We start from the raw sequence: 56,044 nt of genomic DNA on the forward strand, positions 1-56,044 counted from the left end.
AGGTGCTGGAGTGCCGCGTCGCCATCGATGCCATCGCCGAGAATGCGCAGGATACGCCACCCTTGCGCACCGGCGCGCTCGACGTGCTGGCCCAGCATGTGCTCGGCTGCGCCTGCGGCGAGCCGTTTCTCTCGGACGAGCTCTATGCCGAGGTCCGCACCGCCGCGCCCTATGCGGAGCTGACGCGCCAGGATTTCGACGATGTCGTCGATTTCGTCGCCTCCGGCGGCTATGCGCTGAAGACCTATGAGCGCTTTGCCCGCATCAAGCAGGACAAGGAGGGCCGCTGGCGCGTCGCCAATCCGAAAGTGCGGCAGAGCTACCGGATGAATGTCGGCACCATCGTCGAGGACGACATGCTGAAGGTGCGTCTGGTGCGTTCGCGCGGCGGCGGGTCTGGCTCGACCGGTGTGATCGCGCGCGGCGGCCGCCTGCTCGGCGAGATCGAGGAGGCCTTCATCGAAGGCCTCTCGCCCGGCGACACCTTCGTGTTCTCAGGCGAGGTGGTGCGCTACGAGACGCTGGTCGAGGATCAGGTCTATGTCTCGCGCGCGCATGACAAGGATCCGAAGGTGCCGTCCTATATGGGCGGCAAGTTTCCGCTCTCGACCTATCTTGCCGAGCGTGTCCGCCGTCTGCTCGATGATTCCAGCGCCTGGAGCGGCTTGCCGGAGCAGGTGCGCGACTGGCTGTCGCTGCAAAAGGAAGCTTCGCGTGTGCCGGCGGTGCGCGAGCTGCTGGTCGAGAGCTTTCCGCGCGCCAACAAGCATTACATCGTCTGCTATCCCTTCGAGGGCCGTCTCGCGCACCAGACGCTCGGCATGCTCCTGACGCGCCGGCTGGAGCGCGCCCGCGCCCGGCCGCTCGGCTTCGTCGCCAACGAATATGCGGTGGCGATCTGGGCGCTCGGCGATCTCTCCTTCATGATCCGCGATGGCAGGATCGACCTCAACGCGCTGTTCGACCCTGACATGCTGGGCGACGACCTCGAGGCCTGGCTTGCCGAATCCGCGTTGATGAAGCGCACGTTCCGCAATTGCGCGATCATCTCAGGGCTGATCGCGCGCCGCCACACCGGGGAAGAGAAGAGCCGCCGCCAGGTGCTGTTCTCGACCGACCTCGTCTACGACGTGCTGCGCAAGCACCAGGCCGATCACGTCCTGCTGCGCGCCGCGCGTGCCGATGCCGCCACCGGCCTGCTCGATTTGCGCCGCCTCAGTGACATGCTGATGCGCATCCAGGGCCGCATCACCCACCGGGAACTCGACCACGTCTCCCCGCTCGCCGTCCCCGTGATGCTGGAAATCGGCCGCGAGTCAGTTTATGGCGAAGCTGCAGACGAGCTGTTGGCGGAAGCCGCCGACGACCTGGTCAAAGAGGCGATGGGATAAGAGCAGGTTTTGACGTGAGGTTGGGCGCGCTGGTTTCGGAGAATGGCGAGGACATGCGCGTTTCCAGGGTCAGCATCAGCGATGTGACCTTCGCAGCCGACCTCTCAGGCGCGCTGTTCTGGGAAGAGCAGCGCCTGCTCGTCGTCTCCGATCTGCACCTCGAAAAAGGCTCGAGCTTCGCCACGCGCGGCGTGCTGCTGCCGCCTTTCGATACCGTTGCCACGCTCGGCCGGCTCGCTGCTGTCATCTCCCGCCATAACCCCCGCATCGTGATCGCGCTCGGTGACAGCTTTCATGACCGCACCGCGCATGAGCGCCTCTCCGCGGATGACCGAGCTTCCGTTGCCGCGCTGCAGAGCGGCCGCGACTGGATCTGGATCTCGGGCAATCACGATCCCATGCTGCCGCGCGATCTCGGCGGCACCGTCGCCGACGAGGTCGCTGTTGGACCGATCACCTTCCGCCACGAGCCATCAGGCGCGCCCGGCGAGATCGCCGGCCATCTCCATCCCAAAGCGCGCGTCTCCGCGCGCGGCCGCTCCATGGAGCGGAGGTGTTTCGCCAGCGATGGCCTGCGCGCGGTGATGCCAGCCTTCGGCGCCTATGCCGGCGGCCTCAGCATCCGCGATGCCGCGTTCGCGAAGATCTTTCCGAAGAATGGCTTCGTCGCCCACCTGCTCGGCGACCGCCGCGTCCACGCCATCGCCGCGGCAAGGTGTTATTGAAGGCCGCGCTTCATTTGGGTTGACCACTCGCGCCACACGCACGCCGCGCTCCCTCCCCCACAAGGGGGGAGGGAATGCACGATATTGCGGCAGCAGGTCGCGACGATCTCACGAGCTCACGCCGCCTTCGCCTGGACGTCCTCGCAAAACTCGGCCAGCCGGTCGGCCAGCCGCAGCGTCGCCGGGCTGGCGCCGGGCGCGGCCATCAGCGCGACTTCCGTCCGGTTGATCGGTGCGAAGCCGTCCTTGGCGGTGAGCACGCGGTGATCTGCCTGGATCGACATTTCCGACAGGATGGCGAGGCCCATGCCGGCGGCGACCGCGGCCTGGATGCCGGCGAGACTCGATGAGGTGTAGGCGGTGTGCCAGGCGCGGCCGGCGCTCTCCAGGGCGTGGATGGCGCCGGCGCGGTAGATGCAACCGAGCGGAAAGCCGATCAGCGGCACCGAGGGCGCGTCGACATCGACCGGATGGCTCTTGCTGGTGACCCAGTGCACCCGCTCCGGCCACACCGCGATGGCGTCCTTGGCCCCGGCCTCGCGCTTGTAGAGTGCAAGATCGAGTTCGCCGCGTTCGAGATCGCGGGCCAAATGCTTGCTCTGGTCGGCGCGAACGTCGAGCCGCAAGGTTGGATGCGAGCGGGAGAACGCGCCCAGCAGTTTCGCCAGTCGATAGGCGGCAAAATCCTCGGGAATGCCGAGCCGGATCGCGCCTTCGCTGTCAGGCTCGCGCAGCACGTCGCGCGCCTCTTCCGCGAGCGTGAGCAGCCGCCGCGCATAGGAGAGCAGCCGCTCGCCGGCCTCGGTGGGACGCACATCCTTGCCGTCCCGATGCAGCAGCACCTGGCCGACATCTTCCTCCAGGCGCTTGATCTGCTGGCTCACGGTCGATTGCGTGCGGTGAACGCGCTCGCCGGCGCGGGTGAAGCCGCCGGCCTCGACCACCGAGACGAAGCTGCGCAAAAGCTCCAGATCGAGCATGGGCACTTCCATTCATAAATCCACTGATTACGAGTTAATCATTTAATTTCCAAATGACAAGCCCGATCCCTAGATCGAGGGCTCAGGAGAATGCCCTCATGTCCCTCGCCACCTCGATCCCGGCGCAACGCAGCCGCTTCAACGCGCTTCCGCTTGCCATCGGCCTGTTCTGCCTGCTCTGGAGCTACGCCTTCATCGCGGGCAAGATCGGTGTCACCCATTGTCCGCCGTTGATCCTGCTCGCCGCGCGCTTCTCGCTCGCCGGCATTTTGATTCTCGGCGCCACGCTGATCCGCGGCGACTGGTCCCTGTCTTGGCGCGACGCCCTGATCTTCACGGCGCTCGGCATCGCCAACAACGCACTCTATCTCGGGCTCGGTTATACCGGGCTGCAGTCGGTCTCCGCCGGTCTCGGCGGTCTGATCGTCTCGGCCAATCCGGTGTTCACCGCCGCGCTCGCGGCGCTTCTGCTCGGTGAGGGCATGACCTGGCGCAAGGCGAGCGGTCTCTTGCTCGGGATCGTCGGCGTCACGGCGATCGTCTGGCATCGTCTGTCGGTCGGGACCGACTCTCTGCACGGCATCTTCTTCACGCTGGCCTCGCTGGCGTCGATCGTGTCAGGCACCATCCTGTTCAAGCTGTTCGCGCCCAAGGGGAGCTTGTGGATCGGCAACGGCGTGCAGAACCTTGCCGCCGGCATCGTGCTGACGCCCGTCGCGTTCACGTTTGCCGACGTCCACGCCATCGATGTTACGCCGGGCCTGATAGGCGCCTTCGCCTTTCTCGTGCTCGGCGGCTCGATCCTCGCGTCCTGGCTGTGGTTTCATCTCCTCAAAGTGTGTGGCGCGACCGCAGCCAGTGCCTATCATTTCCTGATGCCGCCGCTCGGCATGCTGTTCGCCTTCCTGGTGCTCGGCGAGCACGTCGAGGCGCGTGACCTTCTCGGGATCATTCCGGTCGCGCTCGGCATTTACCTGGTGACGCGCCCCGCAAAGCCCGTCGTGTAAGAGGAGTTGATCATGCCTGTTTCCATCACCCTGATCGGCGGCCCGACCGCGCTGATCGAGATCGACGGCTTCCGCCTGCTCACCGATCCCACCTTCGATGCGCCGGGCGCCTACCAGCTGCCGCATGTGAAGCTGGAGAAGACGATTGGCCCGGCGATGAAGGCCGATGCGATCGGCCCTGTTGACGCCGTGCTGCTCAGCCACGACCAGCATTCGGACAATCTCGACAATTCCGGCCGCGACTTTGTGCTGAAAGCGCCGCGCGCGCTGACGACGGAGGCCGGCGCAAAACGCCTCGGCGGCCATGTCGAAGGTCTCGCGCCCTGGGCGACCGCGCAACTGAAGGACGACGACGGCAACACGCTGACCATCACCGCGACGCCGGCGCGTCACGGCCCTGCCGGCATCGAGCCGCTGTCGGGCGATGTCATCGGTTTCGTGGTGCAGTCGAGCCGCAAGGACACGCGCCCGGTCTATATCAGCGGCGACACCACCTGGTTCGACGGCGTCGCCGAAGTCGCACGTCGCTTCAAATGCGGCGTGGTGCTGCCGTTCGCGGGCGCCGCGCAAACCCGCGGGCCGTTCCATCTCACCATGGACACCAACGACACCATCGAGACGGCGCGTGCCTTCCCCGATGCGATGATCGTACCCGTGCACACCGAAGGCTGGGCGCATTTCCGCCAGAACGGCGAGGACCTGCGCAAGACCTTCGACGCGCTCGGCTTCGGAACAAGGTTGCGCTTGCTTGAGCCCGGCGTGCCGACGGTGATCGAGGCGCCGTAGCTCCTACGGTCGCCTTGTTTTAATCGATGCAAGCCAGGGGTACTCGGCCCACCTCTCCCCGTCGGGGGGAGGTGGGCACCGAGCACGATCTCGTTGAGTTCAATGCGCCGCTGAGGCCGTCTTCTTCGCCGCGACCGGCTTTGGCGCGGGCTTGGTGGCCGCTTGCGGTGCGCTGTCCCAGCCGCCGGCAGGCGAGGGAACGTTGACGGCGTCGTCGGGCTGCGGCTCGGCGCTGAAGGTCTGGATCGCGAGCTTGGCGGCGGCGAGCGATTGCGGGTCGAGGCGCTTGGCGACGTCGTCGCGCTTGCCGGCGGCATCCGCATCGCCCTGGGCCGCAGCGAGGCTGAACCATTTGTAGGATTCAGCCAGGTTCTGCTCGACGCCGATACCGCGGGCATAGAGGATGCCGAGGTTGAACTGGCTGTCGGCAACACCGCGATCGGCCGCTTTCCGGAACCATTGTGCCGCGCTCTTGTAGTTGGCGCCGCGTCCGCCGCCATCGGCATCGAGCACCGCGAGATTGTGCATGGCCTTGGCGTTGCCGCGCTCGGCGGCCTGCGTGTAGTAGCGACGGGCGATGTCGGCGTCCTTCTTCACGCCGAGGCCCTTCTCGTAGAGCGTGCCGAGGCGGAAGGTTGCCGGCACCACGCCGGCCTGCGACGCGCGGTCGTACCACTTCGCGGCCTCGTCGTAATTCGCAGCCACGCCCTTGCCCTCGGCAAAACGCACGCCGATCTCGAAAGCTGCAGTCGCATCGCCCTTCATCGCGGCGGTGCGCAGAGCCGGGCCGCCGATGCCGTCAGGCAGCTTCTCGCTCGGTGGCACCTGGACCGTGCCAAGACGTGCGCGGCTCGTGCCCGAGAGCGCGCCTGTGACATCGCTGTTCGCAGCCGGCGGGGCCGGTGTTGCTGCGGCGGGCGCGGGCGGAATTTCGACTGACGCCGTGCCGCCGGCGTTCGCTGCCGGCGCGGCATTGTTCAGGGACTGCTTGCCGATCGGCGTCGGCGAGGTCATCGACGGCGTGACCTGGTCGGGCGGGGCGGGTTTGCTTTCGACCGGCGGCGGGGCCTGCGGCGCCGGCCGGCTCGAAGTGTCCTCCATCGCCTGCGGCGCCGGCGGCGGACTGCCGCCGTCGAGCAGGTTCATCGCCATCTTGAAGGCGCCGAGCACGATCACGACCACGCTCGCGCCGACCAGAAGCGAGCGGATTTTGGACGTGATGGACGAGCCGCCTTCCGGCGCCTTTCCTTGTCCCTGTCCTTGGCCCTTGGCGCGCGCCGCCATGGCGGCCTTGACGCCGCGAGCGGGCTTCTCCTGCGGCTGCGCGGCGGCAGCTTGCGCGGCGCGGCGCGCGGCCGCGATGAAGCTCGACGACGACACCGGCTCCTTCGGTGCGGTCGGGATTTCGCTGATCGCGCTTTCGGACGCGGCAATGCGCTCGGACGGCGTGGCGGGACGGCCGCTCGGACGCGTGCCGGGCTCGAGCGGATGATCCGGCGGCAGCTCGGGCGCGATCGCGGCGCGCGCCGGCGCCGTATGCGGTTCGAGAATCTCGCTGATCGCGCGCGGCGGCACAGGCGGCGTGGCTTGCGCGGCCATCGGCGCCGGCGGCGGCGCTGCGGCGGCGTGAAATTCGCGCGGCGCGGCCACGAAGGCCGAATGCTGCGGCTGCTGCGCGGCGGCTGGATTTGGCAGCTCGGGCTTGGGATCGTATTTCGGCGGCTGCGGCGGCCGTTGCTCGCGCGCCATAGGCGCTTCGACGGAAGCTGCCATCGGCATTTGCGCGGGCATGGGCGCAGCCATCGGCTGCGGCGCCGGCGGCGCGGTGCGCACCGCGCGCAGATCGCCCTCGATCATGGCGAGACGATCGACGACATGACCGAGCGTGTTGTGCACGGCCTCCAGCGAATCCTGCGTGCTACGGTTGGTCTCGGCCTGACTGAATCGGAGGTCGGAGAGCTCGCGCTTGACGAGATCGACCATTCCGGAATCGGGAGCCGGCGCGGAGCTGCGGCTCTCGGCCAGTGCGGCATAGGTTGCCTGCTGGCGCTCCAGGTGTCGCAGGATATCGTGCAGCCCGTCCTCGACACGGCTGAAATTGCCGCCGCGCGACTCCGAGGCGGCCTCCAGCCGCTCCAGCAGATAGGAGACCCGCTGCTCGAGATGCGTGAAGGTCGACGCCGAATCGTTGCCGACCTGCATGCGATCGAAACGGTCCGACAGCGCGCGGATCGCGGCTTCCAGATGTTCGGTGCTTTCGGCAGGCGCCGGCCGCTCGCGGGTTTCCAGCGCGGCGGTGAGCGCGGCAATGCGCTGCTCCAGAACGGCAAAGCTGTCGCTGTGGCCGGACGAGCGGGTGATCTGGTCGACCTTGGACGACAGCAGCTGCACGTCCTCGGACAGGCGTGCCAGCGCTTCGTTGGACGCGACGTTCGAGACGATGCCGCGCAGCGCCGCGATCGCGCCTTCGAGCTGGCGTACCGTCGAGGGATCGTCATTGGCGCGCAGGATCAGGTCGAGCTTGGCGCCGAGATTGCGGATCGCCTCGTCGTAGCCGGTGAGCTGCTCGGCCGGGGTCAGCGTGCGCAGCACCTGTTTGATGTCGGAGAGCGCGCGCTCGATGCCTGCCAGCACCTGGCCGTCGGTGCCGTTGGAGCGGGTCTCGTCGATGCGACGATGCAACGAGCGGATCTCGTTCTCGATCGATTCGATCGCGCGGCGCGGCATCGCCTCGGTGATGGCGGAGCGGATCTCGGCGAGCTCGGAACGGAAGGCGTTGATCGCCTGCTCGGTGTTGTCAGGGCGCTGCAGCGACTCGATCTGGCTCGTGATCTTGAGCAGATGGCGTTCGAGCGACGAGAAATCCGGCCCTGCTTGCGGTGGCGGCGGGGCATAGGCCGGCGCGGGTGGCGCCATCGGGGGAGCATAGGGAGCGGCTGAGGGGGCGATCGGGGGCGCAGCGCGCGGCGGCACCTGCCGCGGTGCGAAGCCGTCAAGCTCGCTCTGCCGGGCGGTGATCTCGGCGACCGCGACGTCGAAGGAGGCGGGGCTCAGGGGCGGTGAATTTCGGTAGACCTGCGCGGCGGCGCGTTCGACCGCATCGGCGTGACGCTGTCGGGTCTCGACCGGGGCCGCTCGGGGCGGCTGAGGCTGCTGGGCTTGAGGCTGCTGGGCTTGAGGCTGCGGCTGCTGGGGCCGCGAGATCTGCGACAGACGGGCGTCTAACCGCGAGATCGCGTCGTTGAGCTGGCGGGCAACGCCTTGCTCGCGCGAGACGTCTTGACGCGGAGCTGCGGGCTTTGAGATCCGTTCGATCTGCTGGGTGATCGCGTCGAGCCGCTGGTGGATGTCGGCGACGTCGCGACTCTCCCGGCTCGGCATCGGTGCTGCGTGCGGATCCGGGCGCTGCTCCTGACGCTGGTCGTAAGGCCCGCGAAAGTTCGGCGGGGCAGCCTCGCCGAGGGTGGAGTTCAGCCAATCATTGAGCGACATGCCGGCACGGCGCGCAGCAGCTTCGGCCCGTTCCTGGACGGATGGATCGATGCCGTCAACACTCCACGATACGCGCGAATTCATGACTCTGTCCGGTTCCGACTCCGGCGCCCCACCCGACGCCTCCAGTCTCCCCTCGCGTGCCGGTTGCAAAGACAATCGGATTTGGCGCGGGTCGTCTGCCTCGAAGACCGACTTTTTCCTGTTAGGGTAAATAACGGGTTAAGGAACGCGTCGCCGGTGTCTTAAAGTTGGGCGGCGGGGAACGGGGGACTCGTCGTGGCGCTCGTCTGGTTGCCAATAAACCGGTGTCATGCCCCGGCTTGACCGGGGCATCCAGTACGCCGCGGCGGCTCGTTTCCAGCCGCGTCGTCTCGGAGTACTGGATCGCCCGGTCAAGCCGGGCGATGACAGCTGAGTGCTGGGCGAAACCGGCGCCGCCCGCCTAGCCCTTCTCCCGCTTGCCATCCTCGATCGGCACCACCGTGCCGGTCCCCTTATCCTTGCCTGACATCGCCGACAGCGCCTCGAGCGCCTCCTCGCAGAAATCGGCGACCATCTGTTCATGCCGGGCGCCGAGCTGAAGCAGCAGCAGGTTACCGAGGTCGAGCCGGCCCTCCGCCGTGCCGTCAGGGAATCGCTTCTTCAGGATCCGCTGGTAGTTTTCGTGCCGGTCGCGATGGTGCTCCAGGCGGTCCATCAGATCGGTGCGGATGGGCTCGAGGTCGACGCTGTCGAGCGCATGCAGCCGCACCAGCAGGTCGTCCTTGATCGAGGGCGGGGTGCTCGGCCGCGCGGCCCAGTGCCGCAGCGCTGTTCGGCCCTCGGGAGTCAGCGTATAGATGAGCTTATTGGGCTTGCCTGTCTGGACGACCTCCCGGCCCTGGATGTAGCCGCGGTCGCGCAGCTTGGAGAGCTCGCGATAGATCTGCTGGTGGTCGGCTTTCCAGAAGAAGCCGATCGAGGAATCGAACGTCTTGGCGAGCTCATAGCCCGTCATCGGACGTTCGGTCAGGCATGCGAGGATTGCGTCGCCCAGCGCCATGGCACCAACTCCCTTGAAGTCCCGACTATCCGGCTTGACTTTATGCGCATTCGTGCATATGCGTCAATGTGCATATGAGGTGAGGTTGAGGTTGGACGACAGGCCCGACCGAAAATCCAGTCGAATCAACTCCCTCGCTACTGTGCATGGGGTTGTTTTCAAAAACTTTGCCTAAGGCCTTGAGGGAGGCACCCGAGAATGACCGGCCTCGATTCCTGGTACGCCTACATGAAGTCCCACGACACCAAGGCGCTGTGGGATCTGCTGCATCCGGACGCCGTGTTCGAAAGCCCGGTCGTGCATTCGCCGCAGCGCGGGCGCGACATCACCTTCAAATATCTCGCCAGCGCCGAGAAGGTGCTCGGCGGTCCCGGCTTCACTTATGTCGGCGAGTGGAAAAGCGCCGACGGCGCCGTGCTTGAATTCAAGACCATGATCGACGGCATCGAGGTCAACGGTGTCGACATCATCACCTTCGATAGCGACGGGCGCATCACCCATTTCAAGGTGATGGTGCGTCCGCTCAAGGCCATCAACATGCTGCACCGCCTGATGGCGGAGCAGCTCGCCGCCCAATCCTAGTTTCCTCTTCAGAGCCCATGCCGGGAGACCGCAATGCCGATCTATAAAGCCCCCGTCGAAGACGTGAACTTCCTGCTCAACGACGTCTTCCAGATCGACCGCTACGACAATCTCGCCGGCTTCTCGGATGCGTCGAGCGACGTGCGGGAGGCCATCCTGGGCGAAGCCGCCAAGCTCGCCGAAGAGGTGCTGCAGCCGCTCAATCGCGTCGGCGATCTCGAAGGCTGCAAGCGCGCCGACGACGGCAGCGTCACCACGCCGAAGGGTTTCAAGGAGGCCTTCAAGCAGGTCGCCGAAGGCGGCTGGCTCGGCCTGTCGGCGCCGACCGAGTTCGGCGGCCAGGGCCTGCCGGTGACACTCTCTCAGGCGGTCAACGAATTCCAGATCTCCGCCAACATGGCGTTCTCGATGTATGGCGGCCTCACCATGGGCGCGACCGCGGCGCTGATTGTTCATGGCTCGCCGGAGCAGAAGCAGACCTACGTGCCGAAGATGGTCGCCGGCGAATGGACCGGCACCATGAACCTGACCGAGCCGCATTGCGGCACCGATCTCGGCATGCTCCGCACCAAGGCGGTGCGACAGGCCGACGGCAGCTTCAAGATCACGGGCACCAAGATCTTCATCTCGGCCGGTGAGCACGATCTCGCCGACAACATCATCCATCTCGTGCTCGCCCGCATCGAGGGCGCGCCCGCCGGCATCAAAGGCGTGTCGCTGTTCGTGGTGCCGAAATTCCTGGTGAATGCCGACGGTTCGGTGGGGCAACGCAACGGCGTCGTCTGCGGCTCGATCGAGCACAAGATGGGCATCCACGGTAATTCGACCTGCGTGATGAACTACGACAACGCCACCGGTTGGCTGATCGGCGAAGAGAACAAGGGCATGCAGGGCATGTTCGTGATGATGAACGAGGCCCGCCTCGGCGTCGCCGTGCAGGGCCTCGCGCAGTCCGAGGTCGCCTATCAGAACGCGGTCGCCTATGCCCGCGAGCGCATCCAGGGCCGCTCGCTGTCAGGTGCGAAAGCGCCGGACAAGCCGGCCGATCCGATCATCGTGCATCCCGACGTCCGCCGCACGCTGCTCTCGATCCGCGCCTTCAACGAGGCCGCGCGCGCCTTCGTGATGTGGACCGCGTTGAAGAGCGACGTCGCCCACCGCTCGGAGGATCCCAAGGATCGCCAGGCCGCCGACGATCACATGGGCCTGATGACGCCCGTGCTGAAGGGCTTCCTCACCGACTACGGTTTCGCCAACGCCGTGCAGGCGCAGCAGATGTATGGCGGCCACGGCTACATCGCCGAGCAGGGCATGGAGCAGTTCGTGCGCGATGCGCGCATCGCCATGATCTATGAAGGCGCCAACGGCATCCAGGCGCTCGACCTCGTCGGCCGCAAGCTGCCGCGCGACGGAGGCCGCGCCATCATGGCCTTCTTCGGCGAGGTCATGGCCTTCGCCAAGGAGAACGGCGGCGACGAGGCGCTGAAGCCCTTCATCACTCCGCTCTCGACTTCGCTGGGTCACCTCCAGCAGGCCACGACCTGGCTGATGCAGAACGCGATGGCGAAGCCCGACAATGCGGGAGCGGCCGCAACCGATTACCTGCATCTCTTCGGCTTCGTCGCGCTCGGCTACATGTGGGCGAAGATGGTCAAGGTGACGCAGGCGAAGATTGCCGCCAGCGGCGCGACGCCCTATCTCTCGACCAAGCTCGTCACCGGCCGTTTCTTCATGGAGCGGATGCTGCCGGAGACCGCCGCCAATCTGGCGCGCATCCAGTCCGGCTGCGCCACCATCATGGAACTGCCCGCGGAAGCGTTCTGATTTCCGCGCCATCAAATCTCGAACAACAGATCAGGAGGGCGTCATGCCTGAGGCATTCATCTACGATCACGTCCGTACCCCGCGCGGCCGCGGCAAGGCGGACGGCGCGCTGCACGAAGTCACCGCGCTCGCGCTCGCGAGCGTGCCGCTGAAGGCGCTGAAGGACCGCAACAATCTGCCGGAAGATTCCGTCGATGACGTCGTGCTCGGCGTGGTCGATCCGGTCGGCGAAGCCGGAAGCGACATCGCGCGCTTTGCCGCGCTGAAGGCCGGTCTCGGCGAAGCCGTGCCCGGCGTGCAGATCAGCCGCTTCTGCGCCTCCGGCCTCGATGCCGTGAACTTCGCGGCGGCGCAGATCATGAGCGGCCAGCATGAGCTCGTGATCGGCGGCGGTGCGGAATCGATGAGCCGCGTCGGTATCGGCGCCTCCGGCGGTGCATGGCCGATGGATCCGTCGATGGCGGTCCCCGCTTACTTCATGCCGCAGGGTGTCTCGGCCGATCTGATCGCCACGAAATACGGGTTCTCGCGCGACGACGTCGACGCCTATGCGGTGCAGAGCCAGCAGCGCGCGGCCAAGGCCTGGGACGAAGGACGTTTCAACAAATCGGTCGTGCCGGTGAAGGACATCAACGGTCTCACCATCCTCGCCAAGGACGAGCATATGCGTCCGTCGACGACGATGCAGTCGCTGGCGCAGCTGCAGCCGTCGTTCACGATGATGGCGCAGATGGGCGGCTTCGATGGCGTCGCGATCCAGTCGCATCCCGAAATCGAGCGCGTCAATTACGTGCACCACGCCGGCAATTCGTCGGGCATCGTCGATGGCGCCGGCGCCGTGCTGCTCGGCAGCAAGGAGGCGGGCAGCAAGTACGGCTTGAAGCCGCGGGCAAAGATCCGCGCGTTCGCAAACATCGGCTCCGAGCCGGCGATGATGCTGACCGGTCCGGTCGACGTCACCGAAAAGCTGTTCGCGCGCTCCGGCATGAAGAAGTCGGACATCGACCTGTTCGAGCTCAACGAGGCCTTTGCTTCCGTCGTGCTGCGCTACATCCAGGCGTTCGACATCGACAACGCCAAGATCAACGTCAATGGCGGCGCCATTGCGCTCGGCCATCCGCTCGGCGCCACGGGCGCGATGATTTTGGGTACCGTGCTCGACGAGCTCGAGCGCACCAATAAGTCCACCGCCCTCGTCACGCTGTGCATCGGCGGCGGCATGGGCACCGCGACCATCATCGAGCGCGTCTAAGGGTAGGGAGCAACCAACATGTCGTACAAGAACTTCAAGGTTGAGACCGACGCAGACGGCATCGCGCTCGTCACCTGGGACATTCCGGGCCGTTCGATGAACGTGCTCGACGAGACCTCGACCAACGAGCTCGACGCGATCGTCAAGGCGACCACGGCGGATGCGGCGGTGAAGGGCGTCGTCATCACCTCCGCCAAGGAAGCGTTCTGCGCCGGCGCAGATCTGTCCATGCTCGAAGGCATGAACCAGGCCTATGCGAAGGTCTTCAAGGAGCAGGGCGAGACCGCGGCGAACCAGATGCTGTTCGAGCAGAGCCGCCGCTTCTCGCAGGTGCTGCGCTCGATCGAAACGTCGGGCAAGCCGTGGGCGGCCGCGATCAACGGCCTTGCGCTCGGCGGCGGTTTCGAGATCACGCTGTGCTGCCACCATCGCGTCGCGGCGGAAAATCCCAAGACGCGTCTCGGCCTGCCCGAGGTCAAGGTCGGTTTGTTCCCCGGCGCCGGCGGCACGCAGCGCGTGCCGCGCCTGGTGCCGCCGCAGGACGCCATGACGATCCTTCTCAAGGGCGATCCTGTTACGATCGACAAGGCGAAGCAGCTTAACCTGATTCACGCCATCGTTCCCGCTGCTGACCTCATCAAGGCCGCGAAAGACTGGATCAAAGGCGGCGGCAAGGCTGTCGCGCCCTGGGACGAGAAGGGCTTCAAGCTCCCCGGCGGCCCGGTGTTCTCCAAGGCCGGCATGATGATGTTCCCGGCCGGCAATGCGATCTATCGCCGCGAAACCTACGACAATTATCCGGCCGCACGCGCCATCATGAGCTGCGTCTATGAAGGCCTGCAGTTGCCGATCGATGCGGCGTTGCGCGTCGAGTCGCGCTACTTCACCTCGGTGCTGCGCTCGAAGGAAGCGGCCGCGATGATCCGCAGCCTGTTCCTGTCGATGCAGGAGCTCAACAAGGGCGCGCGTCGTCCGAAGGATGTGCCTGCGACCAAGGTGAAGAAGATCGCCGTGATCGGTGCCGGCTTCATGGGTGCGAGCGTCGGCTACGTCTCGGCCCGCGCCGGTCTCGACGTCGTGCTGATCGACCGCGATCAGGCGAGCGCCGACAAAGGCAAGGCCCACGCGCAGAAGGTGATCGAGGAGCAGATCAAGAAGGGTCGGGCCAAGCCTGACGATGCCGAGAAGCTGCTCTCGCGGATCACGCCGACCGCGGACTATGCCGCGCTCAGGGATGTCGACCTCGTCATCGAGGCCGTGTTCGAGGACCGCAAGGTCAAGGCGGAGACTTTCGCGAAGGCGCAGGAATATCTGAAGCCGGACGTGATCTTCGCGTCGAACACCTCGACGCTGCCGATCACCTCGCTGGCCGAGAGCTTCAAGGACCAGGGCAAGTTCGTCGGCATCCATTTCTTCTCGCCGGTCGAGAAGATGATGCTGGTCGAGATCATCCTCGGCAAGAACACCGGCGATGTTGCGCTGGCGACCGCGCTCGATTACGTCCGTCAGATCGGCAAGACCCCGATCGTGGTCAACGACTCCAGAGGCTTCTTCGCCAATCGCTGCGTCGGCCGCTACGTCGCCGAAGGCAACGAGATGTTCCTCGAAGGCGTGCCGCCGGCGATGATCGAGAACTGCGCCAAGATGGCCGGCATGCCGGTCGGCCCGCTTTCGCTCTCGGACGAAGTCGCGCTCGATCTCGGTCTGAAGATCATGAAGGCAACGGAAGCCGATCTCGGCCCCAACGCCATCAATCCCGACCAGAAGAAGCTAATGGTGGAGATGGTCGAGAACCAGGGACGCCTCGGCCGGAAAAACAAGAAGGGCTTCTATGACTATCCCGAAGGCAAAGGCCAGAAGAGCCTGTGGCCGGGGCTCTCCGCGCTGCAGCCGAAGCAGCTCGACCCTGATACGCTCGATGTCGAGGAGTTGAAGCAGCGCTTCCTGGTGGTGCAGGCGGTGGAAGCCGCGCGCACTGTCGAGGATCACGTCATTACCGATCCCCGCGAGGCCGACGTCGGCTCGATTCTCGGTTTCGGCTTCGCCCCGTTCACCGGCGGCACGCTGTCCTACATCGACTTCATGGGAGCCAAGAAGTTCGTCGAGCTCTGCCACAAACTCGAGGCCAAGTACGGCTCGCGCTTCACGCCGCCGAAGCTGCTGGAAGAGATGGCCGCCAAAGGCGAAACCTTCTACGGACGTTTCGCGCCGAAGAAAGCTGCTGCCTGATCGGGTGAGATTCATGCGAGAACAGCAAAGGCCGGGTCATCGACCCGGCCTTTATCTTTTGGACAACGTCATCACGGTTGCGTCAGATCTATGTACATTGATGGAACCGGTCTGAGAATTTGCGTAGGAACCGGGACAGAGTCCCGCTGTTGCTCGTCCTGCAATTGTCATAGACGCGTCAAACCGCCGCCGTTCTTTTGCTCGGGCTTGGCACCACTCTTGCTGCGGGTCAGGGCACAAATCAGGTTGGGACACCTGCCGATCCACCGGCAGGTTGAAGACGAAACAAGAAGGTGTCCTTGGTGAATTCTTTGGTGCTGCGGAAGATCGCGTTCGCGCGCGATCTCACCGGGAAATATGCTGTTGCGCCGGGCTCTCGCCGACTCTCGCCGCAACAGAAGCCCGCACGGCTGCGCCGCAAGGGGCCGGTGCTTTGGACCGCGCTGGCGCTACTTGTGCTAACGGCGGATTTTCTGGTCGCTTATCTCGCCTGGCTCGCCGTCGACTTCGTCATGGGATGAGGCCTCGCGCCCGTACAGCAGATATGATGCCGCAAGATAGGCGAGCTGAGTGGCGGCAAGACAGACGGCAATGATGATCACGCCTGCCATCATTCCGAACTCGTAGACGCGCAGAATGATCGCCGAGAGGACCGCAATTGGCGGCGAGATCACGACCAGCGCCCAGGTCCTGAACACGTAACCTGTCGCTACTCCCACCAACGCGCTTGCAACGATCAGGACGATGGCGATCGTCAAGTTCAACTCCGATGAGAGCCCCAAAATTCTTCAATCAATTGGACCAAGCTCGCCCGCTTTGCGTGCAGTGACAAGACAGCACTGCTTACATTTGGTGAACAGTAGTTCATAAGTCTAACTAAGGTACGATGATCTGGCGAAATGGGTTCGCTTTCACGCCCGCCGGCTGCAAATGAAAAGGGCCGGATCGTCGACCCGGCCCCAGAAAGAAAATCGATCGCCGCTGGTGCCGTCAGGCGGCCTGGATCAGGCCTTCCTTCTTCAAGGCTTCCTGCACCTTCGGCCGTGCCGCGACTCGGGCCTTGTAGGCGGTGAGGTGCGGCATCGCCGAGAGGTCGAACTTCATGCGATCGCCCCAGGTCAGCATCGTGAAGAGATAGCCATCGGCGACCGAGAACTGCTTGCCCATGAGGTAGTCACGGCCGGCGAGCTGGCTGTCGATGTGCTTCAGCTTGCCCATGAGACGATCCTTGAAGAACGCCTTGGCGTCGTCGTTCAGCGCCGGAGCAAACAGCGGACCAAAGCTCTTGTGCACCTCGGAGGTGAGGAAGTTCAGCCATTCGAGCAGCTTGTAGCGCTCGGAGCTGTCGCGGGCGGGCGCCAGCGCCTTGGCCGGGGCCTTGTCGGCGATCATCTGGACAATGACCGGGCCTTCCGTCACGATCTCGCCGCTGTCGAGGCCCAGCGCGGGCACCTGACCCTTCGGGTTGACCTTCAGATAGTCTTCACCGTTCTCGAGCTTCTTGGCCCGGATATCGACCTTGACCAGCTCATAAGGCAGGTCAGCCTCGAGGAGCGCAATGTGAGGGGACAGCGAGCAGGCACCGGGCGAATAATACAGTTTCATGGAATTTCCTCCTCTGGACGCTTGGTGGGGGCGAAAGAACACCTACATGCACCTGCATGAAATAGTCAAGATTGATGCAGCTGCATCAAGTGAGGTAAGAAGCGGACGACGAGTTTGGGCGGGACCATGAAACGCAAACCATCGACCGAGGCAACCAGCGCCTGGATCCGCCTGATGCGGGTACAGAGCCGCGTGCTCGACTGTGTCGAGCAGGATCTGAAGAAGGCCGGCTTCCCGCCATTGGCCTGGTACGATGCGCTGCTCGAATTGTCGCGCGCGCCGAGCGGCGAACTGCGGCCGGTGGAACTCGAGCGGCAGATGCTGATCCCGCAATACTCCACCTCGCGACTGATCGACCGCCTGGTCGATGAGGGGCTCGCCAGCAGGCGCGAATGCAAGATCGACAAGCGCGGCCAGTTCGTCGAGATCACGGAGGCCGGCCGCGAGCTGCAGAAGCGGATGTGGGGTGCCTATTCGGCTGCGATCGAGAAATATGTCGGGTCGAAACTGTCCGATGCCGACGCCGTCAAGCTCAGCGGTCTGCTCGACCGGCTGGGCTGCTCGTGCGGCGAGATGAAGCTGCCGCCCGTCGTCAACGTCAACGAAAGCTCGCCGTCGCGATGATCGCGCGGCAAACCAGCACGTCCGCGCGCCCGGTGGGTTCGCGGACAATCCCCGTCACCTGGGCGCATTCGGTCGAAGCGCTTCTGATTAGAGTTTGATATGGCGCGAGACCAGATCGATATGACGCCGCTGCAATCGCGCGACGAACTCGTCGCGTGGTTCGAGGCGGGCTGCAAGGACCCATCCGAATTCCGCATGGGCACCGAGCACGAGAAAACGCCGTTCACGCTCGAAGGCCATCGTCCGGTGCCTTACGAAGGCGCACGCGGCATCGGCGCGTTGCTCGAAGGCATGAAGCTCCTGCTCGGCTGGGAGCCGATCATGGAGAAGGGCAACATCATCGGTCTGTACGACGTCACCGGCGGCGGCGCGATCTCGCTCGAGCCCGGTGGACAGTTCGAACTGTCAGGCGCGCCGGTCGAGACCGTACACCAGACCCAGAGCGAGTTGATGGCGCATCTGGCGCAGGTGCGCGAGATCGCGACCCCGCTCGGCATCGGTTTCCTCGGCCTCGGCATGACGCCGTCCTGGTCGCGCGCCGACATCCCTGTGATGCCCAAGGGCCGCTACAAGATCATGACCAACTACATGCCGAAGGTCGGCCAGTACGGCCTCGACATGATGTACCGAACCTGCACGGTGCAGACCAATCTCGACTTCTCCTCCGAAGCCGACATGGTCAAGAAGCTGCGCGTTTCGCTGGCGCTTCAGCCGGTCGCGACCGCTCTGTTTGCCAATTCGCCGTTCACCGAAGGCAAGCCGAACGGCTTCCTGTCCTTCCGCTCCGAGATCTGGCGCGACACCGATAACGCCCGCGCCGGCATGATGCCGTGGGCGTTCGAGGACGGCATGGGCTTTGAACGCTACGTCGACTATGCGCTCGACGTGCCCATGTATTTCGTCAAGCGCGGCGACGATTACATCGACGTGTCGGGCTCCTCGTTCCGCGCGTTCTTCGACGGTCGCAACAACAATCTGCCCGGCGAACGTCCGACGCTGTCGGACTGGGCCAACCATCTTTCGACGATCTTCCCGGAGGTGCGGCTCAAGCGCTATCTCGAGATGCGCGGTTCGGATGGTGGCCCGTGGGGCCGTTTGCCGGCACTGTCGGCGTTCTGGGCCGGGCTGCTCTATGACAACGCCGCGCTCGATGCCGCCTGGGATCTGGTGAAGCACTGGACCGCGCCGGAGCGTCAGGCCCTGCGCGACGACGTGCCGCGTTTCGGTTTCAAAGCGCGGATCAAGGACCGTTATCTGTTCGAAATCGCCAAGGAATGCCTCGTTCTGGCACATGCCGGACTGCGCCGCCGTGGCCGCATCGACGCGATCGGCCGTGACGAAACGCGGCATCTGGAGCCGCTCGATCGCATCATCGATTCCGGCCGGACGCCGGCCGAGGAGATGCTCGAGAAGTTCAACGGCGCCTGGAACGGCTCGGTGGAACCGGCCTATGCGGAATACGCGTTCTAGGTCCACGTCTCGACGCGTTTTTTTTGATGCGAGCCGGGTCCCCCTCGGCCGAAAATGCGTCTTGGCAGATGGGCCTGCGATCGGGCTTTCGGCCGTTCATCGCCCATACAGGTTTGCGGCGATCAAATGACGGGCCGAAAAACCTGAGCGCCGTCAATAACTCGAAAGCTGTTTCGATGGGGAAGGGCCACCTGCCTGGGGCCGTCATGGCAAAGGTCACGGCTTGCGTCGTGGCATGTGTCGCGCTGCTTTCGCTCGCCTTTGTGAGCGGGCCGGCGCGTGCCCAGACGGCATTCGACCGGCCCGGAGGCGATTACTTCAACACGCCGGTCACCTCGGGTGATCCCGAGGACTGCGCGCTGCTTTGCGAGCGCGATCGCCGTTGTCGCGCGTGGAGCTTCGCCTATCCTGACATCGATGGCGCCGCGGCGGTATGCTGGCTCAAGAATACCGTGCCGCCCCGACAGCCCGCCAATTGCTGCATCTCCGGAGTGCGTGGCGCTGGCGTGATCGAGCCGCGCGTCGAGGGCGTCGAGACCTCGATCGATCGCCCCGGCGGCGATCTGCGCAATTTCGACCTCAAGCAGGGCGAGGGCGAGGAGGTCTGCAAGGCCGCATGCACCGCCGACAACAAATGCCGCGCCTTTACCTATGCCCGTCCCGGCTATACCGGGCGTGAGGCGCGCTGTTTCCTGAAAAAGGAGATCAAGCCGCCGCGGCGAAAGGCCGGGTTCACGTCGGGCGTGGTGCGGTAGCTCCGATCATTCCGCCGCAATCACCGTGAGCTCAGGCCATAACGACTTCCATCGCGTCGCCTTCGCAGCGTAATTCGCTGCGGAAAAATTCAGGGCACGATTGGGCCGAACGATCAATTGCTCGATGTCGTCGAACCCGTGCGGCGCGTAGACCTCATAACCATTGTCCGAGCGCCTCACGCCGATTTGCGTGTTCTGCGTAAGGAAGCGGTCGATGCCGTCAGTCGCGCACATCAGGGCTGGATAGGGCAGACCGTGCTTGCCCGGGTACCACAAATGCACGCGCGCCTGGTTGCGGATCTCGATCTTTGCACCGAGATGCCCGAGCCGTCGATGCAGCGTGCGGATCACCGCGTCCTCAGCTTCCCACGAGGTGTTGGGGTCGAAATAGAACGCGTCGTAGTCGGAGATGCCGTGATCGATGGCGCGGCCCGTCAGCACGTTCCAGACCGTCTGAACCAAACAGCCCGCCACCAGCCACGCATCCGGCAGCGCGAGGCTGTGGAGCTCATCGATCACCGCGGCGTTGACGGGATTTCGCAGGGCGAGGGCAAGAAACTCGTCTTTGCTCACCCTGCGATCAGCTCAGTGCACGGCGGTGAAGAACCGGGCGAGACGGAAGCCGGAGAGCCAGGTCCAGACCGGTTGGCCGCGCATGCCGAGATCCCAGGAGCCGAGCACGGCGTCGGCACGGCCGACGAGATTGTCGACCGGCAGCAGGCCGACGCCGCCGGAGCGCAGCGGCACGCGGCTGTCGGCGGAGTTGTCTCTGTTATCGCCGAGCACGAAGAGATGGCCTGATGGCACGGTCACCTCGGTCGTGTTGTCGAGCGGGCCGTTGTCGCGCATCTTGAAGATCAGGTGCGACACGCCGTTCGGCAGGGTCTCCACGTAGCGATAGGCCGGCTCGCTGCCGCCATTGTCATCCTCGGCAGCGCCAACGCCATCCGGCTTCAATTCGGCGGGGCGGTCGTTGATGAAGAGCTGGCCTTGCCGCATCTGGATGCGGTCGCCGGGCAGGCCGACGACGCGCTTGACCCAGGCCTGCGAGCGATCACCGGGCCAGCGGAAGACCACGACGTCGCCCTGCTTCGGCATCTCCGCGAACACACGACCCGTCTCCGGCAGGTTGATCTGGATCGGCAGCGACGAGGTACCGTAGCCATAGGGGAATTTCGAGGCCAGCAGCGCATCGCCGATCAGCAGCGTCGGCTCCATCGAGCCTGACGGCACGTAGAATGGCTCGGCCAGCGCACCCTTGGCGATGAAAACGGCGGCGACGATGCCGGCGAGCTGCGCGATCTGCCCGGCCCAGCCGCTGCTTGTCCGCTTGGTGCTGCCAGTCACTTTCTCAACGCTCATGCGCCCGTTCCACCCACCGTAATGCGTTCCATCAGCAGCGACGGCTGGCCGACGCCGACAGGCACGCCCTGACCGTTCTTGCCGCACGTGCCGATACCGGTATCGAGCGCGAGATCGTTGCCGATCATGCGGATGCGATGCAGGTCGGTCGGCCCGTTGCCGATCAGCATGGCGCCCTTCAGCGGCGCCCCTAGCTTGCCGTTCTCGATCTTGTAGGCCTCGGTGCACTGGAACACGTATTTGCCCGAGGTGATGTCGACCTGTCCGCCGCCGAAATTCGCGGCGAACACGCCGTTCTTTACCGACGCGAGGATTTCGGCCGGGTCGCGGTCGCCCGCGAGCATGTAGGTGTTGGTCATGCGCGGCATCGGCACATGGGCGTAGCCCTGGCGACGGCCGTTGCCGGTCGGCTTCATGTTCATCAGCCGCGCGTTCTGGCGGTCCTGCATGTAGCCGACCAGGATGCCGTCCTCGATCAGCACGGTGCGGTTGGTCGGCGTGCCCTCGTCGTCGATCGACAGCGAGCCGCGGCGCGAGGCAATGGTGCCATCATCGACCACAGTGACGCCCTTGGCCGCGACCTGCTGTCCCATCAGGCCGGCGAAGGCAGACGTCTTCTTGCGATTGAAGTCGCCCTCGAGGCCGTGACCGACAGCTTCATGCAGCATCACGCCGGGCCAGCCGGCCCCGAGCACGACGTCCATTTCGCCAGCTGGGGCGGGAATCGATTCCAGATTGACCAGAGCCTCGCGTAGCGCGCCGTCGGCGGCGTCGCGCCAGGATCGGGTCTCGATGAACTCGGCGTAGCCGGCACGGCCGCCATAGCCCTTGCTGCCGCTTTCCTGGCGATCGCCTTGCCCTGCGACGACGGAGATGTTGACGCGCACCAGCGGGCGGATGTCGCGATAGCTCTCGCCGTCGGGCCGCAGGATCTCGACCACCTGCCAGGTTGCGCCCAGGCTGACGCTGACCTGCCGTACCCGCGGATCCTTGTCGCGCAAATACGAATCGATCTCGGCCAGCAGCTTGACCTTGGTCTCGAAGCCCGGGGCGTCCAACGGATTGTCATCGCCATAAAGGCGCACATTGGTATGCGGCGGCGGGGCCGCGAAGCTGCCGGAATAGCCGCCGCGGACGGCTGCGACCGCATCGGCTGCGCGAATCAGTGCCGGCAGCGACACGTCGGAGGAATGCGCATAGCCGACCGCGTCGTCCTTGACCGCCCGCAGGCCGAACCCTTGCGAGGTGTCATAGGTCGCCTGCTTCAGCCGCCCATTGTCGAACATCAGCGCTTCGGTCTGGCTGTACTCCAGAAACAATTCGCCGTCGTCGGCACCGGCGAGCCCGCGCGCGACCTCGTGGCGAACCTGGTCGCGATCGAGATTGGCGCGGTCGAGCAGGGAGGTCGTGGCAGGGTTGGTCATGCGTCCGTCCATTATCGGGGGATCTGAGGCAAGATAATGGTTTCGGAACGCTTGCGCGAGGGCGCGAAGCCTCACATTACGGAAACAATAGGTTCCCTACGGCAGCTTGTCGTAACCCTCGCCGAGGCCGTTCAGGCTGAGCGGGAAGCCGATGCCCTCCTCGGGCGTCTCGAAGATGATGAAGGTTGCGGTCTTGGCGCTGCGGAGCTGGCCGAGCAGCTTGTCGTCCATGACGACCTCGGCGACGCAGCCATTGGGCAGGCAGCGGACGAAGCCGGCACGACCGACGTCCTGGTTGTCGAGCTTCAGTCCGAGGCCGGAGGGCAAGAGCACGCCCAGCGGGGCGACCACGCGCATCAGGCGGCTCTTCTGGTCGGCGGTCTTGAGCACGATCACGGTGAGGCCGGCATTGGAGCGGTCTTCCGCCACCACGCTCTGGATCAGGGCGCATTGCTCGGTCTGGGCGCCGGGCGGAGTGTCGCAGCGGATCTGCCAGTCGCCATGGACGGAGCGCACCGCGCCCTGCGCATGGGCGAGGCCCGGCAAAGCGAGGACAAGGACGACAGCCAGAAGGCCGATCAGCTTCGTGAGGCCCTCAACCGGCCATATAGCGGTTCGCGCCATGCATCTCGATAGCCCCATCGGGGTCGGTCCCTCTGCTCGCCTGGATCGCTCGCGCTGGTGGACTGATACGGGAATGACGGCGTCTTGAAGGCAATTCGCAAGCAAATTCCGCGCCGCCTGGCCGCCATCGCTGCCACGAATCAGGTTCCTGTGCGGCCCTGCGCCTGTGCCTACAGCGGGCAATTCGGCTGTCAAGCCGCAGCATCCCGGCAAGCGGTATTTTTGTCTGATCTTACTAGGAAATATCTTGCGGGTGATCGCTGGCAGAAGAGGCACAAGACTGCATTGCGATAGATCAAGAATTATGGTTTGAGAAGCTTGATTTCGGCGTTCTAGCGATCTGGCCTCAATTCCTCCCAGAGGTATTCTTGAGTGGCGGTTTGTCAGACGGGCGGATCGAATAAGCGTTTCCCAAAAATAGGGGAATGCACTTGGGGTGATTTCGTAAGGGGAGCGCGAACGGCATGAGGATGTCGATGGGTCGGGTGGGCCGGCATTTGCTGGGAATGGCCACCATCGCCTTGGTGGCGACTGGCATCACGCTGATGACGGGCGGCGCGGCATTTGCCGAGCTCGGACAGCCGGAGCCGTGGGAATGGCATCTGCAGGCCTCCGGTTCCCCGGTGATGGACAACATCGTCTCGTTCCACAACTTCCTGTCCGTGCTCATCATTGCCATTACGCTGTTCGTGCTGGCGCTGCTGGTGATCGTGGTGATGAAGTTCAACGCGAAGGCCAATCCGGTGCCGTCGCGGACCACCCACAACACGCTGATCGAGGTGGTGTGGACGCTAGTACCGGTCCTGATCCTGGTCGGCATCGCGGTGCCGTCGTTCCGCCTGCTGTTCCTCGAGCTCGACGTGCCGAAGGCGGATCTGACCGTCAAGGCGACCGGCAAGCAGTGGTATTGGTCCTATGCCTATCCCGACAACGGCAAGTTCGAGTTCGACTCGCTGATGGCCCAGGACAAGCAGCCCCGCCTGCTCGGCGTCGACAACGAGATGGTGGTGCCGGTCAACAAGGTGATTCGTGTCCAGGTCACCGGCGCCGACGTCATCCACGCGTTCGCGCTGCCGTCCTTCGGCGTCAAGATCGACGCGATTCCGGGCCGGCTGAACGAAACCTGGTTCAAGGCCACCAAGACCGGCATGTTCTACGGTCAGTGCTCGGAGCTCTGCGGCAAGGATCACGCCTTCATGCCGATCGCGATTCGCGTGGTGAGCGACCAGGAGTTCGCCTCCTGGGTCGAATCGGCGAAGAAGAAATATGCGAGCGGCGGCACCAGCACGTTCGCCTCCGCGGCCGGCCCGACGCAGTAGCATCGGGCGAGGCTTGAGGGACTGAAAGCGACGTAAAGGGCGGGACCTCCAAAGGTCCGAATGGGACGCAAGGCAGGATTTGAAAATGGCAACGAGCGCAGCGACACACGGCGATCACGCGCATGACCACGAGCACGCCCACCCGACCGGATGGCGGCGTTACGTCTATTCGACCAACCACAAGGACATCGGCACGATGTACCTGGTCTTCGCGGTCGTCGCCGGCATCATCGGTGCCGCGATGTCGATCGCGATCCGTGCCGAGTTGATGTATCCGGGCGTGCAGATATTCCACGAGACGCACACCTATAACGTGTTCGTGACCTCGCACGGTCTGATCATGATCTTCTTCATGGTCATGCCCGCGATGATCGGCGGCTTCGGCAACTGGTTCGTGCCGCTGATGATCGGTGCGCCGGACATGGCGTTCCCGCGCATGAACAACATCTCGTTCTGGCTGCTGCCGGCCTCCTTCGCGCTGCTGCTGCTGTCGACTTTCGTCGAGGGCGAGCCGGGCGCCAACGGCGTCGGTGCCGGCTGGACCATGTATGTGCCGCTGTCGAGCACCGGTCACCCCGGTCCCGCCGTCGACTTCGCGATCCTGTCGCTGCATCTGGCGGGCGCCTCGTCGATCCTCGGCGCCATCAACTTCATCACCACGATCTTCAACATGCGCGCGCCGGGCATGACCCTGCACAAGATGCCGCTGTTCGTCTGGTCGATCCTGGTGACGGTGTTCCTGCTGCTGTTGTCGCTGCCGGTGCTCGCCGGTGCGATCACGATGCTGCTCACCGACCGCAATTTCGGCACCACCTTCTTCGCGCCCGACGGTGGCGGCGACCCCGTGCTGTTTCAGCACCTGTTCTGGTTCTTCGGTCACCCCGAGGTGTACATCCTGATTCTGCCCGGCTTCGGCATGATCAGCCAGATCGTCTCGACCTTCTCGCGCAAGCCCGTGTTCGGCTATCTCGGCATGGCCTATGCCATGGTTGCGATCGGCGGCATCGGCTTCGTGGTGTGGGCGCACCACATGTACACGGTCGGCATGTCGTCGGCGACGCAGGCCTACTTCGTTGCGGCGACCATGGTCATCGCGGTTCCGACCGGCGTGAAGATCTTCTCCTGGATCGCCACGATGTGGGGCGGCTCGATCGAATTCCGCGCACCGATGATCTGGGCAGTGGGCTTCATCTTCCTGTTCACGGTCGGCGGCGTCACCGGCGTCGTGCTGGCGAACGCCGGCGTCGATCGCGTGCTGCAGGAGACCTACTACGTCGTCGCGCACTTCCACTACGTGCTGTCGCTCGGCGCGGTGTTCGCGATCTTCGCCGGCTGGTACTACTGGTTCCCGAAGATGTCGGGCTACATGTACAACGAGTCGATCGCGAAGCTGCACTTCTGGGTCACCTTCATCGGCGTCAACCTGGTGTTCTTCCCGCAGCACTTCCTCGGCTTGTCGGGCATGCCGCGCCGCTACGTCGACTATCCCGACGCGTTCGCCGGCTGGAACCTGATCTCGTCGATCGGTTCCTACATCTCCGGCTTCGGCGTGCTGATCTTCCTCTACTGCGTGATCGACGCCTTCATGAAGAAGGTGCCGGCGGGCGACAATCCCTGGGGTGCGGGTGCGACCACGCTGGAGTGGACACTGCCCTCGCCGCCGCCCTTCCACCAGTTCGAAGTGCTGCCGCGCGTGCAGTAAGCCGGCTTCCGCGGCGCCCGAGACGGGCGCCGCGGCTCTGTAACGAAGCGAGTTGAATTCGTGTCCGTCCTCGACCACAACGCCATCGACATCAATCCCCGCATCTCCGAGGCGGAGGTCGGCGACTATCTCGCGCTGCTCAAGCCGCGGGTGATGTCACTCGTGATCTTCACCGCGCTGGTCGGGATGGCGATGGCGCCCGGGCACTTCCACTGGGTGCTGGCGATCACCTCGCTGCTCTGTATCGCCGTCGGCGCCGGCGCGTCGGGCGCGCTCAACATGGCGCTCGAAGGCGACATCGACTCCAAGATGTCGCGCACCGCGAACCGTCCGATTCCGCGCGGCCGCATCACCCGTCCCGAGGCGATGGCGTTCGGCATGACGCTCGCTTTCTTCTCGGTGATGACGCTCGGCATCCTCGTCAACTGGATCGCGGGCGCGCTGCTTGCCTTCACCATCTTCTTCTACGTCGTAATCTACACGATCGGCCTGAAGCGCTGGACCGCGCAGAACATCGTGATCGGCGGCGCCGCCGGTGCGCTGCCGCCGGTGGTGGCCTGGGCTGCCGTGACCGGCCGGGTCGATGTCGAGCCGCTGCTGCTGTTCGCCATCATCTTCTTCTGGACGCCGCCGCACTTCTGGGCGCTGGCACTGTTCCGCTCCGACGATTATGCCCGCGCCGGCATCCCGATGCTGCCCAACGTCGCCGGCCCCGACGCGACACGTCTCCAGATCCTGCTCTACACCATCGTGCTGATCGCGGTGGCCGCAGCGCCCTGGGCAATCGGCTATTTCGACGCCGTCTATGGCATCGTGTCGCTGATCCTTGGCGCAGGCATGCTGGTGCTCGCGATCAATGTCTATCTGCGTCGCGAGCGCAGCCAGTCGCTGCGCGCGACGCGAAAGCTGTTCGCCTTCTCGATCCTGTACCTGTTCGCGCTGTTCGCGACCCTGCTGGCCGAGGTCGTGGTCCGGGCGCTTGCTCCGATGGTTGGGGGCGCATGATCACGGCGATGGCTGACAAACCCGAGCCAGATGGAATCGTCCTCACCGAGGCGCAAAAAAAGAGCCGTCGCCAGCGCTCGATCGCAATCGCGCTCGCGCTCGGTGTGCTCGTCGTCCTTTTCTTCGCCGTCACCATGGTCAAGGGGCCGGCGGTTCTCGTTCGCCCAATGTGACAGAGATGGATCAGAAGCCGACCATACCGCGGGATCAGAGCCGAACGGCCAGGAAAGGGCTCGGTCGCGATGCGCTGGTCGCTTCGATCTGCGGCGGCGTGGTCGCGCTGATGGTCGGCGCGTCCTATGCAGCGGTGCCGTTCTACAACTGGTTCTGTCGCGCCACCGGCTTCAACGGCACGACCCAGGTCGCGACCTCGGCGCCCGCCACCGGCCCGATCGCACGGAAGATCGCGGTGCGCTTCGATTCCAACGTCGCGCCCGGCCTGCCCTGGAAGTTTGAGCCCGAGCAGACCGAAATCGAGGTCAATATCGGCCAGGTCACCACGATCTATTACACCGTGACCAACCAGGCTGCGCGCACCACCTCGGCTCAGGCCGCCTATAACGTCGCGCCGCTAACGGTCGGATCCTATTTCCAGAAGATCAACTGCTTCTGCTTCACCGAGCAGACCATGGCGCCCGGCGAGAAGCGCGAGATGCCCGTGGTGTTCTACGTCGATCCGTCGATCGTCAATGACCACGACAATGACGGGCTGAGCACGATCACGCTGTCCTACACGTTCTATCCGGTGAAGGATCCGGTGGTGAAGCCGCTCGCATCCGGCGATGACGACAAGCGCAAGGGAAATCTCCAGCCGCCGGGTTGACGCTCAGGGCTGGAATAAGGGGATAAGTGCCTGATAGGCACGGGATTGAGGAGACAGACCGCAATGGCTACCGCGCAAGGCAAGCATCACGACTACCATCTGGTCGATCCCTCTCCGTGGCCGGCGGTCGGCTCCGTCTCGGCCTTCATCATGGCGGTCGGCGCGATCTCCTGGATGCACCACATGTTCTCGGCGGCGCCGATCGTGTTCGGTGTCGGCACCGTCGGCGTGCTCTACACCATGGCGAGCTGGTGGGGCGACGTGATCAAGGAAGCCCAGTACAAGGGCGACCACACCCGCGTCGTGCAGCTGCATCACCGCTACGGCATGATCCTGTTCATCGCCTCCGAGGTGATGTTCTTCGTCGCCTGGTTCTGGGCCTATTTCAATGCCGCGCTGTTTCCGGCCGATGCCGTCCACGCCACCCGCGACGCGGTGTTCGGCTGCGGCCTCGGCACCCAAGCCGGGGCCTGCAGCGTGCCCGGCACCTGGCCGCCGCACGGCATCGAGACCTTCGATCCCTGGCATCTGCCGCTGCTGAACACGCTGATCCTGCTCACATCGGGCACCACGGTGACGTGGGCGCACCATGCCCTGCTGGAGAACGATCGTCAGGGTCTGAAGTATGGTCTGATCCTCACCATCCTCCTGGGCGCGACCTTCACCTGCGTGCAGGCCTATGAATACAGTCACGCCGCCTTTTCCTTCGCCGGCAACGTCTACGGCGCGACGTTCTTCATGGCGACGGGCTTCCACGGCTTCCACGTGCTGGTCGGGACCATCTTCCTGATCGTGTGCCTGGTGCGCGCCTATGCCGGCCACTTCACGCCGAAGCAGCATCTCGGCTTCGAGTTCGCCGCCTGGTACTGGCACTTCGTCGACGTTGTTTGGCTGTTCCTGTTCCTGTGCATCTATGTCTGGGGACATGGCGCCGAGACCATGGCCCACGGCGCCCACTGAACCACGTCAGATCGATTGAGAAAGGGCGGCCGCAAGGTCGCCCTTTCGCTTTCCGGTAGCCAAAGCCTCGGCCGAAACTGTGATAGACTTGCGCCATGAACGAACCCACCGGCAGTTCCGAAACCCAGCCCACCGTCGTGCAAAGCGCGCTGCGTGGGCTCGCCTGCAAATGCCCGCGTTGCGGGGAGGGCAAGCTCTATGCGGGCTTCCTGACTCTGGCGCCGTCCTGTAGCCGCTGCGGCCTCGACTATGCCTTCATCGATTCCGGCGATGGTCCGGCGATCTTCATCATCATGCTGGCCGGCGCGATCGTGGTCGGCTGCGCCCTCGTGGTCGAGGTCAAGTACCAGCCGCCGTTCTGGCTGCATGCCGTGCTGTGGCTGCCGCTGATCCTCGCCACCACGCTTCTGCCGTTGCGCTCTATGAAATCGCTGCTGATCGCGCTGCAATTCCACCACAAGGCAGCACCTGGCCGGCTGATCGACCGCGCGAAATGAACGAGGCCGCGCGCAAGCCCGGCGTGGCCGGCTTCATGCTGTTCACACTGCTGCTGACGGCAGTCTTCGTCGCGCTCGGTGTCTGGCAATTGCAGCGCCGCACCGCCAAGCACGAGCTGATCGCGGCCCTCACCGAACGCCTTGCGGCAGCGCCCGTCGCACTGCCGCCGCCTGCGCACTGGGCCGGGCTGACGCCTGCGCGCGACGAATTTCGCCGCGTCAGCTTCACCGCTACTTATGCGGCTTTGCCGGATGCGATGGTCTATTCGTCCGGCTCGGCCGTGCGCAAGGATGCATCCACCCCCGGCACCTGGGCTTTCCTGCCGGCGCGGCTGCCGGGCGGCGAGATCGTCGTGATCGATGCGGGCTTCGTCGAGAACACGATGCAGGATCGTAGCGTCGAGGATCGCGCGGTGAAGAAGTTCGTCACCGGCGCGCCTGTCGTGCTGTCAGGCTATCTGCGCTTTCCGGAAGCCCCGGGATGGCTGACGCCGGCCGCGAACCGCGACAAGCGGCTGTGGTTCGTGCGCGATCATCTGGCGATCGCGCGCGCGCTTGGGTGGGGTACGGTCGCGCCGTTCTATGTCGATCTCGAACAGCCCGCGCCCGAGAACGGCATTCCGCGTCCGGGACCGCTCGACGTGCACCTGAAGGACGATCATCTGCAATACGCGATCACGTGGTTTGCGCTTGCGGGCGCAGTCCTGATCGCCTTCCTCGTCTGGCTGAGAGGACGCCGGCAGGGCCGCCTGGATCCGTAGGTTTCCGGTGGGAACCCGGAATGTTCCGGACTTTATTATTCAGCGCATATTCACGAGGGTGATCTTAAACCGCCTCTGTTTTTTTTGGCGGCAAACAGGATTGCTGGCTTTGAGCGATTTCGACCAGATGGGACTTGTCGTCGATTGGGTGGATGCCTGCCGCAGGGGCGACCTCGCGACGCTGCTCGACCTCTACGCCGACGATGCCGAACTGAAGTGCACGTGCAACGGCACGCGCCTTTATCGCGGTCGGAGCGCGCTTGAGGCCTATTGGGGACCTAAACTCAGCGCGTTCTCCTCGGCAGGATTCGGCCTCGAGGAGATCCATCCCGCGCAGAATGGCGTTGATCTCGAATATTCCATCGCGGGTTCGCTGCGCATCCGCGCCTCGTTTCGCTTCAGCGCAGACGGCAAGATCCACGGCACGCTGTGCGAACCGGCGCAGCAGGACGCGCACCAAGGCTGCGTCTGTTAGAGCGTTGCGAAAGCTCCATCGGAACGGGCTCTAGCTTGATGCCGGCCCGTTTCGCACCCTTTCCATCGGCAGACGGCAACGAACATAGGTTCGTTCGTCCGCGCGCAAGAGTGACAGCGATCCGCTGAGCGCGCGCACGCGCTCATGCATGCCGGTCAGACCACGGCCGAAGACATTGTCGGCCGGAAAGCCGCCGCCGTCGTCGGAGACTTCGACGCTGAGCGCATCGCCCGATATCCCCGCCTCCACATGGGCATTGCGTGCTCCGGCGTGGCGCAGCACATTGGTCAACGCCTCCTGGATCACGCGGTAGACGGTCTGGGCCAGCGGCCCCTTGACCCTGTCGAGCCCAGGATCGATCGTCGCGGTCAGGCCGATATGCGGCGCCTGGTTGCGAAAATTCCGAAGCAGCGTTTGAACGCTGCCTTCCAATCCCAATTCCTCGATGTAGAGCGGCCGCAGCCGGTCGAGGATACGGCGGTTGGTCTGCTGGAGTGTCTCGACCGATCGCATCACCTCCTGCATGGAATTGCCGAGATGTCCCGCCTGCGGTGAAGCTTCGCCCAGCGCGATCGCGCCGGCGCGGATGCTGAACAGCAGCGGGCCGAGCTCGTCATGCAACTCGCGGGCGAGATCGCGCCGCTCGTCGTCCTGGAGCGAGACCAGCCGGTGCAGCAGGTCGCGGTTGTCCCGACTCAATTGCGCGAGCGTCGCTGCCAGCGTATTGGCCTCTTCGCAGCTTTGCCGGATTTCCGGCGGCCCCGCGACCGGGATCGGCGTTGCATAGTCGCCGCCCCTGATACGGGTGAGGCCGGCGCCGAGGTTTTGCAGGGGCCGAAGCGCGGCGCCTGCAAAGAAATAGGCGATCAATCCGGTCAACAGCATCAGCACAGCGGCGAGGCCGGCCAACGCCAGAAAGCCGATCCATTTCTCGAACAGGTCGGCGGAGAGGTCGGGCATGAACACGATGTCGCCGACATGCCTGCCCTCGATCATGACGGGAGATGCCGCGTCCACGTTCTGAAGGGCGATCAGGTCCACGAACCATTGGGGTACGCCATGCGTATCCCGCAGGCCCTCCTTCGCGGAGAGCACAGGACCCGCTCCTACCGGGCGGAATTGAATGTCAGAGGTCGGATTCAGGGATTGGACGAACGCGTCCAGCACCTTCCCTGGATTGTCGGAGGCGCGCAGCGCGCTGTTGAGAGCGACAGCAATCGTCTGGGTCGAGCGCCGGCCAGGCTCGCTCTCCTCGGCAAGCTGACCGGTCGCAAATGCCTGGAGCAGCACGCCGCTCAGGACCAGCGCGGCGACGAAGCTCAGGCCGAGCGGGAGAAACAGTTGAGTCCGGAATGAGAGCCGTTGCCACATTAGGCCAATTCTAACGTGCATCGGCGGAATTTTCTCTTTCCATTTGTTCCCGCCGGTCTATGAGTCGAACAAAACAGAGAGCGCACAATGCAAGATACCGCCAAGCCGGCGACCAAGGTTCTCATCGTCGACGATCATCCCGTGGTCCTGTCAGGATGTCGCACCCTGTTTGCCTCCGACCATTCGATCCGGATCGACGAGGCGAGCGACGCCAAATCCGGACACCGGGCCTATATCAGCAAGCGCCCCGATGTGACTGTGATCGACATCAGCCTGCCCGACCTCTCCGGCTTCGAGTTGATGCGGCGGATCCGCAAGGACGATCCGGACGCCAAGATCATCATGTTCAGCATGAACGATGATCCCGCCTTCGTGGTGCGTGCGGTGGAGCTCGGGGCACAAGGCTACGTCTCCAAGGGCGACGATCCCCGCATCCTGCTCAAGGCCGTGCGCAGGGTGGTCGCGGGCGACAATTTCATTTCGCCGCAGCTTGCGGAGGCCGTGACCTTCTCCGGCGCTGCGATCAAGGCCAATCCGGCCTCGCAGATGACGCCGCGCGAGCTCGAAATTCTCCGCCTGCTCGGGCGCGGCAACAAGATCGTCGAGGTCGCCGCGGCGCTCGGCATTTCCTACAAGACGGTCGCCAATACCACGTCGCTGCTCAAGCAGAAGCTCGGCGCCAAGAACCATTCCGACCTGATCCGGATCGCGGTCGAAATCGGCATGAACTGACGTCGCCAGGGACCGAGCCGGCTGCTCCAGGATGCGGCCGGCTCGGCCGATGGATCGACGCGACCGCTGGTCCGGGCAATGCATGGACGGCGGCTGATCGGATCCGCCGACACAATGGGCCGGCGAACCGTTCGTTCCCCGCTCAAGATCATGGATTAGGAAAACGCGGCAGTGGGTGTCGCGCGGCAGCCAGTTTGATCCGCCGGCTTCGCCGAGGCAAATCGGGAAAAACTGGAACTTTTGGCGCTGCGCGCCGTTTTTGGTCTTGACGATTTCGTGACAGGCGACGATAGCTCGAACCAGAGATTTCGGGGCAAGCGCCCCGCGCTGGAAACCGGGTCTGCACACATCAACGACAGACCTTCCAAGAGAAGGGCTGCGGCATCGCCGCAGCCCTTTTTGTTGGGCATGCTTGCTGCCGGGAAGCGGTTTCCCGATGCCGCAAAACACTCTATGGTGCCCGCAGCGCCTGTGATGGCGAACTAGGAACATCGTAAAATCAAAGGCTTAAGGCCAGAGTTCAGGTCGGGCCGGCCTTTGGAGGGCAGTTTGACTCGTTACATCTCGACCCGGGGCGGGGCCCCTGAGCTTGGTTTTTGCGACGTGATGCTGACCGGGCTCGCCCGCGACGGCGGCCTCTATGTGCCGGTGACCTGGCCACAGCTCTCGTGCGAGACCATCGCCGGCTTCTTTGGTCGTCCCTATTGGGAAGTCGCGGTCGAAATCATCCGGCCGTTCGTCGGCGGCGAGATTTCGGACGCCGAGCTCGGCCGCATGGCGAACGAGGCCTATGCCACCTTCCGTCATCCGGCTGTGGTGCCGCTGCGCCAGATGTCGCCGCATCAATTCGTGCTGGAGCTGTTTCACGGTCCGACGCTCGCCTTCAAGGACGTGGCGATGCAGCTGATCTCGCGGCTGATGGATCACGTCCTGGCCAGGCGCGGCCAGCGCACCACCATCGTGGTCGCAACGTCAGGCGACACCGGCGGTGCCGCGGTCGAAGCCTTCGCCGGCCTGGAGAACGTCGACCTCATCGTGCTGTTTCCGCACAAGCGCATCTCCGAGGTGCAGCAGCGGATGATGACGACGACGGGGGCCGCCAACGTCCACGCGCTCGCCATCGAGGGCAATTTCGACGATTGCCAGGCGCTGGTGAAGGGGATGTTCAACAACCATCGCTTCCGCGACGCGACCGCTCTCTCCGGCGTCAATTCCATCAACTGGGCCCGCATCGTCGCGCAGGTGGTCTACTATTTCACCTCCGCGGTCGCCGCCGGCGCGCCGGCGCGCGCGGTGGACTTCATCGTGCCGACAGGCAATTTCGGCGATATTTTTGCAGGCTACGTCGCCAAGCGGATGGGTCTTCCCGTCCGCACGCTGCGGATTGCCGCCAACGTCAACGACATCCTCGCACGCACGCTCAAGACCGGCATCTACGAGGTGCGTGAGGTGCACGCCACCGCCTCGCCTTCGATGGACATCCAGATCTCCTCGAATTTCGAGCGGCTGCTGTTCGAAGCGGGCCGTCGCGACGCGCCCGCCGTGCGCCGGCTGATGGAGCAGCTGAAGCAGTCGGGACGCTTCGTGCTGCCCGATGCGATGCTGGCTGCGATCCGCGAGGAATTCGACGCCGGCCGCGCCGACGAGACCGAGACTGCGGCCGCGATCCGCGCCGCCTGGCGCGAGGCCGGCGAGCTCGTCGACCCCCACACGGCAGTGGCGCTCGCGGTCGCCGACCGCGACACCACCGACACGACGGTGCCGAACATCGTGCTCTCGACCGCGCATCCCGCCAAATTCCCGGATGCGGTCGAAGCGGCGTGTGGCCAGCGGCCGCATCTGCCGGCTTGGCTCGAAGGCCTCATGACCAAATCCGAACATCTGAAGGTGATGAAGAACGATCAGTCCGAGGTGGAGCGGTTCGTGCTGTCGGTCAGCCGCGCCGCAAAGCAGGGAGTTGCCGGATGAGCGTCGAGATATCCAAGCTTGCCTCCGGCCTGACCGTTGTCACCGACAACATGCCGCACCTCGAGACCGCCGCGCTCGGCGTCTGGGCCGGCGTCGGCGGCCGCGACGAGAAGCCGAACGAGCACGGTATCTCGCATCTGCTCGAGCACATGGCGTTCAAGGGGACGACCGGCCGCTCCTCGCGCGAGATCGTCGAGGAAATCGAGGCGGTCGGCGGCGACCTCAATGCCGGTACCTCGACCGAGACGACATCCTACTATGCCCGCGTGATGAAGGCCGACGTGCCGCTGGCGCTCGACGTGCTCGCCGACATCCTGGCCAATCCCGCCTTCGAGCCGGACGAACTCGAGCGCGAGAAGAGCGTCATTGTGCAGGAGATCGGCGCGGCCCAGGACACGCCCGACGACGTCGTGTTCGAGCATCTCAACGAGCTCTGCTATCCCGACCAGCCGATGGGGCGCTCGCTGCTCGGCACCGCCAAGACGCTCAAAAGCTTCAACCGCGATTCGCTGCGCAATTATCTGTCGACGCATTATCGCGGCCCGGACATGGTCGTGGCGGCAGCCGGTGCAGTCGACCACAGCCAGGTCGTTGCCGAGGCCGAGAGGCGCTTTGCGAGCTTCGACGCAATGCCGGGACCGAAGCCGCAGGCCGCCCAGTTCGGCAAGGGCGGTGCCAAAGTCGTCCATCGCGAGCTCGAACAGGCGCATCTTACGCTGGCGCTGGAAGGCGTGCCGCAGACCGATTTGTCGCTGTTCTCGCTCCAGGTGTTCACCAACATCCTCGGCGGCGGAATGTCGTCGCGGCTGTTCCAGGAGGTGCGCGAGAAGCGCGGCCTCTGCTACTCGATCTACACCTTCCACGCGCCCTATAGCGACACCGGCTTCTTCGGGCTCTACACCGGCACCGATCCGGCCGATGCGCCTGAAATGATGGAGGTCGTGGTCGACATCATGAACGATTCGGTGGAGACGCTGACCGAGGCCGAGATCGCTCGCGCCAAGGCGCAGATGAAGGCAGGTCTGTTGATGGCGCTGGAAAGCTGCTCCTCGCGTGCCGAGCAGCTCGCCAGGCACGTGCTGGCCTACGGGCGGCCACAGACGGTGCAGGAGCTGGTGGCCCGAATCGACGCCGTCAGCATCGAATCGACCCGCGATGCGGCGCGTGCACTGCTTTCGCGCAGCCGGCCTGCGGTTGTCGCATTGGGCAGCGGCAGGGGTCTGGACACGGCGGTGTCTTTTGCGGAAGGATTGACCCGGGCGCGCGTCAAAGCTCGGCTCCACTAAAGGCGCGGCTGCAATAACAGCTGCGCAACGGACCGCCCGCCCCGGGAAGCATCACCATGGCCCTCTTTCGCCTGCCATCCAGTGGACCCGCCGCCCTCGCGCCCCGCGGCAATGGGCTGCTGCTGCGCGCGCCGCAGATGTCGGACTTTCTGCAATGGGCGCATTTGCGCGAGACCAGCCGCGATTACCTGACGCCCTGGGAGCCGATCTGGCCGTCGGACGATCTGACCCGGTCCGGCTTTCGCCGCCGCCTGCGCCGCTATTCGGAGGATATCGCCGCGGACCGCTCCTATCCGTTCCTGATCTTCCGCGAGCTCGACGGCGCCATGGTGGGGGGCATCACGCTCGCCAATGTCCGTCGCGGCATCGTCCAGGCCGGCACCATCGGCTATTGGGTCGGCCAGCCCCATGCCCATCGCGGCTACATGACCGCGGCGCTGCGGGTGCTGTTGCCGACGCTGTTCGGCGAGCTCAATCTGCACCGGGTCGAGGCCGCCTGCATTCCGACCAATGCGCCGTCGATCCGGGTCCTGGAGAAGTGCGGCTTCTCCCGCGAAGGGTTGGCGCGCCGCTATCTCTGCATCAACGGCATTTGGCAGGACCACTTGCTGTTCGGCCTGCTGCATGAGGATTTCCGCGGTTGAGCCGGGCCGCCGCGTGACGGGATCACCACCTTTTGCTGCCTTGGGATCGCCGATTTTGGCGATATAACCCGCAGGCCGGCCGATCGGCCGGAACCTTGCCATGGAGTACTGCCGTTCATGAATGAGCTTCGATCATTGCGGAATGCGCTGCGGCGGGGCCCGGTGATCGCGCTGGCGCTCTCGATCTCGTTTGCGACTGTGTCGCCGGTTGCGGCGCAGTCATTGACGGACCGATTCAAGAGCCTGTTCGGCGGCAAATCGGACGAGCCAGCCCAAGCCAAGCCGGCGCCTGCACCGGGCCAGCCGGCCGATGACGACATCGATTGTCCGCAGGTCACGGTGCGCGCCGGCGCGTCGACCTACGGCGTCGGGGCGACCGGCAAGCCGGCCGTCGGCAACGACGTCCGCTTCCAGGCCACGATCAGCAAGATGGCACGTGAATGCGTTCGCAACGGTGGCGAGATCACCGCGCGCATCGGCATCCAGGGCCGCGTCATCGCGGGGCCTGCCGGCGCGCCTCCCACGGTCGAGGTTCCCCTGCGCGTCGCCGTGGTGCAGGGCGGCGTCGGCGAGAAGGTGATCGCCTCGAAGGCGTACCGGACCACGGTCCAGATGTCGGAGGACGGCAGCGTGCCCTTCACCTTCGTCGCCGAGGATCTGTCCTATCCGGTGCCATCAGCCGCAGTCGCCGATTCCTACATCTTCTATGTCGGCTTCGACCCGCAGGCGCTGGCGCCCGAGCCGAAGCCGCGGCGGAAGAAGTAGGGCGAGGTCGCGCCAAAAGTTCAACTGTCATTGCCCGCGAAAGCGGGCAATCCAGTATTCCAGAGATAGCGGGGCCGGAACCGAGGAGTCTCGGTCTACTGGATCGCCCGGTCAAGCCGGGCGACGACAACTGCATTTGGTAGCCGTGTGGGCAACAAAAAAGCCGACGCTATCAGCGCCGGCTTTTTGATGGGTGTGAGCGTCTGCCCTCAGTTCAGCTTCTGGCGAATCTCGGTGATGCCCTTGGCGAGCAGATCGTCGGCGACCTGGCCCCTGACCGACTGCGACAGGATCGTGGAGGCGGCCTGGACGGCGGCTTCCGCGGCTGCGGCGCGGACGTCGGCCAGCGCCTGGGCCTCGGCGAGCGCGATCTTGCTCTCCGCGGTCTTGGTGCGGCGGGCGACGAAGTCTTCCATCTTCGCCTTGGCCTCGGTCGCGATGCGCTCGGCTTCCGACTTGGCGTTGGCGATGATGTCGGCGGCCTCGCGTTCGGCCGCGGCACTGCGCGCCTTGTAATCCGCGAGCACCTTGGCAGCTTCCTGCTTGAGGCGCGTCGCATCGTCGAGCTCGGCCTTGATGCGCTCGGCGCGATGGTCGAGCGCAGCCATCGCCTTCTTGAAGACCCCGAGATAGCCGAACACGACCATCAGGACGACGAAGGCGATGGCGACCCAGGTTTCAGGATCGAAGAACATGTCGACTAACCCTTCAAGGACGCATCAACGGCAGCACTGACCGAGGCCGCATCCGGAACGACGCCGGTGAGCTGCTGGACGATGGTGCCGGCCGCATCGGCCGCGATGCCGCGGACGTTGCTCATGGCGTTCGCGCGGGTCGAGGCGATGGTTTTTTCCGCCTCGGCGAGCTTCTTCGCCAGCTGCTCTTCCAGGGCCTTGCGCTCGGTTTCCGCCTGCGCATTGGCCTGATCGCGGGATTCGTTGCCGATCGCCTGTGCCCGCGAACGCGCCGAAGCGAGTTCGCCTTCATAGGCCTTCAGCGCCGCTTCTGACTGGTCCTTCAGCTTCTGCGCCTCGGCGAGGTCACCCTCGATCTTGTTCTGGCGCGCCTCGATCGCACCGCCGACCTTCGGCAGAGCGAGCTTGGACACGATCACGTAAAGCAGGACGAAGAAGATCGCGAGCGACACCAGCTGCGAAGCGAAGGTGCTGCTCTCGAACGGCGGAAACGCGCCGCTGTGATGACCGCCATCGGCTTCGGTGTGAGCGCTGGTCTCGGGACCTTTCGCGCCGCCATGACTCTCGGCCATGGAGTACTCCTGTTGCTGTCACGCGCCGCTTCGGATGAAGCGGCGCGAAAGAAGTCGTTCTTTAGAAAACGAACAGCAGAAGCAGCGCGATCAGCAGCGAGAAGATGCCGAGCGCTTCGGTCACGGCGAAGCCGAAGATCAGGTTGCCGAACTGGCCCTGCGCGGCAGACGGGTTGCGGACGGCTGCGGCGAGGTAGTTGCCGAAGATCACGCCCACGCCGACGCCCGCACCGCCCATGCCGATGCACGCGATGCCCGCGCCGATGAGTTTTGCTGCTGTCGCGTCCATTTTAGACTCCTTGAAAGAAAGATAGGGTTTGTGGGTGGAAATTCCCCGGACCGCTCAGTGTCCCGGATGAATGGCGTCGTTGAGGTAGATGCAGGTCAGGATCGCAAACACATAGGCTTGCAGGAACGCGACCAGAATCTCGAGAGCGTAAAGCGAGATCGTGAGCGCCAGCGGCAGCACGCCGCCGACCCAGCCGATGGCGCCGAGCGAGAAGCCGAGCATGGCGACGAAGCCTGCGAACACCTTCAGCGCGATGTGGCCGGCCAGCATGTTGGCGAACAGACGGACGCTGTGCGAGACCGGCCGCAGGAAGAACGACAGGACCTCGATGAACATGACCAGCGGCAGGATGTAGCCGGGGACGCCGTGAGGAACGAAAATCTTGAAGAACTTCAGGCCGTTCTTGGCGACGCCGTAGATCAGCACCGTGAAGAAGACCAACAGCGCGAGCGCCACGGTCACGATCAGATGGCTCGAGATCGTGAAGGTATAGGGAATGACGCCGACCAGGTTCGAGACGCAGAGGAACATGAACAGCGAGAACACCAGCGGGAAGAACTTCATGCCTTCCGCGCCGGCCGTCGAACGAATCGTCGAGGCGACGAACTCGTAGGAGATCTCGGCGACCGACTGCAGGCGGCCGGGAACGAGCTGGCTGCCGCTGGCCAGCATCAGGATCGAGATGATGGCGACCGCCACCAGCATATAGAGCGACGAATTGGTGAAGGCGATCGTGTGATTGCCGATATGGCCGATCGTGAAGAGAGGCTCGATGTTGAACTGGTGGATCGGATCGATTTTCATCGGCGCGGCATCTCTTGGTCTGCCGGGCAATGCCGGCTGGTCTCGGTCTGCCGGCCGGGCCGGCCCGCGCCGGCGAAACCGGCGCGATCAATTCCTCCTGCGGATCGGCCTCAAGAACCACCGCGCCTGTTCTGACCCGCGCCCGCCGATCTCACCACATTCACCACGCCGGCCACGAAGCCCAGCAGCGTGAACACGATAAATCCGAAAGGCGACGTCGACAGCAAGCGGTCGAAACCCCAGCCAATCCCCGCTCCGACCACGACCCCGGCGATCAACTCGGAGGATAACCGAAAACCAAGCGCCATCGCCGAGGCTCTGGCCGCTCCGTCTCCACCGTCACCTGCGGGTTGCTCAGTCTTGATGTGGCGGCCGCGTAATTCGGACAACCGCTGATCAAGATTTCCGAGCCGTTCGGAAAGCGCAGCTTCCTCGAGCGATCTATCGCGATCTCCATTCTCGCCGTGCCCCGTGTCTTGAGCCATGCCACGAAGACCCGAAACGCTGCGGTTGAATGGAAATTACGCCCGCCACCCTCAAAAGCCGCGCGGACCATACTGACCGCACATAATCAAGTCAAGCCAAGTCACGATCGCGTCGTCTTCTGCTATGTACCTGACTTTGTTGAAGATATCGCCTTGCACGCCAGTGCTGCACACAGCGTGACGCCGCACCGCAGCAGCCTTGCGCGCGATCCGCCGATACGGCTGACATTTGGCGCAGCTTTCGGGATCAAACTGACGGCCGCTTCCGTTGATTTCGCAGCTGCGGCTTTTTGCGGCGGCTCCAGCTGATCGGCGATGCGCCGTCGCCCGGCGGGGTGTAGAATTCCGATGGGATGTGCCACCCGTGCGGCGTGGTGGAGAGCGCGATGAGATCTGTTAAATCATCCACAACATCGTGGCTTGCGGCGGCGGTCCTCGCTGCGGTGGCGGCCAGCGGGGGTGCGGCTGCCGCGCAATCCGCGCCAGACGGCGACAACGGTCGTTACACCATGACGCCGATCCGGGAGGGCGTGCTGCGGCTCGACACCCGCACCGGCGCGGTCTCGACCTGCACCAAGAACGAGGCCGGCTGGGCATGCTACGCCGTGCCCGACGAACGCTCCGCGCTCGATGCGGAGATCGGCCGGCTCCAGGCCGAGGTCGAGAAGCTCAAGGGAGAGCTCGCGGCCGGGCCGACCGTATCAGGCAAGATCGACGAAGCGCTGCCGAAATCCGATTCCCTGAAGAAGGCCGAGCCGCAAACACGAGAACCGAAGGTCGCCGAGGGTGACCGCAAGCTCGAGATCCCGTTGCCGAGTGACCAGGACCTCGACCGCGCAATGTCGTTCCTGGAAAAAGCGTGGCGCCGGCTGATCGACATGGCCAATCGCGTGCAGAAGGACGTATCGGGCAAGATTTGAGGACCCGTTCGCGCCATCCGCGTGTTGAGTTCTCGTAGGGCGGGCAAAGGCGCGAAGCGACGCGCCCACGTCTTTTTGGCGATTGAAGGAAACATCGTGGGCACGGCGTAAGAACGCCTTTGCCCACCCCTACGGCAGCTATCGCGTTGAGAGACGTTTCATGACATCAGCCAAATCCATCACGCGCTCGGCGCCATCGTCGGTGCAAGCCACGGCGATCGTCTCCTCGCTGCTCACGGTGCAGACGCAAGGCCGCGGCTTCACCGATCTCACCAGCGAGGTTGTAAAATTTGTCGCTGAAGCCCGCGCGCGCGATGGCCCGCTGACGCTATTCATCCGCCACACCTCGGCGTCGCTGACGATCCAGGAAAATGCCGATCCGTCCGTCCTCGTGGATCTCACTACCGCGCTTGCGCGGCTCGCGCCTGAAAACGTGCCGTGGACGCATGATACTGAGGGGCCGGACGACATGCCGGCCCACATCAAGACGATGCTGACCGGACCCTCGCTGCAGGTCCCCGTCCTGAACGGCAAGCTCGCGCTCGGGACCTGGCAGGCGATCTATCTGATAGAGCATCGCGCGCGGCCGCACCGGCGCGAGGTCGTGTTGCAATTCATTGGGAGCAACGAGCAGACATCAAAATGAAACCGGCCGCGGAATGTCCGCGGCCGGTTTGATTGTTGTGAGGCCGGCGCCTTTTGGGCGCCTGCCAGTCTCGGCTAGATCTGCTTGATGTCGACGTCCTTGGTCTCGGGCAGGAACAGGAAGCCGACCACAAGGCTCATTGCCGCGATGGCGACCGGATACCACAGGCCGGAATAGATGTTTCCGGTGGCCGCCACGATCGCAAACACCGTCGCCGGCAAGAAGCCGCCGAACCAGCCGTTACCGATGTGGTAGGGCAGCGACATGCCGCTGTAGCGGATGCGGCTCGGGAACAGCTCAACCAGCCACGCTGCGATCGGCGCGTAGACCAGCGTCACGTAGATCACGAGGATCCAGAGCAGCACCGTCGTCATGACATAGTTGATGTCGTTCGGATCGGCGGAAGCCGGATAGCCGTGGGTCTTGATCGCCGCGGGCAACGCCTTGGCGAAATCCGCCGACGTGGCCGTGAGCGTCTGCTCGCCGATCTTGACCGTCGCCGGGGTGCCCTTCGGCGCATCCTGGTTCTGATAGTTCACCGACAGGTTCACCAGCGCGGCCTTGGCGATGTCGCAGCCGGTGGTGAACTTTTCGGTGCCCGTCGCCTTGAACTGGAACGAGCATTCGCTGGGATCGGCGATGACGGTCACGGGCGAGGCCGACAGCGCAGCTTCCAGCTTCGGGTTGGCAAAGTGGGTGATGCCCTTGAAGATCGGGAAGTAGGTCACCATTGCCAGCAGGAAGCCGGCGAGGATGATCGGCTTGCGGCCGATCTTGTCGGACAGCATGCCGAAGATGACGAAGAAGGGCGTGCCCAGCGCCAGCGCAACCACGATCATGATCTGCGCCGGGACGGCCGGTACCTTCAGGGTCTGGGTGAGGAAGAACAGCGCGTAGAATTGTCCGCCGTACCACACCACCGCTTCACCCGCGGTTGCGCCGAGCAGTGCCAGGATCGCGATCTTGGCGTTGTTCCACTCGCCGAAGGCTTCGGTGAGCGGGCGCTTCGACGTCTTGCCCTCTTCCTTCATGCGCTGGAAGACCGGCGACTCGCTCAGGCTCAAGCGAATCCAGATCGAAACCGCCAGCAGGACACCGGAGAGCAGGAACGGAATGCGCCAGCCCCAATCTCCGAACGATTCCTCACCCATCACGGTCCGGATTCCGAGGATCAGCAGCAGCGCCAGGAACAGGCCGAGCGTTGCCGTGGTCTGAATCCATGAGGTGTAGTAGCCGCGCTTGCCTTGAGGGGCGTGCTCCGCGACGTAGGTCGCTGCGCCGCCATATTCGCCGCCAAGAGCAAGGCCCTGGATCAAGCGCAGGCCGATCAGCACGATCGGCGCGGCGATGCCCCAGGTTGCATAGCCCGGCAGCAGGCCGATGAAGAACGTGCCGATGCCCATCAGCGTCATGGTGACGAGGAAGGTGTATTTGCGGCCGATCATGTCGCCGAGGCGGCCGAAGATGAGCGCACCGAAGGGACGAACCGCGAAGCCTGCCGCAAAGGCGAGCAGCGCGAAGATGAAGCCGACGTTCGGCGGCACGTTCGAGAAGAAGTATTTTGCCAGGAAGGCGCCGAGCGTGCCGTAGATGTAGAAGTCGTACCATTCGAACACGGTGCCGAGCGAGGATGCGAAAATGACCTTTCGCTCCTCGGCAGTCATTCCTCCAGCGCGGACCCCTGAGCCCGCTGTGGCAGCCATTGTCATCGTTTCGCTCCCAAGAGTTAGTGCAAAGCCGCGCGTCCGGACCAGCCGGATCAATTTAGGCTTGCGCTCAAAGTAACATCGGCGTGAAACCTGCCCCAATACGACTTTCGGCCTTCCGCACTGACACGCAACTGACGGTGCGGAGTTATAGTGCCGTGCCGCGCTCCCGGCGCGCGGATTAACCCCTTTTTCCGTAAAGGAATAATGGGCTCTTGCATGCCACGGCCGGTCGGGAAAGAATTGACCATTGTCCCGGTCCGGACTACTGGCCCGGTGACGAACGACAGCAAGAGATCGATGAACGCTCCCTCCACCCATCTCGTCATTGCCGATGACCATCCGCTGTTCCGCGATGCGCTGCGGCAGGCGGTGGCGGGCGTTCTGAGCACGGCGAAGATTGACGAGGCTGGTTCTTTCGAAGATCTGACCAAGCTCTTGGAGCAGACCTCTGACGTCGACCTGGTCCTGCTCGACCTCTCGATGCCCGGCATCTCCGGCTTCTCCGGCCTGATCTATCTGCGCGCCCAATATCCGGCGATCCCGGTGGTGATCGTCTCGGCCTCCGACGACAGCGCCACCATCCGCCGCTCGCTCGATTTCGGCGCGTCCGGGTTCATCCCAAAGCGGTTCGGTGTCGAGACCTTGCGCGATGCCATCCTCAAGGTGATGGAGGGGGACGTCTGGGTTCCCGCCGACACGGACCTGTCCGCTGTCGCCGACCCCGACATGACGAAGCTGCGCGACCGCCTGGTGACGCTGACGCCGCAGCAGGTGCGGGTCTTGATGATGCTGTCGGAGGGATTGCTGAACAAGCAGATCGCCTACGAGCTCGGCGTCTCCGAGGCGACGATCAAGGCGCATGTCTCGGCGATCCTGCAGAAGCTCGGCGTCGAAAGCCGGACCCAGGCGGTGATCGCGGCCGCCAAGATCGCCGGCGGCCAGTGGAAGCAGGGCGCCCCGACGGGGTAGTCCAGTCGCGGGCCGCACGCGGCGTGGTATTCCAGGTCCCGGCAGCGCGTCCGGGACAGGAGCGATCTACAGACCGTTCAGGATCTCGCGAGCCGCCTTGATCTCCATGGTGTCGCAGCCCTCGGCAAAACCTTCGAACGCGGTTCGGAGCGTTCGCTTCGCTTCCCCGCCGTCGGCAACAAACGTCGCCAGATCAATCGCAGCGCGCAGCTCCCAGGCTTTGGCGCCGGTGCGCCGGCTCAGCTCGAGTGCTTCCCTGACGCAGCTCTCCGCCTGCTCGATATTCGGCTGGGGCTGCGACAGTAACACCTTGCCGCTCATTCGCAGCAGCTCCGGCATGTACAAATGATCGCCACTCCGCGCGACGAGACGGATCGCATCGTCGATCAACTGCGCGCTTCTCTCGATTTCTCCGAGCGCCAGAAGACCTTCAACCAGGGCGATGTTGAACGTCGTGGTGAGCAGCTCATAGCCGGCATCGTGCAGCTCCTGCAGGGAGCGCCTGAGCGTTTCGACGCCGCTCTTCGCATCGCCGCGCCGGATCGCGAGCTCGCCTTTGACGCCTCTGCCGACCGCGAGATAAGGCCCCATCGAGCGCGACTCGGCGTGAGCGATGAAGCGGTCGATGTGCTCCTCCGCCCCATCGAGGTCACCGCTCCAGAGATCGATCGAGACCGCCCAGATCAGGGCGATGCAGAGCGTGATCGGATGGTCCATCTGCGCGGCTTCCGCGACCGTCTGCTGGGCTAGCCGCCGCGCCTGCGCGGGGCGGCCCTGCAGCCACATCTCACGCGCCAGCGAGATGCCGGCGCGGTTGCGATGGTCGAACCCATAGACCGTGCTGATCCGTTCGGTGCCAGGACCACGCCAGGCTGCCTCCAGCATCGTCAGGGCGTCGCGATGCTGACCGCCCAGATGCAAGGAGACGCCGAGCAGCGACTGGGCGAGAGCAAGCGAAGCGGCATCGCCCAGCGCTTCGGCGACGCCGAGACTCCGTTGCGCATGCTCGAGCGCGGCCTCGAACTGACCGATCCGCTCGTGGAAGATGTGCATCCGACCGAGCAATTGGAGCTGGTTTTGTGCATCGCCGAGCCCGTCCGCAATGGCGAGCGCGCGACTCAGCGCGCTATGCGCCGCTTCGCTGCCACCGTGCGTGAACATCAAGGTCAATCCGAGCGCGGCTTGCAGATGCATCTCTTCAGTGCTGCCGCGCGCGGTGGGATCGATCGCCAGCAGCGCCCGTTCCGACCAGCGCCGGCATTCGATCAGCAGGGACATTGCGAGGAAGATGGGCGCCGCCGCAGCGGCGAGTGCAATGCCGATCGCGGTATTGCCGCCCGCGCCGAAACACCAGTCGAGCGCGGCGCGCACGTTGTGAAGCGCGGAGAAATGGATGGCCCGCTCATCGGCACTCGGCAGCGTCGCCCATGTCGCGCCGGCCTGCTGCAGCCATCGCTGGTAATAGGCGGCGTGGCGGGCGGCGAGCGCCGATCCGTCGTCGGCGATCGCGAGCAGATAGGCGCGGGTGGTGTCGAGAAGACGATAGCGCATCATGGCGCCGATGGGCCGTGGGGCGACCATCGATTTGGCGACGAGGCTGTCGATGGAGTCGAACAGACGCGAGCGGTCGACCTGCTCGTCGGGCACGACCTCGAGCGCGGCGTCGATGGTGAAATGGCCGGCGAAAACCGCAAGCCTGCGCAGCACCAGACGTTCGAGCTCAGACAGCAGCCCGTAGCTCCAGTCCAGCGTAGCCTGCAACGTCTTCTGCCGCGGCGGCGCGGTCCGCTGTCCCTGCCAGAGCAGGTTGAGGCGTTCGTCGAGCAGCGTAGCGGTCTGCTCCAGGCCATAGGCTTCGACCCGTCCGGCGGCAAGCTCGATCGCCAGCGCCATGCCGTCGAGCTTGCGGCAGATTCTCGCGGCGATGTCGGCATTGGAATCGTCGAGCTTGATCCGGGCACCGCCTGCGGCAGCGCGTTCGAGGAAAAGCTCCAGTGCGGGATAGGTCCGGGCGACCGCGGCCGTCAGTTCGCGATTTTCAGGGGGAACGCCAAGCGGCGCCAGCCGGTAGACCTGCTCGCCCTCGACGCGCAGCGCCTCGCGACTCGTCGCCAGGATATGGACCTGCGGCGCGGCCTGAAAAATCTCCGCGGCCAGTGGTGCAGCCGCGGCAATCACATGCTCGCAATTGTCCAGGATCAGCAACATGCGCTTGTCCTGCAGATGTGCAAGCAAAGCGGGCATAGGATCGTCTGCCTGGGCCGGCAGGCCGAGCATCAGCAGAAGCGAGGTGATCACGAGATCGGGATCGCTCAGCGCTGCGAGATCGACGAAATGCGCGGCGTCGGAGAACGTTTCGATCAGGTCGTGGGCGATCGCGACCGCAACGGCCGTCTTGCCGACGCCGCCGGGGCCCACGATCGTGACGAAACGGGAGGTGACGAGCTTGTCCGACACGGTGGCGATCGCGTCCGCGCGTCCGACCATCCGCTGCAGCCGGTTCGGCAGCTTGACAGGCGGCAATTCCGCTCGGGGCGCCGGACGCGGCGGCTCCGGAATCTCGGCGCGCGAGATCGGTGCCACGAAGCAATAGCCGCGGCCGGACAGGGTCGTGATGTAGCGGGCGCCGTCCTTGCCATCGCCGAGCGCCTTCCGCAGCGCTGCGATGTGGAAGCGCAGATTGGCTTCCTCGACGCTCATGCCGGGCCAGACCAGGCCCATCAGGTCCCATTTGCTGACGACCTCGTTGGGGCGCGACATCAGGGCGATCAGCGTGTCGAAGCTCTTGGCGCCCAACGCCAGCGCGACGCCGTCGCGCGTCACCAGCCTCGCATGCGGCGTGACGGTGAATGGTCCGAACGAGAGTGTTGCGGCAGCGGACTTGGCCGGCTCAGTCATCACGGAGTCTTGCTCATTTGCCGGCATCGGTAGCCAGCGGGCGGCGATCCCGCAAGGTCGGTCTTGCATCGGCATCTGACAATGTTTGCGGGTCTAAAATCGGGTTCCCTGCCGGCCTCACAACTTCTCATAAGTCCAAACGGGCGTACCGCGAGGCGCCCTGCTAGTCAGTTGTCGTGACGGCAAGGAGATCCTCATGAGCCCAACGGAAAAACTGCTCTACACCGCGCGAACCCACACCACTGGCGGCCGTCAGGACGGCATGTCCCGCAGCTCCGACGGACGTCTCGATGTGCGGCTGTCGCCTCCGGGCAGTGCCGGCATCGGCACCAATCCCGAGCAATTGTTCGCAGCCGGCTGGTCCGCCTGCTTCGAAGGCGCGATGGAGATCGCAGCCCGGAAGCGCAAAATCGAGCTTCCGAGCAAGAGCGCGATCGATGCGGAAATCGATCTCGTCCTCGACGAGGGGGCCTACGCGCTCAGAGCCCGCCTCGGAGTCAGCCTACCTGGCCTGGACCGCGACGTCGCGCGCGATCTCATCGACGAGGCCCACCGGACCTGTCCTTATTCCAAGGCTGTTCGCGGCAATATCGACGTCACGATCGATTTGATCTGATCAATCCGACAACCCTCAAGAGAAAGTATCCGACCATGAGACAGATCATCGACCAGCATCGCCGCCAGTTCCTCGGCGTCGCAGCCGGCACGGTCGCCGTCGGTCTAGGCGCGATCGACCTTGCGCGCGCCGCAACCGAGGCGGTACGCTCCTCCGCATCGAGCGCTTCCTTCGGCACGATCAAGCAGATCAAAGCCGGCGTGCTCGATGTCGGCTACGCGGAAGCGGGCCCGGCGACCGGCCCCGTGGCTATCCTGCTGCACGGCTGGCCTTACGACATTCACAGCTTCATCGACGTCGCGCCGATCCTGGCGCAGGCCGGCTACCGCGTCATCATTCCCTATTTGCGCGGCTACGGTTCGACCCAGTTCCTCTCGGATGAGACGCTGCGCAATGGCGAACCGGCGGCGCTGGCCGTCGACATCATCGCGTTGATGGATGCGCTCGACATCAAGAAGGCCGTTGTTGCCGGCTTCGATTGGGGCGCGCGCACCGCAGATATCATCGCGGCGCTGTGGCCGGAGCGCTGCCGCGCCCTGGTGTCTGTGAGCGGCTATCTGATCTCCGGCCAGGCGGCGGGCAGTGCGCCGCTGCCGCCTTCGGCCGAGCTGCAATGGTGGTATCAGTTCTATTTCGCGACCGAGCGCGGCCGCGCCGGCTACGAGAAGTACACGCATGATTTCGCCAAGCTGATCTGGAAGCTGGCCTCGCCGCAGTGGAAGTTCGATGACGCCACTTTCGACCGTAGCGCGAAGGCCTTCGACAACAAGGATCACGTCGCGATCACGATCCATAATTACCGCTGGCGGCTGGGACTTGTGAAAGGCGAATCGAAGTACGAGGAGATCGAAAGGCAGCTCGCGGCAGGTCCAGTGATCAGCGTGCCCACGATCACCATGGAAGGCGACGCTAACGGCGCCCCGCATCCCGATTCCAGCACCTATGCCAAGAAATTCTCCGGCCGCTACGACTATCGCCTGATCACGGGCGGCGTCGGTCACAATCTGCCGCAGGAAGCGCCGCAGGCCTTTGCCAAGGCTATCATCGACGCCGACGACGGCGCGTGAGGGCACGTTCCTGTCCCCGGTCCGGCGCGCGCCGGGCCGAGGCACGGCCGCGATCCAGCCTGAAGACATCTCATGACGTCCCCCGAATCTGAACAGAAAAAATCGTTCCCCACCACGGTCATCGCGCTGGCGATCCTGCTTGTCGTCGCTCTATTGACATGCGTGCCGTATCTGGTCTCGATCGCGCTCGCCCAAGGCCCTACCGCGGCGAATGCCTTGCCGATCTTCGGCGTCACGATTCCCGTGAACTACAAGCAGTGGGAGCTGATCGCGCCGGCCGAAGAGGCCGCGCCCGTGGATGAGTTGCGCGCGGTCGTCGGCAACCAGGCCGCAAGCGAAGCCTATCAGGATGGCAAGCTGCCATTTCCCGACGGCACCATTCTGGTGAAGCGTGCCTGGAAGCGCACGCAGTCTCCCGACTTCGCCTCTGCAACCGTTCCCGGTGCCGCCACCACGATCCAGGTCATGGTCAAGGATTCCAGGAAATATGCCGCGACCGGCGGCTGGGGCTTTGGCCGCTTCATCGACGGCAAGCCGGTGGACGAGGCGCAGCACCGCACCTGCTTTGCCTGCCATGAAGCCCGCGCCAGGAGCCATGACTACGTCTTCACGCGGCTCGCGCCCTGAGACGTCGCGCCGGCCGCCCGAGCCCTATTCCGCCGCCACCATCTGCTGCGTCCGCCACTGCCCCAGCAGGGCCCGCAGCGAGGCCGGCTTGACCGGCTTGTTCAGCACCGCGATCTTCTCGTCGCGCGCCGCCGTTTGCACCGCCGGGCTGCGATCGGCGGTGATCAGGATGGCGGGGATGGTGTCGCCGAAGCGGCGGCGGATCTCGCGGATGGCGGCGATGCCGTTGCCGCGGTCGAGGTGATAGTCGACGAGCAGCCCGGTGACCCGCCGGCCGGCGGCTTCGATGGCCGCAATTGCGCCTTCGGGATCGGCGACCGCGATCACCTCGGCATCCCAGGCCTTCAGCAGCGTCCGCATGCCGTCGAGGATCGCGGCGTCGTTCTCGATGCAGACGATCAGCGCGCCGGAGATCGAGGTGCGTGCCAGCGGTGTTGCGCTGGTCACCGCGGCGGTCAGCGTCACGGCCTTCGCGGTCGGGACGGTCACGGAGAACAGTGAGCCCCCGCCGGCATTGGCGTCGATGGTGATGCGGTGGTCCAACACGCGCGCCAGCCGCTCCACGATCGAGAGTCCCAATCCCAGCCCGCGCGCGATCCGCGCGCCCTGCTCGAGGCGGTGGAATTCCTTGAAGATCTCGCCGCGCTTGACCGCGGGAATGCCGACGCCGGTGTCGTAGACGCAGATATTGAGCGAGGCGCCGCGCCGGCGGCAGCCGACCAACACGCGCCCGCGCGGGGTGTATTTGATCGCGTTCGAGATCAGGTTCTGCAGCAGCCGCCGCAGCAGCAACCGGTCCGACTCGACCGGCAGCGAGCAGGGCACGAAGGTGAGGTCGAGGCCCTTGGCACGCGCGATCGGTGCGAACTCGATCTCCAGCGAGCGCATCAGATCGGCCATCTTGAAGCTCGAGATCGAGGTCGTCATTGCGCCGGCATCGAGCCTGGAGATGTCGAGCAGCGCGCCGAGGATCTCCTCGATGGCCTGCAGCGATTCGTCGATATTCTCGACCAGCCGCGTCTCCTCGCCGTTGTGCTGACGCTCGACCAGGCTCGTGACATAGAGCCGCGCCGCATTCAGCGGCTGGAGAATGTCGTGGCTGGCAGCCGCGAGGAAGCGGGTCTTGGAGATGCTGGCGTCCTCCGCGCTGCTCTTGGCCAGCGCCAGCTCGGAGTTGAGCCGGGTCAGTTCCTCGGTGCGGTCGCGCACGCGCTTCTCCAGCGTGGCGTTGGCGCGTTCCAGCGCTTCCGCGGCTTCGAAGGTCGGCGTGACGTCAGTGAATGTGATGACGAAGCCGCCGCCGGGCATGCGGTTGGTGAGCACCTCGATCACCATGCGGCGTTCGGGCAGGCGCTCGAGATAAGGCTCGCTGTCGGTGGTGTAGGCCACGAGCCGCTGCTCGATCATCGCCTCGCGATTCCCCTCATTGGCCGGATCGCTCACGCCCATGAATTCCAGGATCTCGCGGAGCGGCGTGCCGAACTGGATGAAATGCGGGGGCACGTTGAGCAGATCGCCGAACTGCCTGTTGGAACAGATCAGTTGCAGGTCGGCATCGAACACGGCGATGCCCTGGCGCACGTGATTCAGCGCGGTCTGGAGGATCTCGCGGTTGAAGTGCAGCGCCGCATGGGAATCGTCGAGCAGCTTCAGCGCGGCTTTCGCGGACACCGTGCGTTTGCGCAGCAGCAGCGACATCACGAGGCGCGATGATGCCGCCCCGATCGAGGAGGCGATCAGGTGTTCGGCGTGCTGCAACAATTCGAAATCGGCGGGGGCTCCCGGCTCCAGCCGCATATTGCGCCGCGCAGAGAACGCTTCGAAGGAGTGCCGGGCGCGATCGGGTCCGAGATATTGCGCGACGGTCGTCTGGATGTCCTGCACCGTGACGGTCGTGCGCCAGCGGCGGAAGTTCGGCGAGATCGGCGCGAGCGTGTTGGGCACGAACAGGTCGGCCTGCACCAGCTCGATGGACGAGGGCTGCCGCGCCAGCGACAGTAGCACGTAAGTGAGGATGTTCAGCGAAAGCGACCAGACCACGCCATGCATCAACGGCGACAGATCGGCGCCGAACAGCGCCTGCGGCCGCAGCGCCTCGATGCCGAACGGGCCATGCTGGAGCAGCAGGATGCCCGCGGTGGAGGTATCCATGAAGCTCGGGATGAACAGCGTGTAGAGCCACACCGCGAAGCCGACCAGCATGCCGCCGATGGCGCCGCGCGCGGTCGCCCTCCGCCACAGCAGGCCGCCGAAGAAGGCGGGCGCGAGCTGCGCGATGGCGGCAAAGGAGAGCAGGCCGATCGCCGCGAGCTGGGCATTACCGAGCGCGCGATAGTAGAAATAGGCCATCACCATGATGGCGAAGATGGCGAGCCGTCGCGAGCGCAGCAGGAAGTCGCCGAAATCCGTGGCCCCCGTGCGCCCTTCGGGGCGTCGTTGCAGCACCAGCGGCACCACGAGGTCGTTCGAGACCATGATGGAGAGCGCGACGCATTCGACGATCACCATCGCGGTTGCTGCCGACAGGCCGCCCACGAAGACGGCGACGCTGAGCAGTCCCGCGCCGCCTTCCATCGGCAGGGCCAGAACGTACATGTCGGGATCGACCGCGCCGAACGGAAAGCTGATCAGGCCGGCGAGCGCAATCGGGATCACGAACACATTGATGGCGACGAGGTAGAGCGGAAACAGCCAGCGCGCGCGGCTGACCTCGGCATCGGAGGAGTTCTCCACCACGCTGACGTGAAACTGCCGCGGCAGCAGCATGATCGCGCACAGCGACAGCAGCGTCATGGTCAGGAAATTACCGATCGACGGCGAATACTCGATGGCGCGGACCGCCTCCGGCGTCTTCATCGCGCGCTCGATCAACTCGTGCGGGGAGAACATCCAGAAGGTGACGAAAATGCCCGCGGTGAGGAAGGCAGCCAGCTTGATGGTGGACTCGGTCGCAACTGCCAGCATCAACCCGTGCTGATGCTCGGTGGCGTCGGTTTGCCGTGTTCCGAACAGCACCGCGAAGGCCGCCATCGCCAAGGTCACCATCAGCGCAATGTCGCCGAGGATCGGAATGTGCGAGAACGCCTGGTCCTCACTCAGGATGACTTCGAGCGAGGAGGCCACCGCCTTGAGCTGGAGCGCGATGTAGGGCACCGAGCCGATGATCGCGATCAGCGCCACCGTCGCCGCCACGGCCTGGCTCTTGCCGTAGCGCGCGCCGATGAAGTCGGCGATCGAGGTGATGTTGTGTGCTTTGGCAAGCTGGATCACGCGGCGAAGCACGCCGGCGCCAAGCCCGATCATCAGGATCGGACCGACATAGATCGCAAGGAAATCGGTCGAGGTACGGGTGGCAAAGCCGACCGAGCCGAAGAAGGTCCAGGAGGTGCAGTAGATCGCCAGCGATAGCGGATAGATCAGTCCGGACGCGCGGCCGGCTCCAGCCGGCGAGCGACGGTCACCATGGCTCGCCACCAGGAATAGGAAGCCGATATAGCCGAAGGCGGCAGCAATCACGCCCCAATCGTGCAGCATGGCGAGCGTGCTTCTCCCATGGCGCTTTCGCGCCCGATCTCATTTTCCCTGCAAATCTAGCGCGTTGGCCGGGTGGAGGCGACAGCGAAATGGCAGGCGGAAGGGGGAACTTGGGGTTGTCGTAAAGTGCCAACGTCGAGGTCGTCCTGGCGAACGCCAGGCCCATAGCCACCGGACGTGGTTAGGGACACGCTGTGACTTCAGCGTGCCGCAGCAATGGCGGTCGGGATAATAGGTCCAGGCCTTCACCAGGACGCTGGATCACTCCGCCGCCAGCGACTTCTCGCGCAGCGGCAGGCCGAGGCGCTCCCAGACCTGGAGCAAGGCTTCGGCGAGCTGATCGATCAGGCCGTCGTCGTGATAGGGCGAGGGCGTGATGCGCAGCCGCTCACTGCCTTTGGGCACGGTCGGGTAGTTGATCGGCTGGATGTAGATGCCGTGCTCCTCGAGCAGCATGTCCGAGGCCTGCTTGCACTTTTCGGGGTCCCCGACGAACAGCGGCACGATGTGGGTGTCGCTCGACATCACAGGCAGGCCCGCGGCATTGAGGATCGCCTTGACGCGGGCGGCACGGTCCTGGTGGCGCTCGCGCTCCCAGTTCGAGGTCTTCAGATGCTTGATCGCGGCTGTTGCGGCCGAGCAGATCGCCGGCGGTAGCGCGGTGGTGAAGATAAAGCCCGGCGCGTAGGAACGCACCGCGTCGATGATCTGGCCGTTGGCGGCGATATAGCCGCCGAGGCAGCCGAACGCCTTTGCGAGCGTGCCTTCGAGGATGTCGATGCGATGCATGACGCCGTCACGCTCGGCGATGCCGCCGCCGCGCGGGCCGTACATGCCGACGGCGTGAACCTCGTCGACATAGGTCATCGCGCCATACTTCTCGGCGAGATCGCAGATCTTGGCGAGCGGAGCGACGTCACCGTCCATGGAGTAAAGGCTCTCGCAGGCGATCAGCTTCGGCCGGTTCGGACCCGCGGCCTTCAGCAGCTCTTCGAGATGCGCGAGATCGTTGTGGCGGAACACTTGCCGCTCGCAGCCGGACTGGCGGATGCCTTCGATCATCGAATTGTGGTTGAGCTCATCCGACAGGATCAGGCAGTTCGGAATGAGTTTTGCGATGGTCGCAATGCCGGTCTGGTTCGAGACGTAGCCCGAGGTGAACAGCAGCGCCGCTTCCTTGCCGTGAAGGTCGGCGAGCTCGGCTTCGAGCTGCACCAGCGGGTGATGCGTGCCCGCGATATTGCGGGTGCCGCCCGCGCCGGTGCCGACGCGCGTTGCGGTCTCCACCATGGCACCGATCACCTTGGGGTGCTGGCCCATGCCGAGGTAATCGTTGGAGCACCAGATCACAACGTCGCGCTTGCCCTTGGGCGAATGCCAGACCGCATGCGGGAACCGGCCGGCCGTGCGCTCCAGATCCGCGAACACGCGGTAGCGCCGTTCAGAATGGAGGCGATCGAGGGCGGAATTGAAGAACTGGGCGTAATCCATCGGCAAACCTGAGACGGAACTGACCAAAAAGGGCGCGTCTACTTAGAGCTTTTCCAGCTCCAATGTCTATGCGCTATGCCACATTCGGCCGTGAGGGGCATTTGGGCAAAATGCCCTATCCGGTGCGCCGCGACTTGATCCCGATCAAGTCCGCGCGACTTAGAATGCTGCTTCGCACCATCCATCTGCTCCTCGCCGCGCAAACGGGGCGAGGTCGAGACGACGGCTCACGTCGTCCTGAACTGCAGCACGCCGTCCTTGGTCTCGGCCGTCAGCCGGCCTTCGACGATCATGTAGTTGACGTGGGCGACGAGCTCGCCGGCGGCAAAGCCCATCTGGTGCTCGTCCAGCACGTGCTTGTTGAACACCACGGGCACCAGGGCGCGCGAGGTCTGCGGCACCTCTCGGCAGGCTTCCGCGATCAGGCGGCAGCGCTCCTCGTGATGATCGGCGAGCTGCTTGATGCGGGTCTTGAGCCCGTAGAACGGCACGCCATGACCGGGCAGCACCAGGAGGTCATAGGGCAGGGTGGTGGTGAGGCTCGCAAGCGAGGCCAGGTATTCGCCGAGCGAATTCTGGTCGGGCTCGACCGCCCAGACGCTGACGTTCGGCGAGATCTTGCTCAGCACCTGGTCGGCGGAGAGGAACAGCTTGTCGTCGGCGCAATACAGCATCACCTGGTCGAGCGCGTGGCCGCCGCCGGTGATCACCTTGAAGCGGCGTGTGCCGATCACGACCTCGTCGCCATGCGAGATGCGGCGGTAGGACGGCGGCAGCACCGAGACGCGCTTGAGATAATCCTGACCACGACCGAGCAGCTTTTCGGTGAGCGACTCGTCCATGCCGTGGCGGCGGAAGAACAGCCGCTGCGCTTCGCGCCGCTCCTCGGTGCCGCGGTTCTGGTGATAGACCGATTGCAGATATTCGACCTGCGACATCACCAGCGGGCAGTTGAACCGCTCGACGATCCAGCCGGCGAGTCCGACATGGTCGGGGTGCGAATGCGTGACGATCAGGCGCGTGATGGTCACGCCCTTCAGCGGTCCCTCGAACAGCTTGGTCCAGGCCTCGATGGTCTCCTCGTTGCCGAATCCGGCATCGACCATCGCATAGCCATCCCCGTCGGCGAGCAGATAGATGTTCACGTGGTTGAGGCGGAACGGCAATTTCAGCCGCGCCCACAACACGCCGGGACGCACTTCGACGATCTCGTCGTGGCCGGGATGCTGGTCCCAGG

The 56,044-nt window shown here is 64.7% G+C and carries 51 protein-coding genes and 1 pseudogene (1 of these 52 cut by a window edge); 32 read left to right on the forward strand and 20 right to left on the reverse strand.

Features of this window, described 5'->3' with window-relative positions; genetic code table 11:
- A pseudogene (locus IF809_RS26745) lies at positions 1-1,391 on the forward strand (DNA ligase-associated DEXH box helicase); the annotation flags it as partial.
- A 53-nt stretch (positions 1,392-1,444) separates the two neighbouring features.
- Positions 1,445-2,116 (forward strand): ligase-associated DNA damage response endonuclease PdeM, encoded by a 672-nt coding sequence (gene pdeM, locus IF809_RS26750; RefSeq protein ID WP_164938925.1) that lies wholly within the window; start codon positions 1,445-1,447, stop codon positions 2,114-2,116.
- Between the two features lie 116 nt (positions 2,117-2,232).
- On the opposite strand, the gene IF809_RS26755 is transcribed toward pdeM, so the two are convergent.
- Positions 2,233-3,096, reverse strand: coding sequence for a LysR substrate-binding domain-containing protein (locus IF809_RS26755; RefSeq protein WP_128969509.1), 864 nt, complete (start codon positions 3,094-3,096; stop codon positions 2,233-2,235).
- A gap of 98 nt (positions 3,097-3,194) precedes the next feature.
- Between IF809_RS26755 and IF809_RS26760 the strand changes: the two genes are divergently transcribed.
- Both IF809_RS26760 and IF809_RS26765 read left to right on the forward strand, forming a co-directional pair.
- Positions 3,195-4,103 carry a DMT family transporter gene (locus IF809_RS26760; RefSeq protein ID WP_462838995.1) on the forward strand — a complete coding sequence of 303 codons (909 nt, stop codon included), beginning with the start codon at positions 3,195-3,197 and terminating at the stop codon, positions 4,101-4,103.
- Positions 4,104-4,115: 12 nt separating this feature from the next.
- Positions 4,116-4,889 carry an MBL fold metallo-hydrolase gene (locus IF809_RS26765; protein ID WP_453980910.1) on the forward strand — a complete coding sequence of 258 codons (774 nt, stop codon included), beginning with the start codon at positions 4,116-4,118 and terminating at the stop codon, positions 4,887-4,889.
- 99 nt (positions 4,890-4,988) lie between these two features.
- Here IF809_RS26765 and IF809_RS26770 read toward each other — a convergent pair whose 3' ends face one another.
- Positions 4,989-8,465: a tetratricopeptide repeat protein gene (locus IF809_RS26770; protein WP_462838996.1), complete on the reverse strand. Its 3,477-nt coding sequence runs from the start codon at positions 8,463-8,465 to the stop codon at positions 4,989-4,991.
- Between the two features lie 361 nt (positions 8,466-8,826).
- Entirely contained in the window at positions 8,827-9,426 is a 600-nt protein-coding gene (locus IF809_RS26775) for a PadR family transcriptional regulator (RefSeq protein ID WP_128968793.1), read from the reverse strand.
- Positions 9,427-9,624: 198 nt separating this feature from the next.
- Here IF809_RS26775 and IF809_RS26780 point away from each other — a divergent pair, with 198 nt between their 5' ends.
- The 4 genes from IF809_RS26780 to IF809_RS26795 are packed head-to-tail and all read left to right on the forward strand — an operon-like array spanning position 9,625 to position 15,313.
- Positions 9,625-10,008, forward strand: a complete 384-nt coding sequence (locus IF809_RS26780; RefSeq protein ID WP_128968792.1) for a nuclear transport factor 2 family protein — start codon at positions 9,625-9,627, stop codon at positions 10,006-10,008.
- Positions 10,009-10,041: 33 nt separating this feature from the next.
- Entirely contained in the window at positions 10,042-11,832 is a 1,791-nt protein-coding gene (locus IF809_RS26785; protein WP_462838997.1) for an acyl-CoA dehydrogenase C-terminal domain-containing protein, read from the forward strand.
- Between the two features lie 43 nt (positions 11,833-11,875).
- The gene (locus IF809_RS26790) at positions 11,876-13,084 is read left to right on the forward strand and encodes an acetyl-CoA C-acetyltransferase (RefSeq protein WP_462838998.1); all 1,209 of its coding nucleotides are present in this window, start codon (positions 11,876-11,878) and stop codon (positions 13,082-13,084) included.
- 18 nt (positions 13,085-13,102) lie between these two features.
- Positions 13,103-15,313, forward strand: a complete 2,211-nt coding sequence (locus IF809_RS26795) for an FAD-dependent oxidoreductase (RefSeq protein WP_462838999.1) — start codon at positions 13,103-13,105, stop codon at positions 15,311-15,313.
- A 458-nt stretch (positions 15,314-15,771) separates the two neighbouring features.
- On the opposite strand, the gene IF809_RS26800 is transcribed toward IF809_RS26795, so the two are convergent.
- On the reverse strand, positions 15,772-16,071 hold the full coding sequence (locus tag IF809_RS26800) for a hypothetical protein (protein WP_164938924.1): 300 nt from the start codon (positions 16,069-16,071) through the stop codon (positions 15,772-15,774).
- A 232-nt stretch (positions 16,072-16,303) separates the two neighbouring features.
- Complete coding sequence (gene gstA, locus IF809_RS26805; RefSeq protein ID WP_128968788.1) at positions 16,304-16,918, reverse strand: glutathione transferase GstA; 615 nt, start codon at positions 16,916-16,918, stop codon at positions 16,304-16,306.
- A 126-nt stretch (positions 16,919-17,044) separates the two neighbouring features.
- Between gstA and IF809_RS26810 the strand changes: the two genes are divergently transcribed.
- The 3 genes from IF809_RS26810 (at position 17,045) to IF809_RS26820 (ending at position 19,767) form a co-directional block, all read left to right on the forward strand.
- Entirely contained in the window at positions 17,045-17,542 is a 498-nt protein-coding gene (locus IF809_RS26810; RefSeq protein ID WP_128968787.1) for a MarR family winged helix-turn-helix transcriptional regulator, read from the forward strand.
- A 99-nt stretch (positions 17,543-17,641) separates the two neighbouring features.
- Complete coding sequence (locus tag IF809_RS26815; RefSeq protein ID WP_128968786.1) at positions 17,642-19,012, forward strand: glutamate--cysteine ligase; 1,371 nt, start codon at positions 17,642-17,644, stop codon at positions 19,010-19,012.
- A 176-nt stretch (positions 19,013-19,188) separates the two neighbouring features.
- The gene (locus IF809_RS26820) at positions 19,189-19,767 is read left to right on the forward strand and encodes a PAN domain-containing protein (protein WP_462839000.1); all 579 of its coding nucleotides are present in this window, start codon (positions 19,189-19,191) and stop codon (positions 19,765-19,767) included.
- 6 nt (positions 19,768-19,773) lie between these two features.
- On the opposite strand, the gene IF809_RS26825 is transcribed toward IF809_RS26820, so the two are convergent.
- The 4 genes from IF809_RS26825 to IF809_RS26840 form a co-directional block, all read right to left on the reverse strand.
- Positions 19,774-20,340 carry a nucleotidyltransferase family protein gene (locus tag IF809_RS26825; RefSeq protein WP_462839001.1) on the reverse strand — a complete coding sequence of 189 codons (567 nt, stop codon included), beginning with the start codon at positions 20,338-20,340 and terminating at the stop codon, positions 19,774-19,776.
- A 12-nt stretch (positions 20,341-20,352) separates the two neighbouring features.
- Positions 20,353-21,129: a signal peptidase I gene (gene lepB / locus IF809_RS26830; RefSeq protein WP_453980900.1), complete on the reverse strand. Its 777-nt coding sequence runs from the start codon at positions 21,127-21,129 to the stop codon at positions 20,353-20,355.
- Complete coding sequence (gene tldD / locus IF809_RS26835) at positions 21,126-22,553, reverse strand: metalloprotease TldD (protein WP_128968782.1); 1,428 nt, start codon at positions 22,551-22,553, stop codon at positions 21,126-21,128. Before tldD ends, lepB begins: the two co-directional genes overlap by 4 nt.
- Positions 22,554-22,649: 96 nt before the next feature.
- Positions 22,650-23,195: an invasion associated locus B family protein gene (locus IF809_RS26840; protein WP_373291712.1), complete on the reverse strand. Its 546-nt coding sequence runs from the start codon at positions 23,193-23,195 to the stop codon at positions 22,650-22,652.
- A 446-nt stretch (positions 23,196-23,641) separates the two neighbouring features.
- Between IF809_RS26840 and coxB the strand changes: the two genes are divergently transcribed.
- The 9 genes from coxB to IF809_RS26885 all read left to right on the forward strand — a co-directional run bounded on the left by coxB (position 23,642) and on the right by IF809_RS26885 (position 30,719).
- A complete protein-coding gene (gene coxB, locus IF809_RS26845; protein WP_128968781.1) occupies positions 23,642-24,496 on the forward strand; it encodes a cytochrome c oxidase subunit II in 855 nt (284 codons plus the stop codon).
- An 85-nt stretch (positions 24,497-24,581) separates the two neighbouring features.
- On the forward strand, positions 24,582-26,198 hold the full coding sequence (gene ctaD, locus IF809_RS26850) for a cytochrome c oxidase subunit I (RefSeq protein ID WP_453980897.1): 1,617 nt from the start codon (positions 24,582-24,584) through the stop codon (positions 26,196-26,198).
- 60 nt (positions 26,199-26,258) lie between these two features.
- Entirely contained in the window at positions 26,259-27,203 is a 945-nt protein-coding gene (locus IF809_RS26855; protein WP_128968779.1) for a heme o synthase, read from the forward strand.
- Positions 27,200-27,376 carry a hypothetical protein gene (locus IF809_RS26860; protein ID WP_035700697.1) on the forward strand — a complete coding sequence of 59 codons (177 nt, stop codon included), beginning with the start codon at positions 27,200-27,202 and terminating at the stop codon, positions 27,374-27,376. Before IF809_RS26855 ends, IF809_RS26860 begins: the two co-directional genes overlap by 4 nt.
- 5 nt (positions 27,377-27,381) lie before the next feature.
- Complete coding sequence (locus IF809_RS26865) at positions 27,382-28,026, forward strand: cytochrome c oxidase assembly protein (protein WP_128968778.1); 645 nt, start codon at positions 27,382-27,384, stop codon at positions 28,024-28,026.
- Between the two features lie 63 nt (positions 28,027-28,089).
- Positions 28,090-28,986 (forward strand): cytochrome c oxidase subunit 3, encoded by an 897-nt coding sequence (locus IF809_RS26870; protein ID WP_128968777.1) that lies wholly within the window; start codon positions 28,090-28,092, stop codon positions 28,984-28,986.
- A 95-nt stretch (positions 28,987-29,081) separates the two neighbouring features.
- Positions 29,082-29,483, forward strand: coding sequence for a DUF983 domain-containing protein (locus IF809_RS26875; RefSeq protein WP_128968776.1), 402 nt, complete (start codon positions 29,082-29,084; stop codon positions 29,481-29,483).
- Positions 29,480-30,244 carry an SURF1 family protein gene (locus IF809_RS26880; RefSeq protein ID WP_462839002.1) on the forward strand — a complete coding sequence of 255 codons (765 nt, stop codon included), beginning with the start codon at positions 29,480-29,482 and terminating at the stop codon, positions 30,242-30,244. Before IF809_RS26875 ends, IF809_RS26880 begins: the two co-directional genes overlap by 4 nt.
- Positions 30,245-30,353: 109 nt before the next feature.
- Positions 30,354-30,719, forward strand: a complete 366-nt coding sequence (locus IF809_RS26885) for a nuclear transport factor 2 family protein (RefSeq protein WP_128968774.1) — start codon at positions 30,354-30,356, stop codon at positions 30,717-30,719.
- Between the two features lie 30 nt (positions 30,720-30,749).
- Here the strand turns inward: IF809_RS26885 and IF809_RS26890 are convergent, their stop codons facing one another.
- The gene (locus IF809_RS26890) at positions 30,750-32,090 is read right to left on the reverse strand and encodes a histidine kinase (protein ID WP_462839003.1); all 1,341 of its coding nucleotides are present in this window, start codon (positions 32,088-32,090) and stop codon (positions 30,750-30,752) included.
- 87 nt (positions 32,091-32,177) lie between these two features.
- Here IF809_RS26890 and IF809_RS26895 point away from each other — a divergent pair, with 87 nt between their 5' ends.
- From IF809_RS26895 to IF809_RS26915, 5 genes are all read left to right on the forward strand, one after another.
- Complete coding sequence (locus IF809_RS26895) at positions 32,178-32,822, forward strand: response regulator transcription factor (RefSeq protein WP_128968772.1); 645 nt, start codon at positions 32,178-32,180, stop codon at positions 32,820-32,822.
- Between the two features lie 549 nt (positions 32,823-33,371).
- Positions 33,372-34,790 (forward strand): threonine synthase, encoded by a 1,419-nt coding sequence (gene thrC / locus IF809_RS26900; protein WP_462839004.1) that lies wholly within the window; start codon positions 33,372-33,374, stop codon positions 34,788-34,790.
- Complete coding sequence (locus tag IF809_RS26905; RefSeq protein ID WP_128968770.1) at positions 34,787-36,076, forward strand: M16 family metallopeptidase; 1,290 nt, start codon at positions 34,787-34,789, stop codon at positions 36,074-36,076. The genes thrC and IF809_RS26905 overlap by 4 nt, the downstream gene beginning before the upstream one ends.
- Before the next feature lie 56 nt (positions 36,077-36,132).
- Positions 36,133-36,720 (forward strand): GNAT family N-acetyltransferase, encoded by a 588-nt coding sequence (locus IF809_RS26910; protein WP_063197874.1) that lies wholly within the window; start codon positions 36,133-36,135, stop codon positions 36,718-36,720.
- 117 nt (positions 36,721-36,837) lie between these two features.
- Positions 36,838-37,485, forward strand: coding sequence for a hypothetical protein (locus tag IF809_RS26915; RefSeq protein ID WP_128968769.1), 648 nt, complete (start codon positions 36,838-36,840; stop codon positions 37,483-37,485).
- A gap of 209 nt (positions 37,486-37,694) precedes the next feature.
- Here the strand turns inward: IF809_RS26915 and IF809_RS26920 are convergent, their stop codons facing one another.
- The 5 genes from IF809_RS26920 to IF809_RS26940 form a co-directional block, all read right to left on the reverse strand.
- Positions 37,695-38,180: a F0F1 ATP synthase subunit B family protein gene (locus tag IF809_RS26920; RefSeq protein WP_462839005.1), complete on the reverse strand. Its 486-nt coding sequence runs from the start codon at positions 38,178-38,180 to the stop codon at positions 37,695-37,697.
- Between the two features lie 5 nt (positions 38,181-38,185).
- Positions 38,186-38,752, reverse strand: coding sequence for a F0F1 ATP synthase subunit B (locus IF809_RS26925; protein WP_128968767.1), 567 nt, complete (start codon positions 38,750-38,752; stop codon positions 38,186-38,188).
- A 61-nt stretch (positions 38,753-38,813) separates the two neighbouring features.
- Positions 38,814-39,041: a F0F1 ATP synthase subunit C gene (locus IF809_RS26930; protein WP_092289028.1), complete on the reverse strand. Its 228-nt coding sequence runs from the start codon at positions 39,039-39,041 to the stop codon at positions 38,814-38,816.
- Between the two features lie 54 nt (positions 39,042-39,095).
- Positions 39,096-39,845, reverse strand: coding sequence for a F0F1 ATP synthase subunit A (locus tag IF809_RS26935; RefSeq protein WP_092289027.1), 750 nt, complete (start codon positions 39,843-39,845; stop codon positions 39,096-39,098).
- A gap of 110 nt (positions 39,846-39,955) precedes the next feature.
- Positions 39,956-40,330, reverse strand: a complete 375-nt coding sequence (locus IF809_RS26940) for an AtpZ/AtpI family protein (protein WP_128968766.1) — start codon at positions 40,328-40,330, stop codon at positions 39,956-39,958.
- Between IF809_RS26940 and IF809_RS26945 the strand changes: the two genes are divergently transcribed.
- From IF809_RS26945 to IF809_RS26955, 3 genes are all read left to right on the forward strand, one after another.
- Positions 40,322-40,639: a hypothetical protein gene (locus IF809_RS26945; RefSeq protein WP_128968765.1), complete on the forward strand. Its 318-nt coding sequence runs from the start codon at positions 40,322-40,324 to the stop codon at positions 40,637-40,639. The two genes, IF809_RS26940 and IF809_RS26945, sit on opposite strands and share 9 nt — an antisense overlap.
- A 77-nt stretch (positions 40,640-40,716) precedes the next feature.
- A complete protein-coding gene (locus IF809_RS26950; protein ID WP_462839006.1) occupies positions 40,717-41,250 on the forward strand; it encodes a hypothetical protein in 534 nt (177 codons plus the stop codon).
- 160 nt (positions 41,251-41,410) lie between these two features.
- On the forward strand, positions 41,411-41,896 hold the full coding sequence (locus IF809_RS26955; RefSeq protein ID WP_128968763.1) for a secondary thiamine-phosphate synthase enzyme YjbQ: 486 nt from the start codon (positions 41,411-41,413) through the stop codon (positions 41,894-41,896).
- A 74-nt stretch (positions 41,897-41,970) separates the two neighbouring features.
- Here the strand turns inward: IF809_RS26955 and IF809_RS26960 are convergent, their stop codons facing one another.
- Positions 41,971-43,560 (reverse strand): MFS transporter, encoded by a 1,590-nt coding sequence (locus IF809_RS26960; protein ID WP_128969505.1) that lies wholly within the window; start codon positions 43,558-43,560, stop codon positions 41,971-41,973.
- A 342-nt stretch (positions 43,561-43,902) separates the two neighbouring features.
- Here IF809_RS26960 and IF809_RS26965 point away from each other — a divergent pair, with 342 nt between their 5' ends.
- A complete protein-coding gene (locus IF809_RS26965; RefSeq protein ID WP_128968762.1) occupies positions 43,903-44,574 on the forward strand; it encodes a response regulator transcription factor in 672 nt (223 codons plus the stop codon).
- A gap of 66 nt (positions 44,575-44,640) precedes the next feature.
- Here IF809_RS26965 and IF809_RS26970 read toward each other — a convergent pair whose 3' ends face one another.
- The gene (locus IF809_RS26970; protein ID WP_462839007.1) at positions 44,641-47,472 is read right to left on the reverse strand and encodes an ATP-binding protein; all 2,832 of its coding nucleotides are present in this window, start codon (positions 47,470-47,472) and stop codon (positions 44,641-44,643) included.
- A 196-nt stretch (positions 47,473-47,668) separates the two neighbouring features.
- Here IF809_RS26970 and IF809_RS26975 point away from each other — a divergent pair, with 196 nt between their 5' ends.
- The 3 genes from IF809_RS26975 (at position 47,669) to IF809_RS26985 (ending at position 49,782) form a co-directional block, all read left to right on the forward strand.
- Complete coding sequence (locus IF809_RS26975; protein WP_128968760.1) at positions 47,669-48,088, forward strand: organic hydroperoxide resistance protein; 420 nt, start codon at positions 47,669-47,671, stop codon at positions 48,086-48,088.
- 35 nt (positions 48,089-48,123) lie between these two features.
- A complete protein-coding gene (locus IF809_RS26980) occupies positions 48,124-49,155 on the forward strand; it encodes an alpha/beta fold hydrolase (RefSeq protein ID WP_128968759.1) in 1,032 nt (343 codons plus the stop codon).
- 72 nt (positions 49,156-49,227) lie between these two features.
- Positions 49,228-49,782, forward strand: coding sequence for a cytochrome P460 family protein (locus tag IF809_RS26985; protein ID WP_462839008.1), 555 nt, complete (start codon positions 49,228-49,230; stop codon positions 49,780-49,782).
- Between the two features lie 24 nt (positions 49,783-49,806).
- Here IF809_RS26985 and IF809_RS26990 read toward each other — a convergent pair whose 3' ends face one another.
- The 3 genes from IF809_RS26990 to IF809_RS27000 form a co-directional block, all read right to left on the reverse strand.
- The gene (locus tag IF809_RS26990) at positions 49,807-53,316 is read right to left on the reverse strand and encodes a PAS domain-containing hybrid sensor histidine kinase/response regulator (RefSeq protein ID WP_128968757.1); all 3,510 of its coding nucleotides are present in this window, start codon (positions 53,314-53,316) and stop codon (positions 49,807-49,809) included.
- 261 nt (positions 53,317-53,577) lie between these two features.
- Positions 53,578-54,807 carry a 5-aminolevulinate synthase gene (hemA, locus tag IF809_RS26995; RefSeq protein WP_128968756.1) on the reverse strand — a complete coding sequence of 410 codons (1,230 nt, stop codon included), beginning with the start codon at positions 54,805-54,807 and terminating at the stop codon, positions 53,578-53,580.
- Between the two features lie 227 nt (positions 54,808-55,034).
- Positions 55,035-56,044 carry the 3' portion of an MBL fold metallo-hydrolase gene (locus IF809_RS27000; protein WP_128968755.1) on the reverse strand. 52 nt of this gene lie beyond the right edge of the window, so only the last 1,010 of its 1,062 coding nucleotides appear in the window; its start codon lies off the right edge, out of view; the stop codon is at positions 55,035-55,037.

It is taken from the genome of Bradyrhizobium sp. UFLA06-24, assembly GCF_054967145.1.

What these genes read in the sequence shown, in the direction of transcription:
- IF809_RS26775 (WP_128968793.1), bottom strand. Translation starts at nt 9,426, where the DNA reads ATGGCGCTGGGCGACGCAATCCTCGCATGCCTGACCGAACGTCCGATG.
- IF809_RS26890 (WP_462839003.1), bottom strand. Translation starts at nt 32,090, where the DNA reads ATGTGGCAACGGCTCTCATTCCGGACTCAACTGTTTCTCCCGCTCGGC.
- IF809_RS26760 (WP_462838995.1), top strand. Translation starts at nt 3,195, where the DNA reads ATGTCCCTCGCCACCTCGATCCCGGCGCAACGCAGCCGCTTCAACGCG.
- IF809_RS26895 (WP_128968772.1), top strand. Translation starts at nt 32,178, where the DNA reads ATGCAAGATACCGCCAAGCCGGCGACCAAGGTTCTCATCGTCGACGAT.
- IF809_RS26870 (WP_128968777.1), top strand. Translation starts at nt 28,090, where the DNA reads ATGGCTACCGCGCAAGGCAAGCATCACGACTACCATCTGGTCGATCCC.
- gstA (WP_128968788.1), bottom strand. Translation starts at nt 16,918, where the DNA reads ATGAAACTGTATTATTCGCCCGGTGCCTGCTCGCTGTCCCCTCACATT.
- IF809_RS26980 (WP_128968759.1), top strand. Translation starts at nt 48,124, where the DNA reads ATGAGACAGATCATCGACCAGCATCGCCGCCAGTTCCTCGGCGTCGCA.
- IF809_RS26975 (WP_128968760.1), top strand. Translation starts at nt 47,669, where the DNA reads ATGAGCCCAACGGAAAAACTGCTCTACACCGCGCGAACCCACACCACT.
- IF809_RS26875 (WP_128968776.1), top strand. Translation starts at nt 29,082, where the DNA reads ATGAACGAACCCACCGGCAGTTCCGAAACCCAGCCCACCGTCGTGCAA.
- ctaD (WP_453980897.1), top strand. Translation starts at nt 24,582, where the DNA reads ATGGCAACGAGCGCAGCGACACACGGCGATCACGCGCATGACCACGAG.
- IF809_RS26925 (WP_128968767.1), bottom strand. Translation starts at nt 38,752, where the DNA reads ATGGCCGAGAGTCATGGCGGCGCGAAAGGTCCCGAGACCAGCGCTCAC.
- IF809_RS26915 (WP_128968769.1), top strand. Translation starts at nt 36,838, where the DNA reads ATGAATGAGCTTCGATCATTGCGGAATGCGCTGCGGCGGGGCCCGGTG.
- IF809_RS26990 (WP_128968757.1), bottom strand. Translation starts at nt 53,316, where the DNA reads ATGCTGCACGATTGGGGCGTGATTGCTGCCGCCTTCGGCTATATCGGC.
- IF809_RS26785 (WP_462838997.1), top strand. Translation starts at nt 10,042, where the DNA reads ATGCCGATCTATAAAGCCCCCGTCGAAGACGTGAACTTCCTGCTCAAC.
- IF809_RS26765 (WP_453980910.1), top strand. Translation starts at nt 4,116, where the DNA reads ATGCCTGTTTCCATCACCCTGATCGGCGGCCCGACCGCGCTGATCGAG.
- coxB (WP_128968781.1), top strand. Translation starts at nt 23,642, where the DNA reads ATGAGGATGTCGATGGGTCGGGTGGGCCGGCATTTGCTGGGAATGGCC.
- IF809_RS26820 (WP_462839000.1), top strand. Translation starts at nt 19,189, where the DNA reads ATGGGGAAGGGCCACCTGCCTGGGGCCGTCATGGCAAAGGTCACGGCT.
- IF809_RS26950 (WP_462839006.1), top strand. Translation starts at nt 40,717, where the DNA reads ATGAGATCTGTTAAATCATCCACAACATCGTGGCTTGCGGCGGCGGTC.
- IF809_RS26860 (WP_035700697.1), top strand. Translation starts at nt 27,200, where the DNA reads ATGATCACGGCGATGGCTGACAAACCCGAGCCAGATGGAATCGTCCTC.
- IF809_RS26815 (WP_128968786.1), top strand. Translation starts at nt 17,642, where the DNA reads ATGGCGCGAGACCAGATCGATATGACGCCGCTGCAATCGCGCGACGAA.
- pdeM (WP_164938925.1), top strand. Translation starts at nt 1,445, where the DNA reads ATGCGCGTTTCCAGGGTCAGCATCAGCGATGTGACCTTCGCAGCCGAC.
- IF809_RS26985 (WP_462839008.1), top strand. Translation starts at nt 49,228, where the DNA reads ATGACGTCCCCCGAATCTGAACAGAAAAAATCGTTCCCCACCACGGTC.
- lepB (WP_453980900.1), bottom strand. Translation starts at nt 21,129, where the DNA reads ATGAGCGTTGAGAAAGTGACTGGCAGCACCAAGCGGACAAGCAGCGGC.
- IF809_RS26770 (WP_462838996.1), bottom strand. Translation starts at nt 8,465, where the DNA reads ATGAATTCGCGCGTATCGTGGAGTGTTGACGGCATCGATCCATCCGTC.
- IF809_RS26755 (WP_128969509.1), bottom strand. Translation starts at nt 3,096, where the DNA reads ATGCTCGATCTGGAGCTTTTGCGCAGCTTCGTCTCGGTGGTCGAGGCC.
- IF809_RS26930 (WP_092289028.1), bottom strand. Translation starts at nt 39,041, where the DNA reads ATGGACGCGACAGCAGCAAAACTCATCGGCGCGGGCATCGCGTGCATC.
- IF809_RS26880 (WP_462839002.1), top strand. Translation starts at nt 29,480, where the DNA reads ATGAACGAGGCCGCGCGCAAGCCCGGCGTGGCCGGCTTCATGCTGTTC.
- tldD (WP_128968782.1), bottom strand. Translation starts at nt 22,553, where the DNA reads ATGACCAACCCTGCCACGACCTCCCTGCTCGACCGCGCCAATCTCGAT.
- IF809_RS26935 (WP_092289027.1), bottom strand. Translation starts at nt 39,845, where the DNA reads ATGAAAATCGATCCGATCCACCAGTTCAACATCGAGCCTCTCTTCACG.
- IF809_RS26960 (WP_128969505.1), bottom strand. Translation starts at nt 43,560, where the DNA reads ATGACTGCCGAGGAGCGAAAGGTCATTTTCGCATCCTCGCTCGGCACC.
- IF809_RS26780 (WP_128968792.1), top strand. Translation starts at nt 9,625, where the DNA reads ATGACCGGCCTCGATTCCTGGTACGCCTACATGAAGTCCCACGACACC.
- IF809_RS26905 (WP_128968770.1), top strand. Translation starts at nt 34,787, where the DNA reads ATGAGCGTCGAGATATCCAAGCTTGCCTCCGGCCTGACCGTTGTCACC.
- IF809_RS26910 (WP_063197874.1), top strand. Translation starts at nt 36,133, where the DNA reads ATGGCCCTCTTTCGCCTGCCATCCAGTGGACCCGCCGCCCTCGCGCCC.
- IF809_RS26795 (WP_462838999.1), top strand. Translation starts at nt 13,103, where the DNA reads ATGTCGTACAAGAACTTCAAGGTTGAGACCGACGCAGACGGCATCGCG.
- IF809_RS26840 (WP_373291712.1), bottom strand. Translation starts at nt 23,195, where the DNA reads ATGGGGCTATCGAGATGCATGGCGCGAACCGCTATATGGCCGGTTGAG.
- IF809_RS26940 (WP_128968766.1), bottom strand. Translation starts at nt 40,330, where the DNA reads ATGGCTCAAGACACGGGGCACGGCGAGAATGGAGATCGCGATAGATCG.
- IF809_RS26970 (WP_462839007.1), bottom strand. Translation starts at nt 47,472, where the DNA reads ATGACTGAGCCGGCCAAGTCCGCTGCCGCAACACTCTCGTTCGGACCA.
- IF809_RS26865 (WP_128968778.1), top strand. Translation starts at nt 27,382, where the DNA reads ATGGATCAGAAGCCGACCATACCGCGGGATCAGAGCCGAACGGCCAGG.
- IF809_RS26965 (WP_128968762.1), top strand. Translation starts at nt 43,903, where the DNA reads ATGAACGCTCCCTCCACCCATCTCGTCATTGCCGATGACCATCCGCTG.
- IF809_RS26810 (WP_128968787.1), top strand. Translation starts at nt 17,045, where the DNA reads ATGAAACGCAAACCATCGACCGAGGCAACCAGCGCCTGGATCCGCCTG.
- IF809_RS26955 (WP_128968763.1), top strand. Translation starts at nt 41,411, where the DNA reads ATGACATCAGCCAAATCCATCACGCGCTCGGCGCCATCGTCGGTGCAA.
- IF809_RS26790 (WP_462838998.1), top strand. Translation starts at nt 11,876, where the DNA reads ATGCCTGAGGCATTCATCTACGATCACGTCCGTACCCCGCGCGGCCGC.
- IF809_RS26920 (WP_462839005.1), bottom strand. Translation starts at nt 38,180, where the DNA reads ATGTTCTTCGATCCTGAAACCTGGGTCGCCATCGCCTTCGTCGTCCTG.
- hemA (WP_128968756.1), bottom strand. Translation starts at nt 54,807, where the DNA reads ATGGATTACGCCCAGTTCTTCAATTCCGCCCTCGATCGCCTCCATTCT.